Below are 55,461 nucleotides of genomic sequence, written 5' to 3' on the forward strand. Positions count from 1 at the left end.
AGCCATCCATTCCGAACATAACTTCAGTGTTGCGGGCGGGAGCGCATTGGAATGAGGGCATTGCAGGTTCTTTTGCCGGTCGCGGCGCTGCTGGGCTTGCCCGCTGCGCCCGTCGCCGCGCAGTCCGTGCCCGGACCCGGCCACTTCGCCGTCGCCCTGAGCGGGTTCCAGACCGCTGCCGTCGCCGCCGCCACTGATGGCCCATCCGCCGGGGAAGGTCGCGTGCTGTCCGAGACCGAACTCGAAGTCAGCCCGCTCCGGCGCACCAAGGGCGGCACGCTGCTCGGCGCGCGCGGGGTGATCAATCTCACCGCCGCGACCGGCCGCCAGACCGCGTCCTGGCGCGCTGCCATCCCCGAATGGAGCGTGTTCGCCTCAGGCACTTTCGGCCGCATCGAAGTGGGCGAGCGCGCCGGTTTCCCGCAGAGCCTCGTCGGCTTCACTCCTTCCGAAATCGCGCTGGTCTCCGCTCCGTTCGGTCCGGTCGGTGGCACGCGGCTCGATCCCGATGGCCGCTTGCCGACGCGCGCGCTGCCCGGCCCGCTGGCCGCACGGATCAACGCGCTAAGCACACTCGGCTATGCCGCGCGCTTCTATGCGGATCGTTCCGCCAAGGCGATCTGGGTCACCCCGCGCACGCGCAGCGGCTTCTACGGCGCCGTTTCCTATGCGCCGACGGTCCGCCAGCGCCCCGGCGCATTGCTTGGGCAGGGCGGACAGGCCGCGCTGCCACTTCCAGCGCAGCCACGCCGCAAGGATCTCTTGCAGGCCGCCGCCGTGTGGAATCACCGCAGCGCCGATCTCGATCTCACCCTCGCCGCCACGTGGTCACATGTGCGCGAGCTCGGCGTCGACGGACGCTGGCGCGGTCTCGGTTCGGTGAGCGGCGGGGTCTCCGGCACGCTGCACGACACCTGGGCGTTCGGCCTCAGCGCTGGAATCGATTCGCGGGCTCCAACCGGCGGCGCGCGACCCTACGGCGTGATCGCCAGCCTCGACCGGGTCTCGGGTCCGTGGACCGTGGGCGGCTATGTCCAGCACGCCCGCGCCGCGCGCCGCGATGGTGTGCCGGGGGACGATACGCTCGATGTGATCGAGGGCGGCGCTTCGCTGCAGGTTGATCGCAATCACGATCTGCTGGGGGCGGGCCGCTACACCGAAGCGCGCGTCTTCGTGGCCGGCTACCACTTCCGCCTTGCCACAAATGCGCCCCAGCCGGAGCCGGTCCAGCAGGGCCTCGTTATCCTTGCCGGCGCGCAGTTTTCCTTTTTCTAGCAGCCAAGGAGCCAGACCGATGACCGATACGCCGAAGATTCCCGTCCGCATGGCCGTCGCCGCCGCAGCGCTTGCCGCCGCCTTCGTCGCCGCCGAGGCGAGCGCGCAAGTCAATGTGCCCAAGCCCAGCTACAAGTTCGAAAAGTGCTACGGCGTGGTGAAGGCGGGCATGAACGATTGCTTCAGCCCGGTCCACAGCTGCGGCGGCACCGCAAAGAAGGACAACGAGCCCAACGCGTGGGTCTATGTGCCCGCCGGCGTGTGCAAGAAGCTTGTCGGGGGAGAGCTGTCGCCGCCCGAAAAGGGCTGAGCGCGCGAATTTTCCCGATAGCACGGCTTCCATCTTGGGCCATGATTGCCCATGTGGGGCAGCTCATGAGACATGATCGCTTCCATGGCCGCGTGCAGGGCACCGGGCAACTCTGTGCCGTTCCGGGGTGCAACGAGGCCGGCGAATTCCGCGCACCCGGCGTCCGCGCGCCCGGCTTCGACGGTCCGGGCGACTACCGCTGGATGTGCCTTGATCACGTGCGCGCGTTCAACGCGGGCTACGATTTCTTTGCGGGGATGACGCCCGAGGAAATCATGGCCGCACAATCTCCGCTTGCCGGATGGGCCACGGAAACGCGCGCCTTCCGCCCCACTGCCGGGATCGACCAAGCCCCGCGCTGGAACGACTTTGCCGATCCGCTCGATGCCATTTCCCAGCGCGCCAAGGCTCGCCGCGAGGATGCGCTGCACCGGCAGGAAGCCGCCCGGCGCGGCATCGGACCGGAAGAGCGCAAGGCCTATGAGACGATGGGCCTCGGCTTCGATGCCGATCGCAAGGCGCTGCGCACACGCTATTCCGAACTCGTCCGCCGCTTCCACCCCGATCGCAACGGCGGCGACCGTGCCTACGAAGGCCGCCTGCAGGCGGTGATCGACGCCTACAACCTGCTGCGCGCGACTCCTGCCTTCAACGTCTGAGGCTGGACAAGCCCCTCGTCCGGCGCAAAGCTGCGCCATCGGATAGGGGGGACGCATGCGCGACGAAGACCGGCAACTGGGGATGGACCGGGCGATCACCCGGCGCGATTTTGTCAATGGTGTCGCTTCTGCCGCGCTCGCCGCCGGCATGCCATCGGCGGCGCAGGCCGCTCGCCCCAGGGCCGTCGTCACCCCGGAAGTCGATCCCAACCCCTATCCCCCCGCCAAGCAAAGTATGCGCGGCTCGCACGCCGGCACGTTCGAGGCAGCGCACATGCTGCGCGACGGGACGCTCAAGCTGGCGGACGCGGAAGACAGCGGCGAGACTTATGACCTGATCGTCGTCGGCGGCGGGCTTTCCGGCCTCTCCGCCGCGCACTTCTTCCACAAGCGCGTGGGTCCCGGTGCCAAAGTGCTGGTGCTCGACAACCACGACGATTTCGGCGGCCATGCCAAGCGCAACGAATTCCGCGTGAACGGCAAGCTGCTTTTGTGCAACGGCGGCACGCTCAACATCGAGAGCCCCTCGCGCTACGACAAATGGTCGCGCGTGCTGCTCGATGATATCGGCGTCGACATTGCCCGGTTCGAGCGCGACAACACCGCGAATGCCACGCTCTACAAGTCGCTCGGCATGGGCCACGGCATGGTCTTCGACGCCGAGACCTTCGGCGGCAAGGACACCGTGCTCGCGATGGGCGGCGGCTGGCGCGGCGGCGCGATCGAGCCCGCGAAGCTGGAAAAGGCCCCGCTCACGCCCAGGGCTCGCGCCGATCTCGCGCGGCTCTTCGCCAAGGAGCAGCCCGATTATCTCCCCGGCCTCGATCAGGCGGCGAAGAAGGATTGGCTGGCGCGCCATTCCTACAAGGAGTTCCTCACCGAGAAAGTAAGCGTCGATCCGCAGGTCTACTGGCTGTTCCAGATGATCGGCATGGCCAGCTTCTGCGTGGGCGGCGATGCCGTGCCCGCGCTGTTCGGCTGGGTGCAGGGCTATCCGGGCTTTTCCGGCATGAACCTTGGCGATGTGCCCGCCGATCTCTTTGCCGACCTTCCCGGCGGCCAGCATGGCCGGCAGCGCGAAGGCGACAAGTCGATCCACTTCCCCGATGGCAATGCCACCTTGGCGCGCCTGCTGGTCTCCAAGCTGGTTCCCGAAGCCACGGCTGGCCGCACGCAGGAAGACATGGGCACGGCGGTGATCGACTACGCCGCGCTCGACCGTCCCGGCGCGCCCACCCGCATCCGGCTCTCGAGCGTCGTCCTCAACGTGGCGCACAAAGGCGATCCTGCCAGCGCGGGCGAAGTCGCGGTGCACTATGCCAAGCAGGGAAAGCTCGTCGAAGTGCGCGGCAAGGCCGTGATCATGGCCTGCTGGAACATGGCGATCCCCTACCTGATGCCCGAACTGCCCGCCGCGCAGAAGGAAGCGCTCGCTTATGGCGTGAAGGGCCCGATGGTCTACACCAGCGTCGCGGTCACCAACTGGCGGCCCTTCGTGAAGCTCGGCGCTGCCAATTTTCATTGTCCCACTATGTTCCATCAGGAAGTCGGCCTCACCGAAGCGGTCAGCCTCGGCGATCTCAAGCACCCGCAGTCGCCCGACGAGCCGATCGTGCTCCACCTCGTCAAATACATGAACAAGCCGGGTCTCCCGCGCCGCGACCAGCACCGTGCCGGCCGCGCCGAACTGCTAGCGATGAGCTTTGAGACCTTCGAGCGCGAGACCCGCCGCCAGCTCCAGCGCATGCTGGGCAGCGCCGGTTTCGATGCCGCGCGCGACATTGCCGGGATCACCGTCAACCGCTGGGGTCACGGCTATGCCTATACCTACAATTCGATCTACGATCCGGTGGAATGGGTCTACAGCGAGAGCCCCAGCCGCCCCTGCGTGATCGGCCGCCAGCCGTTCGGCCTCGTCAGCATCGCCAACAGCGACGCCGCTGCCAGCCCGCATACAGATGCCGCGATCCAGGAAGCGCACCGCGCGGTGCAGGAAGTGATCGAGCGGCGGACTTATCCGTTTGTACCGCGGCGGACGGCCTAATCCTGGAGCGCGGCGAGATCCGGCTCTACCCAGCCACGCCGCGCTTCCACGCTGAACAGCCGTTCCTTCGAATAGAAGCACAGCGGCCAGTTGCGATCGCCGATCTCGCTTTCCAGCAGCGCGTTCACGGCCTCCGCAAGCCCGGTCCCTTCCGGCAAGGTTTCCGCAAAGGCCCGCACGCCCTTGATGTAGAGCTGTGTCAGCGTCTCGTGGTAGCCGCCGCTGTCGGTGTTCTGGGTGCCGACCGAGAGGTTGTAGGTGCTGATCGTGCCGGGCATGTCGCGCTCGGCCACGAAGTCCGGCTTCTCGCGTAGCAGCCACAGGCACGCAGCCAGATGCGCCTCATGCGTCCATTCCGCCTTGGGCAGGACGCGTGCCAGCAGCCCTTGGCCCACATGGCGCACCGCCGCGTCATCGGCAATCAGGCGGATCGGGTGGGCAGTCATGGCAATTCCTTGGCGGCACAAAAAAAGAGGCCTCGCACAGGGCGAGGCCTCACGCCAGACAAGGATTGTCGTCTTCTTGGCTTATGCCGCGATCGGCGCCGCGTTACGCACGCTTTCGTCGACATGGTCGGCAAACTGCGCGAAGTTGTCGATGAACTTGCGCACCAGTTCCTTGGCGGTGCGGTCATAGGCTTCGCCGTCAGCCCAGGCGCCGCGCGGATCGAGCAGGGCAGTGTCCACACCCGGCACGGCAACAGGCACTTCAAAACCGAAGTTGGGATCGATGCGGAACTCGGCGCTGTTGAGGCTGCCGTCGAGCGCCGCGTTGAGCAGTGCGCGGGTCGCCTTGATCGGCATGCGCTTGATCCCCGGCATCGTGGCGAGGCCGCCCGACCAGCCGGTGTTGACCAGCCAGCACTTCACCCCGCCCTTGGCAATGCGCTCCTTGAGGAGGTTACCGTAGACCGAAGGGTGGCGCGGCATGAAGGGGGCGCCGAAGCAGGTGGAGAAAGTCGCTTCAGGCTCGGTCACGCCGATTTCGGTGCCCGCCACGCGCGCGGTGTAGCCCGAAAGGAAGTGGTACATCGCCTGATCGGGCGTCAGCCGCGCGATCGGGGGCAGCACGCCATAGGCATCCGCCGTCAGGAAGATGATGTTCGCCGGAACCGGCCCGAGATTCTTCTCGCTTGTGTTCGGGATGAAATCGATCGGGTACGAACCACGGCTGTTTTCGGCAAGCGAGGCATCGTCGAGGTCGATCAGCCTCGTCTCCGGATCGATCACCACGTTCTCGAGGATCGTGCCGAAGCGCTTGGTCGTCGCAAAGATTTCCGGTTCGGCCTCGGCCGAAAGACGGATCATCTTGGCATAGCAGCCGCCCTCGAAATTGAAGACCGCCGTGTCCGACCAGCCATGCTCGTCATCGCCGATCAGCGTGCGGCTGGCATCGGCCGAGAGCGTCGTCTTGCCCGTGCCCGAAAGCCCGAAGAACACCGCCGTGGTGCCGTCTGCACCGATATTGGCCGAGCAGTGCATCGGCATCACGCCCTGCACCGGCAGCAGGTAGTTGAGGATGCCGAAGACCGACTTCTTCATCTCGCCCGCATAGGCCGTGCCGCCGATCAGGATCAGCTTCTCGGTGAAGTTGACCGCGATCACCGTCTCGGTGCGGCAGCCATGGCGCTCCGGATCGGCGCGGAAGCTGGGCAAGTCGATGATGGTGTATTCGGGCGCGAAGCTCGCGAGCTCTTCCGCCGTCGGGCGCACCAGCAGGGTCCGGATGAACTGCGAATGCCAGGCGTACTGGGTGATCACGCGCACCGAGACGCGATATTCCGGCTGCGAACCGCCGAACAGGTCCGCCACATACGCCTTGTCGAGCCCGCCGAGCGCGCTGAGGAAATCGGCCTTCAGCGCGGCGAACTGAGCTGGCGTCATGCTGACATTGGTCTTGCCCCACCAGATCGTGTTCTCGGTCTCGGCATCGCGGACGAAGAACTTGTCCTTCGCGCTGCGGCCGGTGTGCTTGCCGGTGGCGACGACGAACGGACCGTCTGCCGAGAGCACGCCTTCGCCATTGCGGATCGCATGCTCCACCAGCGGCGCGGTGCCGAGGTTGGCGAAGATCTGCGCCGGTTCGGGAAGGCCCTGCTGCGCGAGGGTCACGTTCAATGTGGTATCAGACACAGTCGGTCTCCCATGGCAGGTTTGCCTGGTGCCCGGGCTGGTTGGGGCTCCGGGCGAGGCATGGCCCCGCGTTGCAATCACACCCAGAAAGCTCTCGTTCGCCGGCGAATCCGCAGCATCATTGCATACGAATGCGCTGAGTCCGCTCTGGCCCTTAGCCACCCCGCCATGCTGCGTCAAATGCCGTAGGGGCAACCAAGTTTTTTGCGCAGCAAGTTGCATCTCGTACAACTGCACCGATCCGGAGCGGATTGCCGGCCCGGTTGCCAGTCGCGCGGCGAACCGGTAATCCCGGCAGTCTTCATCCGCTGCCAGCAAGACCGGAAACGCCGCCCTGTCCGAAGCCTCGCAATCGCCGGTCTTGTCCAACGCGCGCGGCGATGATCCCCGGGTGATCGCGCTGGTCGATGATGACCGGAATATCCTGACCACCGTCTCTATCGCGCTGCAGGCCGAAGGCTTCGCCACGCGCCTCTATTACGATGGCGACGCAGCGCTGAAGGCGCTCATCGAAAACCCGCCGGACCTTGCCGTGTGCGACATCAAGATGCCGCGGATGGATGGCCTCGAACTGCTCCAGCGCCTGCGCGAAAAGAGCCAGCTCCCGGTCATTTTCCTCACCAGCAAGGATGCAGAAGCGGACGAGGCGCTCGGCCTTTCCATGGGCGCCGACGATTACATCGCCAAGCCCTTCAGCCAGCGCCTGCTGATCGCGCGCATCCGCGCGATCCTGCGCCGCTCGGAAATCGCCCGCAGCGATGCAGCCGGGCCTGCCGAGCCGGGCGAGGACGCCCAGCCGCTGCCCGAGCCGATCCGCCGCGGCCGCCTCGTGATGGATCCGGCGCGCCACACGGTGACGTGGGACGGCGAGGGCGTTTCGCTCACCGTGACCGAGTTCCTCATCCTCGAAGCGCTCGCGCTGCGTCCCGGCGTGGTGAAGACGCGCAACCAGCTGATGGACGCCGCCTACCACGACGACGTCTTCGTCGACGACCGCACGATCGACAGCCACATCAAGCGGCTGCGGCGCAAGTTCCGCGCGGCGGATGCCGAGTTTTCCGCCATCGAGACGCTCTATGGCGCCGGATATAGCTTCACCGATTCCTGAACCGGCGCCGGAGCCGAGCCGCGGAGGCCAGCGCCGCCGCTCGTGGCGCGTGCGCGGCGTTTCGCTCACCGTCCGCATCCTCGCCGTCAACGTCATCGCGCTCGCGCTGCTCGCCGGCTCGTTCTTCTACCTCGACAGCTACCGCAAGCAGCTCCTCGCCGAGCGCTTCAAGCTCGCCCGCGCCGAGGCGGAAATCGCCGCCTTTGCCCTCACCGAAGCGCGCCCGGCTAGGGCCCGCGAAGTGCTCGCCGAAATCGGCACCACCCAGAAACTGCGCCTCACGCTCTACGATGCCAGAGGCGGCCTGATCGCCGACAGCTTCCGCCTTGCTCCGCCGCCTTTCGCATTCGCCGATCCGGACAAGGAAGCCTGGTACACCAGCGCCGCGCGCCTGCTCGATCGCGGCGTCGATTTCATCGTCGGCGCCCCCCAGATCGAGCGCTACCGCGAACCGCCCGAAACCGGCGCCGCCAACTGGCCCGAAATCGCCCGCGCCCGTACCGCGCGGGCGACCGAGGTCTATCTGCGCTATGCGCCCGACCGTACGCCCGTCATCACCGCCGCCACGCCCGTTGGCGACAAGGGCGAAATGCTGCTCGCGCTGCGCAATGCTACCGACGTCACCCAATCAGTCCGCGACGCGCGCCAGTCGCTGGGCATCATCATCGGTGTCGCCTTCCTGCTCTCGATCCAGCTTTCGCTGTTTCTCGCGCGCACCATCGTCCAGCCCTTGCGCGCGCTCGTCCGCGCTGCGGTCCGCGTCCGCCTGGGGCGCGACCGCGCGGTCGTCGTCCCGCGCCTCCCCGAACGCGGCGACGAGATCGGCCTTCTCGCCCGCGCCTTTTCCGACATGACCACCGCCTTGCGCCAGCGCATCGACGCGGTGGAAAGCTTCGCCGCCGATGTCGCACACGAGCTCAAGAACCCGCTTGCTTCGCTCTCCAGCGCGCTCGAGACGATGGAGAAAGTCGACGATCCTGGCCTGCGCCAGCAGCTCGCCGCCATCGCCGCGCACGATGTCCAGCGCATCGACCGCCTGATCACCGAGATCGCCGACGCCAGCCGTATCGACGCGCAATTGAGCCGCGCCACTTTCGCCCTGCTCGATCTGGCCGGTCTCGCCGCAGACGTCGTCGGCGCGCGCGGTGCCCGGCCGGACCGGGAAGCCTGTCCGATCCGCATGATGCGCGGCGGCGGTACCGCGCTCGTTCGCGGCGATGCGCTGCAGCTGGAGCGCGTCCTTGAAAACCTGCTCGACAACGCGGTCTCGTTCTCGCCTCCCGGCGGGACGGTCGAAGTCGTCGTCTGGGCCAGCGAGGGCCGCGTCTTCCTCGCCGTCTGCGACGACGGCCCGGGCATTCCCCCTGCCGAGCGCGAGAAGGTGTTCGAACGCTTTCACTCGGTGCGCCCCGATGCCGAGGCCTTCGGCGCGCACAGCGGCCTCGGCCTCGCCATCGCGCGCACGATTGCCGAAGCGCACGAAGGCACGCTCACGATCACCGACCGCCCCAGCGGCGAACCCGGCGCGCAGCTCGTGCTCGAGCTGCCGATGGCCGGGGAGGACGAGGAATGAAACAGCCGATCAAGCATGTGGCAACCTGCGTCGCCATCGATGGCCGCGGCATCCTGATCGAGGGACCGCCGGGTGCGGGGAAGTCGAGCCTCGCGCTGGCTCTCATCGATCGTGGCGCGATTCTGGTGGGTGATGATGGCGTTTTGCTGGAGCAGGACGGCGCGCGTCTGCTGGCCAGCCCGGTCGCGGAAACGGCCGGCCTGCTCGAAGTGCGCGGGCTCGGTCTGGTTACTATGCCGGTCCTTGCGGCTATACCTGTCGCGCTTGTCATCGTGCTGGACCGCGCCGCGCCGCGCTTCATCGAGGAGCCGGAGACCGTCACTCGCCACGGCATGACGCTGCCCCTGATCAGCCTCTGGCCTGACAGCCCCGTCCTTCCCATGCGCGCCGAACTCGCGCTGCGGAAATACGGTCTCGCCGCTTGAGCGGGGTGTCGCAAAGCGAAACATTGCTGCGGCCTTACCCACGCCCGTTGCACTCCTGCGGTCTTTCTTTCGTGCGGCGTTGGGCGCAAACCTCCGCACATGTCGGCTGAGTCGGAACCGCAACCCAAACCGCAGCGCATCCTGCTCGTCACCGGTGTGCTCGGTGCGGGCAAGACGACTGCGCTGCGCACGCTGGAAGACATGGGCTGGGAAGCGATCGACAATTTCCCGATCCGCCTGCTTGATCGCCTGCTTGAAACCGAGCCGGGCTCGGCGCAGCTCGATGCGGGCTCGCCGCTGGCCATCGGCTTCGACACGCGCACGCGCGGGTTCGATCCCGCCAAGACCATCGAACGTGTGAAGCGCCTCACCGCGCGCGCAGACCTCACTGTCACCACGCTCTTCCTCGATTGCGGAGGGTCCGAACTCGAACGCCGCTACAACGAGACCCGCCGGCGCCACCCGATGAGCGAGGACAAGCCCGCCGCCACCGGCATCGCGGCGGAGCGCGAACTGCTCGAGCCGCTGCGCCGCTGGGCGGACGTCGTGATTTCCACCACCGATTTCTCCACCAACGATCTGCAGCAAGCGATTCGCGAACAGTTCAGCCCGATCACGCCGCAGCGCACCACGCTCACCATCAGCAGCTTCGGCTTCTCGCGGGGGACACCGCCGCTCGCGGACCTCGTGTTCGACATGCGCTTCCTCAACAATCCGCATTGGGATGACGAGCTGCGACCGATGACCGGAAAGGATGCGCCGGTGGGCGAATATATCCGCCGTGATCCGGCATTTAGCGAGGCTTTTGACCGCATCCGGGATCTTCTCCTGCTGCTCCTTCCGCGCTTTCAGGTGCAGGGGAAGGCCTATGTGAACATCGCTTTCGGCTGCACCGGCGGGCGCCACCGTTCGGTGTTCATGGCCGAGCAGATCGCTTCTGCCTTGCGCGATGCGGGATTTTCTCCCACATTGCTGCATCGCAACCTGGGCTCGCGTGCTGCCGACATGGTCGAAGGCTCGCAGACATGAAAAACAAAGAGGCCTGCATACCGTCCAGGGGTAATGGCAGGAAACGGGGGAATGGGCATGCACTGGAAGATGGCGGGACCGATCAGGCATTCAGCCGGATACGGCACCAGCCTCAGCCGATATTGCCCAGCCTGATTGCGGCCCCTTGCCGCATCGCCCTTCGGAGCCACACCCCCAGATGATCGGTCTCATCCTAGTCACCCACGGCGCTCTGGCCGACGAATTCATCCACGCGATGGAGCACGTCGTTGGACGCCAGCCCGATATCGTCGCGGTCTGCATCGGGCCCAACGACGACATGGAGCGCCGCCGCAAGGAAATCGCCGAGGCGATCAAGCGGGTTGATTCAGGCTCGGGCGTCATCATCCTCACTGATCTGTTCGGGGGCACGCCTTCCAACCTCGCCATTTCGCTGATGGAAGCGGGCAAGGTCGAAGTGATCGCGGGTATCAACCTGCCCATGCTGATCCGCCTCGCCAAGGCCCGCAGCGCCATGGGCGTGCGCGAAGCCACCGCCGCCGCGCGCGATGCCGGGCGCAACTACATCACCATCGCATCCGAATTCCTGGGGCAGGACGCCTGACCATGACCGACAACGCCGCCGACACCTCCGTTAGCATGGCGCGCGAGACGGTGCTGATCATCAACCAGCGCGGGCTTCATGCGCGCGCCAGCGCAAAGTTCGTGAACATGGTCGCCCGCCTGCCCGAAGGCGTTGACGTGAAAGTCATCAAGGACGGCACCGAAGCCCAGGGCGGCTCGATCCTTGGCCTGATGATGCTGGGTGCGGCCAAGGGTGACACGGTCGAGATCGTGGTTACGGGCACTGACGCCGAGGCCGTGCTCATGAAAGTCGCCGGGCTCGTCAAGGACGGCTTCGGCGAGGACTGAGGCGCGCGCCAAATGACCCGCCGCCAGATCACCGGGTTCTCCAACCCGACCATCAAGGCCGTGCGCGCGCTGCGCGAAAAGAAGCACCGCAAGCGTGAAGGGCGCTTCCTTGCCGAAGGCCTACGCCTGCTGACCGACGCGCGCGAATGTGGACGTCTGCCGGAAATCCTGATGATGGCCGAGGGGCGCGAGGGCCATCCCTTGCTGGATGCGCTGGAAAACGCGGTTGCGCGGGCGGGCGGCGATGTGATCGAAATGCCCGAAGACCTGCTTGCGAAGGTGACGGGCAAGGATAATCCGCAAGCCGTGGCTGGGGTTTTCGCGGAATGGGATACCCGGCTCGAAGCGCTGGACCGCACCAGCGCGCCGCTGTGGCTGGTGGCACAGGCCATGCGCGATCCCGGCAACCTCGGCACGATGCTGCGCACCGCCGATGCGGTGGGTGCAGGCGGGGTGATCCTGCTCGATGATTGTGCCGATCCCTTCTCGGTCGAAGCGGTCCGCGCCAGCATGGGGGCGGTCTTCACCATGCCGCTGGCGCAGGCGCGGTGGGAAGATTTCCTCGGCTGGTTGCGGGCAGGGCCAGGCCAACTGGTGGCAGCGAGCTTGCGCGAGGCGGTACCTTATCGCGGCGCCCCATATGCGGCGCCGTGCTTCGTGATGGTCGGCAACGAATCGCGCGGGCTGCCGGAAGACTACGAGATGGCCTGCGATCTTCGCGTGACGATGCCGATGAAGGGGCGCGCCGATAGCCTCAACGCGGCGGTGGCGGCAGCGGTGCTGGCCTACGAGGTACTGGCGGCATTGGACGGCTGATTCCGACAGACTGTTGTTCCCGAACGGGCGGTGAGAGGGTTATTCCGCCGCCTGCCCGCCGCCTTCCGTTTCCACCAGCGCCAGCTTGGGTCCTTCGCCCTCCCCATGGCGGGGTGCCGACTCTATCAAGGGCACTTCTTCAATCTCGCGCTTGCCGATCTCGATATGCTTGTCGCGCAGGCGACGCCCAGCGGAGAGCACGTTGCGCTCGAAGCTGCCGACGAACTTGTTGTAATTGCCAACCGCGCTCTCGAGGCCCGCGCCGACGCGCTTGAGGTGGTCCGCCGCCACGGCAAGACGGTCGTAAAGCTCGCCGCCCATCTTGCCGATCTCGCGCGCCTCGCGGGCGAGCCCGTCCTGCCGCCAGACTTGCGCCACGGTGCGCGCGATGGCGACAAGGTTGGTGGGGGAGGCGAGCAGCACGCGCCGTTCGAAGGCAAAGTCCCATAGCGTGGGATCGCGTTCGAGCGCGGCGGCGATGAAATGCTCACCTGGCACGAACATCAGCACGTAGTCGGGCGCTTCCTCGAACTGGCTCTGATAGCTCTTGGCGCCCAGCGTTTGGATATGATTGCGCATCGACTGGACGTGTGCGGTCAAGGCAACCGTGCGAGCGTCATCGTCTGCCGCTTCAAACGCGTCCTGATAGGCGTTCAGGGAGACCTTCGCGTCGATCACGAGGATCTTGTTGCCCGGCACCTTGACGATGGCGTCGGGACGCAGCCGCCCATCCTCGGTATCGACCGAATGCTCGGTGACGAAATCGGTGTGTTCGGCGAGGCCGCATTGCTCCAGCACGTTGCGCAGCTGCAATTCGCCCCAGCGCCCGCGCGTCTTGGGTCCGTTGCGCAGCGAATTGCCCAGCTGCAGCGCGGCAGTGCGCACGGCTTCCTGCCCCTGCCGCATGCCTTCGATCAGGCCGCTCAACTGCCCGAAAGCATCGACGCGCTTGGCTTCCAGTTCCTGCACCTGCTGCTCGTACTTATCCAGCTTCGCGCCGACCGGTTCGAGCACGGCCTTCAGCCGCGCCTCGCTGGTCTTCTCGCTTTCGGCGAAGCGCGCATTGGCGCGGGCGAGGAAGGCTTCCTGCGCGCGTTCGAGCACCTTGTGGCCAGCGTTTTCGAACTCTTTGCGCAGGCTCTCTTGTGCTTCGATCAGCAGGCGCTTCTGCTCGGCGAAGTTCTCCGCATCGGCCTTCATCCGCTCCAGTTCGGCGCGCAGCGCCTCCCGGTCCGTGCGCAGGGTCGCAAGCTCGGCACGCATCCGGTCTGCTTCGGCGGCGCGTTCCTGCACGGTGGCAAACTTCGAGGCGAGAACATCGCGCTCCTCCCGCAGCACCGCAGCTTCGTTCAGGGCCGAATCGTACGCCTGCGCCTTGACACTGGCAGCGGCCAGTTCAGTGATCGCGCGGCGAAACTTCTCGTCGAGATCGCGCGCCTCACCATCACGAGCGGTAAAGCGCGCCTGCCAATCGGCAATCGGCCGCGCACCAAGGACCCAGCCGACAGCAAGCCCCGCCAGCAGCGCAATGATCACGAAAACAAGGGCAAGGGTGCTGTCCACGCCGACTCCAAAACTGGAACGAAGCGTGAACTTATCCTGCTTCTACTCGCAGCGCAAGCGCGGCCCGATCACGCCGCGCGGCGCATCTTTTCCAGCTTGCGGAGCACCATCTGGCGCTTCAGGCGCGAGAGGTGGTCGATGAACAGGATGCCCTGGAGGTGGTCCATCTCGTGTTGCAGGCAGGTTGCCATCAGCCCGTCCATGTCTTCTTCGTGGACCGTGCCGTCAAGATCCTGCCAGCGCGCGCGGATGCGGGCCGGCCGCTCCACCTCGGCGTACATTTCGGGCACCGAGAGGCAGCCTTCGTTGTAGACGCGCTTGTCCGCCGAAGGATCGAGGATCTCGGGGTTGATGAACACGCGCGGCTCGCGCTTGGTCGGCTGATGGTGATGGTGGTGGCCATCGTGGTTGCACGGCACCGGTTCGGCATCCGGATCGTCGGGCTGCAGGTCGATCACCAGCACGCGCAGCGGCACGCCCACCTGGACGGCGGCGAGGCCGATGCCGGGCGCATCGTACATCGTCTCGAACATGTCGGCGACGAGCGTCCTGAGCTCCTCGTCGAACACGGTGACGGGCTTCGAGATCTGCTTGAGGCGCGGATCGGGAACTTCGAGGATTTCGCGGATAGCCATGCTGGTCAGATAGGCAAGCCGCACGCGACTCGCAAGGTGCTACCCTACAGGTCGCCGCGCCCGCAGCGCCTGCGCCAGCGTGCCTTCGTCGAGATAGTCGAGCTCGCCCCCCACCGGCAGGCCGTGCGCCAGCTGGGTGACGCGCAAGGGCAGCGTGTCGATCCGCTCGGCGATGTAATGTGCGGTGGTCTGTCCTTCGAGCGTGGCGTTCATAGCGAGCACCACCTCGTCGATCCCACCCGCTTCCAATCGCGCGAGCAGCTGGCCGATGGAAAGGTCCTCCGGCCCCACGCCGTCGAGCGCGGAAAGCCGCCCGCCCAGAACATGATAGCGCCCGGTGAACAGGCGCGAGCGATCGAGCGCCCAGAGGTCGGCCACTTCCTCCACCACGCAGAGCGCGCGGGCATCGCGGCGCGGATCGGTGCAGATGGAGCAGGGATCGGCGGTGTCGACATTGCCGCAGGTCTGGCATTCGACCAGCCGCGCGCGCACACCTTCGAGCGCTTCGGCGAGCTGGACGAGGCTCGTCTCGCGCCGCTTGATCAGCCACAGCACCGCGCGCCGCGCCGAGCGCGGGCCCAGCCCCGGCAGCCGCGCCAGCGCGCTCGCCAATGCCTCGATCTCTTGCGATGCCATGGGGTGAGAGATAGGGCCGCCTCACGCAAACGAAAGGCCTTTCACGCGGTTATGCGCATTGTCTTCATGGGCACCCCCGATTTCGCGGTGCCGACCCTTCAGGCGCTGGTGGAAGCCGGGCACGAGGTTGTGGCCGCCTACAGCCAGCCGCCGCGTCCGGCGGGGCGGGGAAAACAGCTGCAGCCCTCGGCCGTGCACCGTGCGGCGGAGGCGCTGGGGATTGCCGTGCGCACGCCGTTGTCGCTTAAGGGTGCGCAGGAGCTGGCCGATTTTGTTGCGCTGGCAGCCGATGTCGCGGTGGTCGCCGCCTATGGCCTGATCCTGCCGCAACCGATCCTCGATGCACCGCGCCTTGGCTGCCTCAATGTCCACGGCTCACTGCTGCCGCGCTGGCGCGGGGCGGCACCGGTGCAGCGCGCGATTCTGGCGGGAGACGAGTGGACCGGCGTCACCATCATGCAGATGGAGCGCGGGCTGGATACCGGGCCGATGCTGGCGAAAGTAGAGACGTCGGTTGCGGGCAAGACGGCGGGCGAACTGACGGTGGAACTCGCGGAGAAGGGGGCGGCGCTGATGGTGGAAGTGCTGGCCGATCTGCCCGCACACCCGCCGGTTGTGCAGCCGGAGGAGGGCGTGACCTATGCCCACAAGATCGAGAAGGTCGAGAGCCGCTTCGATTTCACGAAGAGCGCGGTGGAGGTGGAGCGGCAGGTCCGCGCATTCGCCCCGGCGCCGGGGGCGTTTTTCGAGCTGGAGGGCGAGCGGTATCGGGTGCTGGCGGCAGACGCGGTCGAGGGAACGGGTGTGCCCGGCACAACGCTCGACGCCGCGCTCACCATTGCCTGCAGTGAAGGCGCGCTGCGCCCCACGCTGATCCAGCGCGCGGGCAAACCGGCGATGGAAACGGCGGCGCTGCTGCGCGGGCGACCGATTGCGGCGGGAACCTGCCTTGCTTGAGGCCCGGCACCACCCCCAGCCCCCTCCTTTGAAGAGGAGGGGGCTTCGCGGCTCCCCCTCCTCTTCAAAGGAGGGGGCTGGGGGGTGGTGGAGCACATGTCCATGACCCGCTACGCCCTCACCCTCGAATACGACGGCAGGCCCTACATGGGCTTCCAGCGGCAGGCGCATGGACCTTCCGTGCAGCAGGCGTTCGAGGAAGCGGCGGAGAGCGTGGTCGGCCACCCCGTCACGCTCCATTCCGCCGGGCGTACCGATACCGGCGTCCATGCCCGGGCGATGCGCGCGCATTTCGACAGCGAGAAGGCCCTGCCGCCCTTTCGCATGGGCGAGGCCTTGAATGCGCGGCTCCGGCTGGCGGAGCAGGCGGTCGCGGTGCTGGACTGCGTGGAAGTCAACGAGGATTGGCATGCGCGCTTCACCTGCATCGGGCGCAGCTATGAATATGTGATTGCCAACCGCCGCGCACCGCTGGTGCTGGAGGCAGGACGGGCCTGGCGGATTGCGCACCCCTTGGACGCCGATGCCATGCACGAGGCGGCGCAAGTGCTGATCGGTCGGCACGATTTCACCACGTTCCGCTCGGCGCAGTGTCAGTCCGCCAGCCCGGTGAAAACGCTGCGCCACCTCTCCGTCCGGCGAGAGCGTGACCATGTCATCGTGGCCGCTGAAGCGCGCAGTTTCCTGCATCATCAGGTGCGCTCGATGGTCGGCTGCCTTGCGCTGGTGGGGGAGGGGCGCTGGACGGCGGGCGATATGCGTGCTGCGCTCGAAGCCGCCGACCGGCAGCGGCTTGGCCACAACGCGCCGCCCGATGGCCTCTATTTCATGGGCGCGCTTTACCCCGGCGCATGATTGGTTAGGTTGCGGATCGAAACCCGCGCGGGACCTTCCCTGGCGCGGCAGCAATCGGGAGAGAACCATGGCATTCGAAGGCAAGCAGCTCACCACCAGGCTCGATGCGGACGGCACCTTGACCGTCCAGATCGTGCCCAAGACGTGGGATGCGCCCACCGGCAGCCAGGTCCTCGTCCAGATCGAGGCGACCCCGATCAATCCTTCGGACCTTGGCCTGCTGTTCGCCTCGGCCGATACGGCCAATGCAACCTACAGCCCCGGCAAGGTCGTTGCGAAGATGCCGGACAATGCCACACGCGCGATGAAGGCGCGGCACGGGCTCGATATGCCGGCGGGCAATGAGGCTGCCGGGATCGTCGTCGCCGCCGGTGACAGCCCCGCCGCGCAAGCGCTGATGGGCAAGCGCGTCGCCTGCGTGCCGGGCACCGCCTATGCGAGCTACGCCTATGCGGAAAGCAGCATGTGCCTGCCGGTGGACGATGGCGTCAGCGCGGCGCAGGCTGCTTCCAGCTTCGTCAACCCGATGACCGCGCTGGGCTTTGTCGAGACGATGCGGATGGAAGGCTTCACTGGCCTCGTCCACGCCGCCGCCGCCTCGAACCTCGGCCAGATGCTCGTGCGCATCTGCCAGGAGGACAACGTCCCCCTCGTCAACATCGTGCGCAGCGAGGAGCAGGTCGCGCTGCTCAAGGGCCTCGGCGCGACGCATGTGCTCAACATGACCGAACCCGGCTTCAACGCCGCGCTCGCCGACGCAATCCACGAGACCGGCGCCATGCTCGGCTTCGATCCGATCGGTGGCGGCACGCTGGCGGGCCAGATCCTCGCCGCGATGGAATCCTCGGCCAGCCGGGGCGCTGCGTTCAGCCGCTATGGCTCATCGACGCCGAAGAAAGTCTATATCTACGGCGCGCTCGATCTCGGGCCGACGATCCTCAATCGCGCTTTCGGGCTCACCTGGGATCTCGGCGGCTGGCTGCTCACGCCGTTCATGGCCAAGGCCGGGATGGAAACAGTGGGCCGCATGCGCGCCCGTGTTGCCCGCGATCTGACGACCACCTTCGCCAGCCATTACAAGGCCGAAGTCAGCCTCGAAGGCATGCTCGAACCCGGTGCCGTCGCAGAATACAATGCACGGCGCACCGGCGAGAAGTATCTGGTGGTGCCGACCGCCTGACAGGAAAAAGGGGCGCCCTGTGGGGTGCCCCTCAACTGCCCGAGGTCACTCCCGAGGAACTCAGTTCCTTTGACCCGATGCTACCTTGGATAGCCGGATCAACATGTCCTTCATGTCGAAGTGGTCAACAAACAGGTCCGCAGGGTTGGCACGGCAATCCTTGCGAACCACTGACCAGGCAGCATCGTGCTCGGTGCTCTTTTTGCGAACACCATCCACGCCGCCTGCAAATGCTCCACCCGATTGAAACATGAGCCTGAAACCAAGCAGCATGGTTTCAAGTTGATCCCTGCCGTCCTTCTGTGTTCGATCAGGGTGCTGCGTGTCCCACCAGTCCATTTCGCGTGTGAATGCATCGCACGTATAGTGCACCAGCCCACCTCCCGGCATGTTCGACTTTGACTGGTAGAATTCGTAGCCGGTAACGAACTTCAGCGGAATTGGGTTGCCGCCACCGTCGCGAGCAGGCGTGAACCGGGCGGTCTTGGCGGTCGTCAGCGCTGCTTCGTCGAGAATGGATGAGCCTGTCGACGTCCTGATTGTTGCAGACGTCACTGCCCCGGTGGCATCAATCACAAATTCGATCACTGCCGTGCCGTGGTGGCCCAAGGCTTTGGCTTCGGCGGGAAACTCCGCGCGATCACCGCTAAGGAACTTCGGCTTCACCTTGACCAGCGCCGGATCGGACACTGGAGCCGATCCTGCAGCGATAGGCAGCGAGGGATTAACTTGGGTGTCCGCAGATTGCCCAAATGCCGCTCCTGTTCCGGCCGAAGCCATCACGGCCGCCAGAACGAGGTGCAGTGCGGGTTTCACACCTTCCCCACCACGCTCTCCGGCAAGTCCTTGCCGAACACGCGCTGGTAGTATTCGGCCACCAGCACCCGTTCGGTCTCGTCGCACTTGTTGAGGAACGAGAGGCGGAAGGCAAAGCCGTTATCTCCGAAGATGCCGGTGTTCTGCGCCCAGCTGATCACCGTACGCGGGCTCATGACGGTCGAGATATCGCCGGCGATGAAGCCCTTGCGGGTGAGATCGGCCACGCGGACCATGTCCGCCGCGGTCTTGGCATCGAGGCCGGGGACCTTCTTGGTCACCACGTCGATTTCGGTTGCGGCGGGCAGATAGTTCAGCGCCACGACGATGTTCCAGCGGTCCATCTGGCCCTGGTTGATCGCCTGCGTGCCGTGATAGAGCCCGCTCGTGTCACCCAGACCCACCGTATTCGCCGTGGCGAAGAGGCGGAAGTTGGGGTTCGGGCGGATCACGCGGTTCTGGTCGAGCAGCGTGAGCTTGCCTTCGGTTTCCAGCACGCGCTGGATCACGAACATCACGTCAGGGCGGCCGGCATCGTATTCGTCGAACACCAGCGCGGTCGGCGTCTGCAGCGCCCAGGGCAGGAGGCCTTCGCGGAACTCGGTGACCTGAAGGCCATCGCGCAGCACGATCGCGTCGCGGCCGATGAGGTCGATGCGGCTGATGTGCGCGTCGAGGTTGATGCGGATGCACGGCCACTTGAGGCGCGCGGCAACTTGCTCGATGTGCGTCGACTTGCCGGTGCCGTGATAGCCCTGCACCATCACGCGGCGGTTGTGGGCAAAGCCTGCAAGGATCGCCAGCGTGGTGTCCGGATCGAACACGTAGTTGGGATCGAGGTCGGGCACGCGCTCGTCGGCCACCGAGAAGGCCGGCACGGTCATGTCGACGGGGATGCCGAAGGTCTCCCGCACGCTCAGCGTGGTGTCGGGGGCGGCAAGGACGGTGGTGGCCTTGGTGTCGGCCTGCAGGTTCGGAAGGTCGCTCATCACCGCATCGCCTATACGCGGCGATGAAAGGCTGCAATAAGCTTTAAGGGGGCGCTATTGGAAACGGGAGCAGGCAAATGAAACTCTATGGCGGTCTTCTATCGCCCTTCGTGCGCAAGGTTGCGGTGGTGCTGGGCGAAAAGGGCGTGGATTACACCCCGGCGCGGGGCGGGCCCGGCAGCACCGACCCGGAGTTTCTTTCGGTCAGCCCCTTCGCCAAGATTCCAGCCATCGATGACGAGGGCTTCACGCTCTCCGATTCGTCGGCCATCGTGCACTATCTGGAGGCAAAGTATCCCGAACCGGCGCTGATCCCCACCGACCCCAAGGGCTGCGGCATGGCGGTGTGGTTTGACGAGTTCGGCGATACGATCTTCGCCGCCTCGGGCCTCAAGATCCTGTTCAACCGCGTGGTCGGCCCGCGTCTGCTCGGCAAGCCGGGGAACGAGGCGCTTGCCCTTGAGGGCGAGGCCGAGCTGCCGCGCATCTTCGCTTACATCGAGAGCGTAGTGCCGGAAGACGGCTGGCTGATCGAAGGCGGCTTTTCGATCGCGGACATCACCGTTGCCTCGATGCTCTGCACGCTGAGCTATGTCGGCCATGGCGCAAATGCGCAGACCTATCCGAAGACCGCCGCGTGGCACGCCCGCGTCACCAACCGCCCTTCGTGGCAGGGGGTCGCTGTCAAGGAAGCCTCGCTCATGCAGCGCATTCTGCCGGATCTTGCCATCACCTGATCGCACCACGCGCACTTTGGGGGGACCCTCATGAGCTACATCGACGGCTATCTTGTCCCCGTTCGCGCCGCGAACCGCGAGGCTTACCTCAAGGCTGCGCGCAAGTTCGATGCGATGCTGATCGCCGCAGGCGCACTGCGAGTGGTTGAATCGTGGCCGGACGAGGTGGCGCATGGCAAGGTTACCGATTTCTTCCGCGCAGTGGCCGCTGAAAGCGATGAATGCGTCGTGTTCAGTTTCGTGGAATGGCCCGACAAGGCGGTCCGTGATGCCGGAACAGCCCGTGTAGAAGCGGAACTGGCCGCCGCACCGCCCGATGATGAACCCGCTGTTTTCGATGGCACGCGGATCGTGTTCGGGGGTTTCATGCCCTTCATTGAGCTTTCGTCAGGCCAATCCTGATCGACTGCGAGCGGAGACCGCGCATGACCAGCCCGAACGTGCCCTTCATCTGGTATGAACTGATGACCACCGATGCCGATGCGGCCGCCACCTTCTATGGTGCGGTGCTGGGCTGGACGATCCATCCGCCCGAGCCAGGTTCCCTGGTCCATTATCGCCACATCACGCGCAGTGACGGCGGCGGGCAGGGCGGGGTGATCGAGCTGACGCCCGAAATGCAGGCAGAAGGCGCGCATCCGGCGTGGGTCCCCTATCTCCATGTCGCCGATATCGATGCTGCCGTCGCCGCGATTACCGCCGAGGGCGGGCGGCAGCTGATGCCGCGCACCGAAATTCCCGAAGGCAGCTTTGCCATGGTGACCGATCCGCAGGGCACTCCGTTCTATCTGATGAAGCCCAATCCCCCCGCAGAACGGCCTGATGCCATTAGCGACGTGTTCTCGGCCGAAAAGTCGGGACACGTCCGCTGGAACGAGCTTCCCAGCACCGATCCCGAAGCCTCCAAGGCCTTCTACGCCAAGCACTTCGGCATGAGCTTCACGCGCTCCATGCCGATGGGTGAGATGGGCAACTACGAGTTCATGGACCACGGCGCGGTGACGCTGGGGGCGATCATGCGCAAGAACCCGCAGCAGCCGGCAATGTGGACGATGTACTTCGGCGTCCCCGATATCGAAAAGGCGGCCGCGGCCATCACCGCCGAGGGCGGCAAGATGCTCTGGGGCCCGCACGAGGTTCCCGGGGGCGAATGCAGCGGCATTGCGATGGACCCGCAGGGCGCCCTGTTCGGCGTGGTCGGTCCCAAGGGAGGTTGATGGATGGCGCAGTACACCTTTTTCACGGTTCCCATGTCGCGAGGGCAGATCGCCCGCTGGGCGCTGCACGAGGCAGGCGCGGATTACGAGCAGGTGCTGGTCGAATGGACCAACCGCCCGCCCGAACTCGCCGCCGCCAATCCGATGAACAAGGTGCCCGTTCTGATCCATCACGCCTTCGAAGGTGACCGCGTGATCACCGAATGCGCTGGAATTTGCGCCTATCTGGCAGATGCCCACCCCGAGGCCGGGCTGCTCCCCGAAGGTGCGGAGAAGGCCGACTACTACCGCTGGCTGTTCTTCGCTGCCGGTCCGCTCGAACAGGCGGTGGTCAGCCGCGCGATGGGTTGGGTCGTGCCCGAGGGCAAGTCGGGCATGGCCGGGTTCGGCACCTACGAGCGTACCATCGAGGTCATGGACGGCCTGCTCTCGGGCCGCGACTGGGTCTGCGGCGCGCGCTTCACCATGGCGGACGTCTATGTCGGCAGCCAGATCGACTGGGGCCTCAACTTCGGCTCGATCCCGCCGCTGCCTTCGTTCGCCGCCTATGCGGAGCGCATCCGCACCCGCGCCGGTTACCAGTCCGCCAAGGCGATCGACCGCGATCTGATCAAGGCGGCCCGCGCCGGAGAAAGCTGATGCAAACTCTAACCATCACCCGCACCATCGCCGCCCCGCCCGAACGCGTGTGGGACATGCTGGTCAACCGCATGGAAGACTGGTGGTGCCCCAAGCCCTGGCGCGCCGAAATCGTCGTGCAGGAGCGCCGCCCCGGCGGGCGCGCCAACATGGTCATGTACGGCCCCAACGGCGAAACCATGCCCAATGAAGGCCTGTACCTCGCATGGGACGAAGGCCGCCGCTTCGTGGTGACCGATGCGGTCAGGGTCGATGCAGAAACCGGCGCTTTCGTGCCGTCAGGGCCGTTCATGATCGGCACGTGGGAAGTCTCGGCCGAGGGCGATGGCACTCGCTACACCGCGAGCGCCAGCCACTGGACCGAAGAGGCGATGAACCGGCACCGTGACATGGGCTTCGAAGCGGGCTGGAACGCCGCCGCCGATCAGCTTCAGGCGCTGTGCGAGGGCGACTGAGTCACGCCTTCTTCGCGGCGATGTACTGGTCGATGTTCGCCGCCAGCACATCGAGCGGGACGTTGCCGCCCTCGACCACCGCGTTGTCAAAGTCGCGCAGGTCATAGGCCTTGCCGAGCGCTGCCACGGCCCGCGCGCGCTGGTGCAGGATTTCGCTGCGGCCGATGAAATAGCCGCAGGCCTGCCCCGGCCAGCTGCAATAGCGCTCGACTTCGCTGGTCACCTCGTCGTGGCCCGAGCCGTTGGTATTGGCGAACCAGTCGATGGCCTGCTCACGGCTCCACTCGCGGGCATGCAGGCCCGTGTCCACCACCAGACGGCAGGCGCGGAAGGCGATCGACTGCAGGTAGCCCAGCTTGCCCACCGGATCGTCGTCATAGGCGCCAAGTTCGTCGCCCAGCGTCTCCGAATAGAGCGCCCAGCCTTCCGAATAGGCATTGAATGCCAGCATCGCGCGGATCGTCGGCAGCTGGTTCGAATACTCGCCCTGCCAGACGTGGCCCGGAATCGCCTCGTGGTGCACCAGCGTCGGCAGACTGTAGGTGCTGTGGAGCCGCGTGGTGCCGAGATTGATCCACATCTTGCCGGGAATCGTCCCGTCGATCGACCCGGGACCGCCATAGGCACCCGGCGCGCCGGGCTCCTCCGCGGGCGGCAGGCGCCGCACTTCGACATTGCCGCGCACCAGTTTGGAAAACGCGCGCGGCATTTGCGCGCGGATATAGGTCAGGCGCTTCTGGATGAACGCGATGATCTGCGCGCGGCCTTCGTCGTTGTCGGGGAACTGGAAGCGCGGGTCCTTGCCCAGCGCGGTCATGCGCTCGCCCACCGTGCCGCTGGTATAGCCAAGCTTCCTGAGGATCGGGTCCATCCGCCCTTGCAACTCGGCCAGCGATTCGAGGCCCAGCTTGTGGATCTCGTCCGGCGTCATCCGCGTCGTCGTGCTCGCGCGCAGCGCCCACGCATAGAACGCATCGCCGCCGGGCCGCGTGTGCATGCCCGCATCGCGCACCGCCAGCTTGCGCTGCGCGATGAGTTCGGCGAGTTGCGCCTCCAAAACGGGCGCGACCTGCTTCGTCACGATTGCGCGTGCGCGGCCAGCCCAGTCGCCCGCAATGCCCTTCTCGCGCGTGCGCCGCTCGATCGATTCGACCAGCCCGCCGCCTGATCCCATCGCGGAAAGGCTCGCCCCCATCTGCCTGATCGCCTTGTCGAGCAGGAACGACGGCGCGATCACGCCCTGCGCCGCGGTCGCCCTCAGCCGCGCTGTCTCGCCCTCCAGCACAGCCGGGAACTGCGCCAGCCGTGCGATATAGGCTTCCGCGTCCGCCGAGGTGTTGATCGGATGGTCCGCATCGAGAAAGCGCGGCACGTCGATATAGGCGCCGACGTTCTGGATCACGACATAGGGCGTGTTGCGCCATCCGCCGACGGTGACGTCGCCATAAGGCAGCGAAAAGCCGTCCAAAGCGGTGCGGTAGGCGCTCTTCACCACGGCAAGGCTGGTGCGCGTCGCATGATCGAGCCCGGCCTCGGGCATCGCTTCGACCCTCGCCAGGTCCGCGCGCACCAGTGCCGCCACGGCGGTCTGTCCGGCGGCGGAGCGATCCCCCAGCATGCCGCGCAAGTTGGCATGCGCGCCGGTGTCGAGCCCCAGCGAGGTTGCGCTTTCGGGGCTTAGCGCCAGCAGCCGCCACGCCGCATCGTCAAGCAGCGCGGCGGCAGCGGAAGGCGCGGCGGCTGTCTGGGCACGAACCGGCACCGCAGAGGCGGCGATCCCGGCAGCAAGGCCGGCGATCGCTTCGCGGCGGGTGAGGGAAGCGGAAAGGGCGGTGGAGTCATAGGCTTGCTGTGTCATGAGCCGACCCTGCGCCAGCCGCCGCGCGCTGTCAAAGCCGGGCTGCGCAAGCGCGCGCCGGATGGAAAGATTCGAAAATGGAGCAACCGCGCGTGGACTTGACGGCGCTTCTCCCGCCTTTCGAGGCAAACGAAGGAGATCGCCGTCGATGGCTGGCCACCAACGCTATCGCTTGCTCGATGAACTGCGCGTTGTCGCGGCTGTGGCGGTGCTCGTCTTTCACATCGGCACGCGCGGCGGCGGCCCGCTGCTCCTGCCCAATGGCTTCCTCGCGGTGGATTTCTTCTTCATGCTCAGCGGCTTCGTCATTGCTGAAGCCTATGAAGCGCGCCTCCAGGCCGGCCTTACGTTCACCGGGTTCGCTGCCCGGCGGCTGGTGCGCATGGCGCCCGTTGCAGTGCTCGGCGCAGCCATCGGGGGTGCCTACCTTGTCGCTCGCGCCTTTGCCGCGCCCGCCCGCTCCGATCCGCTGATCGAGGTCGTCGGTGCCAATCTGCTCAACCTCATGATCCTGCCCAAGTTGTGGCACGGCCGTGCGACGGGATGGGAGCTGTTCCCCGCCAATGGGCCGCTGTGGTCGCTGTTCTTCGAAATCGCGATCAATCTGATCTGGGCCGCCTTCCTTGCCGGACGGAGCAGCCGGGTCCTGTGCCTCGTTGTCTCCATCAGCGCGGGGTTTCTCGTCGCGCTCGGCCTGCACTTCGGGTCGCTCGACATCGGCTGGGAGGCCATCTCGCTGGCAGGCGGCGCAGCGCGGGTTGGTTTCGGATTCGGCACCGGGTTGCTGCTGCACCGCATGCGAGCCGGGATACCGGCCATGGGGCGCCCGAGTGCGATCATGGCATTGACAGCACTCGTTTATTTCCTCGCTCTGCCGCTGCCCCTTCTGGGCTGGCAGCTGCTGATCGTGCTCGTATGCATGCCGGCTGTGCTGCTGGTCGCGGTCGCTGCCGGGAAGGAGCAAGTGCTTCCCGGCGGCACTTTGCTCGGCCGCCTTTCCTACCCGCTTTACGGGATCCACGTGCCGCTGCTGGCGCTCACCGCAGGCGCCTTGAAGTATGTCGGAGGCGGCGCGGGCGGCCATTGGACGGCGCTGCTGCTCGCTCCGCTGCTGCTCGTGGCGGCTTGGGCAGTGTTGATCCTGATCGACGAACCGGCCCGGCGCTGGCTCGCCCGGCGTATTCCGGCGAGCGCCGATTCGTCCGGCGGTACTCCCCAGCCGCAAACAGCGCGCCGGGTCCGCCGCACAGCAGCCGCCAGGCATAGCGCCCGCGGCCAACTGCTTCGGAACTGAACCTTGTTGCGCACGTCGGATGGTCGTTCGATCGCTATGTCCGGCGTGCTCCGGGCGTCCTCCTCTCCGCTTGCCCCAGCCTTGGTCAATACCGACTCGGTTATCACGTATAGTGAAATAACTATGATTCGTGATACAGTAAATACGGAGTTAATAATTCAAAGAATCGGGCGTTAATTCCGGTTATTGGCGTCTTGTACGCAGGCGATACAAGTATTGGAGATTGAAATGGCGACGATCAATGGAACCAAGGGCAACGATCTGATTTCTGGTACGTCGGGGGCGGATGTCATTACAGGTGGCGCAGGCAAGGACGTCATTAAGGGCGGCGCCGGGAATGACGTGCTCTATGGCGGCGCGGGCAAGGACTTCCTCTACGGCGGCGATGGCAACGATGTGCTCAAGGGCGGCGGTGGGCAGGATTCGCTCACCGGCGGCGCCGGGTCGGATCAGTTCGTGTTCCGTTCGGCAGAAGGCTTTGCACCGTTTTCGTTCAGCGGCGGCAATGGCGTGGCTCAAGTCTGGCAGTGGGTGATTGTTACCGACCTGACGTTCTCCGAAGGCGACAATGTCCGCATCACCGGGTTCGATGATATCTTCGGTGCGCTCGGCCTCGGCCGCAAGGGCACCGGTTCCTACTTCATCGACGGGCAGGATGACGTCAACGCCATTGCGAACTTCCTGAAGGCGAACCCGAGCAAGGGCAGCTACTACGAGATCAAGGGCGGCGCCTTCGACGGAACGACGTTCCTGCTGAACGATGCCAACGGCCACGTTCAGGCGCTCACGCTCAACAATATCCATCCGGACGCCATCGTGATCTGATGGGCTGCATGGGGGAGGGGCTGCGGCACGGCTCGCCGTTTGGCGGCCTGTGCCGCGCCCCGGCCCGCCCCTTCGCCAATGCATTCCGTCCACCGCACCATATTGAGGATGGCTTCCGCCCGGGCATCGGCTAATCTGCGTGCTCCACCCCGATGGGAGAGCGGCGCATGAGCATTTTCGATCAGATTCTCGGCCAGATCAGCAGCAATGTCGATGTGAAGAATCTTGCCGCCAAGGTCGGCATCGATCCTTCGATGGTCGAAACCGCGATTGCCGGCCTCGCTGCGGGCCACGCCGCACCGACCGACACGGTCGAGACCGCCGCCGCCAACACCGGCATCGATGCCGGCATCCTGCAGCAGATCGTCGGCCACATCGGGGGCGAGGGTTCGCTCGCCAGCTTTGCGACGTCGCTTGCCCAGCACCCGGATGCTGCCGGCATGATCGGCAATCTGCTCGGCGGCAAGAATGGTGAAAGTCCGCTCGGCGATCTCGGCGCCCTCGCCTCGGGCCTGTTCAAGTCCTGATCCTTTTTCCGGCATGACGGACGCTGCCCTTTCGCTCGCGATGCTTACCGCGCTCGCGCTCCTCGCGGGCGCGGTGTTTCTCTGGCGCAAGGGCGAGCGCCAGCGCCCGTCGCTGATGGCCATCCTCGCCGCCGTGATGATCACCAATGTCGTGATCTGGTCGCTGCCGACGGCTGGCGGAGAGACCCTGACCACTGCGGCAGCACCTGTTGAAGGCAAACCATGACCGATCACATGGCCGGCAAGTCCATCGTCATCACCGGCGCGGGCGGCGGTTTTGGCCGCCTCGTCGCGCAGAAGGCCGCGACGCTTGGCGCCAAGCTAACCTGCGGCGATATCGACCTTGCCGCCGCGCAGGCCACCGCGGATACGGTCACGGACGCGGGTGGCACCGCCATCGCGGTCGAGACCGACGTGCGCAGCCTCGCAGCGGTCAAGGCGCTTGTCGCCCACGCTGTCGACGCTCATGGCGGCATCGACGTGATGATCAACAACGCGGGCATCATGCCGCTCGCGTTCTTTTCCGATCACGAAGCGGCCTATGATGCGTGGGAACGCTGCATCGACATCAACATCAAGGGCGTGCTCAACGGCATGGTCGCCGCCTACGATCCGATGATCGCCGCCGGGCGCGGGCAGATCGTCAACTTGTCCTCGATCTACGGCAACTTCCCGGTGATCGGCGCGGCGATCTATGGCGCCTCGAAGTCTGCGGTGAACTTCCTCTCGGAATCGCTGCGCATCGAAAGCCGGGGCAAGATCAAGGTGACCACGATCAAGCCCACCGGCGTGCCCACCACCGGGCTTTCCGGCACGGTGATCAATCCTGCCGCCGGCGTCGGCATCGTCGCGCACAATATGCCTGATTTCATGGATATGGTGCAGCAAATGGGCGCCGGCACCTTCCCCGCCGAACGCCTCAGCCCCGATGCCATCGATTACGCCAGCCTCGCGCCCGAGCATATCGCCGATGCGATCATTCATGCGATCAACCAGCCTTGGGGCGTCTCGATTTCCGAAGTGACCGTGCGCGCGGCGGGCGATCATTTCGTGCTCTAGGCCCTAATCAATTCCGCAGTGGCCGTCAGGTCCGAAGCGGTTCAGCCTCTCCCCACGGGCTTTTTGGCCTTTGTGCCGGATCGACCCGATAAAAAACACTTGGGGAGAGGCAGCATGAAGCACTTGGCACGCGCCAATGGGGCGCGCTTTTTCAGGCTCTTGATGATGGGCGGGGCGCTTATGCCTGTTGCCGCGCTGGCGCAAGCGCAGCCGGCCGATGCCGACAACACGGGTGAGGACCAGACCGCCGCCACCGGGGTCGACAACATCGTTGTCACCGCGCGCTTCCGCAACGAAAAGCTTCAGGATACGCCGCTCTCGGTCAGCGCGCTTAATGCGAACATCATCCAGAACTCGGTGCTGCTTGATGTGCAGAACATCCAGAAATTCTTGCCTAATGTGCAGCTCGCGCGCATTTCCTTCGCTGGCAATGCGCTCTCCGCCTCGATCCGCGGGGTGAGCTTCGCGGACCTTGAAAAGACCTTCGACCCGGCCATCGGCATTTCGATCGACGGCGTGTTTCTTGGCACCAATACCGGCGCGAACGTTGATTTCTTCGATCTGGAATCGGTCGAAGTGCTGCGCGGTCCACAGGGTACACTCTATGGCCGCAATACCATCGGTGGCACGATCTCGATGCGTCGCACAAAGCCGACCGGCGAGCTCGGCGCAACGCTCCATGGCCGCTACGGCAGCTACAACACCTACGATCTCGATGCGGTGGTGAACCTGCCAAAGATCGGAGATGTGGCCTCGGTCAAGCTGTTCGGCCTACTGCGCAAGAGCGACAGCTTCACCCGCAACCGCTATACCGGAGAGCGCGAGAAGGGCCGCGATTTCTGGAACGTCGGCGGCTCCGTCCTGTTCGATCTGGGCCCGGATTCGACTGCGCAACTCTCGGTCGACTATCAGAAGGACCGCTCGGGCTATCCTTCCACCGTCAACCTCACCACGGCCAGCGGCCTACCTTTTGGTCTGGGCGGAAATATCTGCGATTTCACGCAGACCATATTTGCGGCGGTTCCACCGCTCAAGGACCTCGGCTGTGCGACGCAGGGCTATCTCAAGCAGGCCAATGAAAACTACACGCTGGCCAACACCTCGCTGCCTTTCCGCAGTTATATTGACGGGTGGAATGGCTCCTTCGAGATCAACACCAAGATCGGTGGGTTCAAGCTCACCGCGATCACGGGCTATCGCAACACCAGCGACGCTCTGCTGGAGGAAAACACCGGTGCACCGCCGATCCCTGTCGCACCCGGCGTTTCGCTGCCGTTGTTCGTCGCTGCGCGCGATCAGACCTATAAGCAGTTCAGCCAGGAAGTACGCATCGCGGGTAACCTGACCGACCGGATCGACCTTGTCGCTGGCGGGTACTACTTGCACACTGACTATTTCATCCAGCCCTTTCCCTACAACGGCAGCCGCGCCGCACAGGTCTATGTGCTCAATGGCCCGGCGCAGAGCTTCACCGCCGGGCAAAAGCTCGATTCCTTCGCGATCTTTGCCGAATCGATCGTCAAGTTGGGCAGCAATGTCCGCCTCACTGTTGGCGGCCGCTACACGTGGGAAACCAAGGACTTCAACATCAATTTCACAGTACCCGGCGCGTTCAAGGCTGCTGCCAAAAAGACCTTCAGCGATCCCACAGGCCGCGTGATCCTCGATTGGAAGCCCACGCCAGATGTGATGCTTTATGCCAGCTGGTCGCGAGGGTTCCGTTCCGGTGGCTTCAATGGCCGCGCCACTTCGCCCACCTCGATCGGGCCCTACAATCCCGAGCGCGTTGACAGTTTTGAAGGCGGCGTGAAGAGCGAACTGCTCGGTGGGAAGCTCCGTTTCAACCCGACCGTCTTCTACGTGAAGTACAGCAACAAGCAGGAGGACATCATCCGTGCTGCTGGCGCCGGCACTGAAACGGTGGTGGAGAACGCCGCTTCCGCGCGCATCTGGGGCATCGAGCTCGACATGCAGGCGCGTCCCACGCCTGATCTCACGCTGCGTGCTTCGGGCGGTTACCTCAATGCGAAGTACAACTCGTTCCTCATCCCCGACCTTGCCAACCCCGGCCAGTTCCTCGACGTCTCGGCCCAGCGCAACTTCCGCCGCGCGCCGAAGTTCTCGTTCAACGCCGGTGTCGATTACGGGGTGCAGGTGAGTTCGGCCAACCGGCTGACCTTCACCCTCGATTATGCCTACATCGATGACCTCACAACCTCGCCGCTCGCCGACACGACCGGCCTGCGCCGCGACGTTATCCCGGCCTATGGCACGCTCGATGCCTCGATCGCGCTCATTCACGAAGGCAGCGCACTCAAGAACCTGCGCGTCTCAGCCTATGCCCGCGACATGCTAAACAAGGGCGGGCGGCTGTCCAACGTGCTCGATGCGGGGCTGTTCTACTTCGGTGTTGTTGCCCCCCGCCAGCAGTTCGGCGTGGAAGCGACGGTGAAGTTCTGACCAAGTCGGAAGCGTGCTTTCCCGCGGTATGATGGAGAGGGCACGCTTTTGCCGTCATGCATTTGATACCCACGCAGCGGATTCCAAAAGTCCATTAGCGCGTATCTGTAGTATACCCCAGTAGACCCATAGCCTTGAGGCCCCGTGATGAAGCACTTATCACAGTTGCATCCTGAATATTGAGTTGGGTCTATCAGATCGCAGAACAGGGCTTTCAGATTGCCTAAAACAAGTGCATCTCTTCCCGACGGGCGGACAAATGGTAAACCCGACACTTGCTCCGCCAGACCTGCGCAGACAGAGCCGACATATCTGTTCATCGCCTCCGAAGTCCGTTCCGGGAGCACATACGTGGCTGAACTCCTGTCCTACACCCTCGATGCATCCGGTGGAGGAGAGGCGTGGGAATTGACGAAAGAGCAATTTCGCCATTTCAATGATCGTTCGACCCCAGCCGACGTAGCTGAAAGCATCTCGGCGCTCTGGCTCAGTCCGCAGGCGATACGCTCGGCGAAAGTCATGTGTTCGGCTCTTTCAGTCCTTATCCGCTGCGCAAGGGCAGATAATGCCCTGCATGACCTAGCATTCGGGTCACGGGCAAAATGGATCGTGGTGCGCCGACGCAACCGGATACGGCAGGCAGTAAGCCTTGCCATGGCGCGCAAGACCAACCAGTATCACGCCTACGCCCCTGTCGAGGACGAAAGGCCTGTCGATGTCTCCCTGCAAGAGATCGAGGCTGCGCTTCGTGCCGTGATCATGGCGGACTGCTTCCTCGAGAGCTTTCTGACTATCCCCAAAGTCTGCTGCGAACTGTTCTATGAGGATGTTCTCGCCGATCCGGCGGGAGCAATCCGGCGTGCGCTTTCGGACCTGGGTCTTGTTACCGATCCAAAGACGTTCTCGTTCAGCGAGGCCAAGCTTGTGCCGGAACGTCAGTTCCGGAAAGCTGAACTGGAGCGATCCTTCCGGCATTGGTTACTGGAGAACAATCACCCGACAGAGTGAGCCGCAGGCTGCGGCGCGTTGGTGAGGGGAGCATGGCATCTCCACAAGAACCCTGCCCAAATCAGCAGTGGCCGCATCGGCGCGCAGTTCCCATTATCGCTCATCGCAACGAAGAGAGAAGGAATGCGCGAATGGATCTGGGGCTCAAGGACAGGAAGGCCATTCTGGTCGGCGCCAATGGCGGGATCGGGCGGCAGGTTGCGCTCGCGCTCGCGGCGGAGGGCTGCCACGTGGCGGTCTGCGGTCGTACGCAGGCCAAGGTCGACAAGATCGTCGGCGAACTCGCGCCGAGCGGCGTGACCGTCTATTCAGAGGCGCTCAATGTGACGGATCCGGAGGCAGTTCCTGCGTTCGTCAACAAGGCGGCGGCAGCGCTGGGCGGCTGCGACATCTTCATCAGCTTCACCTCGGCCAACCTGGGCGAGGACAGCGATGCCGGCTGGGATGCTGTCATGCAGGCAGATATCCTGCCGATGCGGCGCGGTGTCGCGGCGGCAAAGCCTTATCTCCTGAAGTCCGATGCCGGTTCGATCATCTGCATGAGCTCGACCGGCGCGGTCGAGGAATTCATGGGAGTGCAGCCGTATAACGCGCTGAAGGCGGCGGTGATGGTCTATGCGTCGGACCTGTCGCAGGCGCTCGCGCCCGAAGGCATTCGCGTCAACTGCATCACGCCGGGGCCGATCATGACCGAGGACGGCCCCTGGGCCTACATCAAGGAAAAGATGACGTCGTTCTACGACGCCACGCTCGCCAAGATCCCGATCGGCCGGATGGCGACGGGCGAGGAACTGGCCCGCGCGATCGTGTTCGTCGCGTCCCCGGCGTGCCTCGCGATGACGGGCGCGAACATCGTCGTCGACGGCGGCTACACCAAGCGCGTGCAGTTCTGAGCTGCACCAACCCCAACCCCCTCCTCTTAGGAGGAGGGGGCTTCAGGCGATCAGCGGATCGGGCAATCCGGCGAAAGACGCATGTCGAGATAGTTGTCCACCGCGCGCATCATGTCGTCGAGTTCGTTCTCGAAGAAGTGGTTGGCGCGGGGCACTTCATCATGGTGGATGGTGATGTGCTTCTGCGTGCGCAGCTTGTCGACGAGCTTCTGCACCGCGTTCGGCGTCACCACCGTATCCGCCGCGCCCTGCACGATGATGCCGCTGGCGGGGCAGGGGGCGAGGAAGCTGAAATCGTACATGTTGGCCGGCGGCGCGACCGAGATGAAGCCGCGGATTTCCGGACGGCGCATCAGCAGCTGCATGCCGATCAGCGCGCCGAACGAGTAGCCCGCGATCCAGGTCGTGCTCGCTTCGGGGTGGATCGACTGCACCCAGTCGAGCGCGGCGGCGGCGTCCGAAAGCTCGCCGATGCCGTTGTCGAAGCTGCCCTGGCTGCGGCCGACACCGCGGAAATTGAAGCGCAGCGTGGCGAACCCGCGCGCGACGAAGGTCTTGTACATCGCTTGCGTGATGCGGTCGTTCATCGTGCCGCCAGCCTGCGGGTGCGGATGGAGGATCATCGCGACGGGTGCGCGCGGGCGGGTGGCGGGCTGGAAGCGGCCTTCGAGGCGACCATCGGGACCGGGAAAGATGACTGCGGGCATGGACTGTCCTGAACTGCCGGGCCGGGCGTAGCGTTCAAGGCTCGGGCTTTTGGGCCGCACGCCACGCCGGGGCTGGGAAAAGCGAGAGGCCGCTATATAGAAATGGTTGCCTCAAAAGCAATCATTCCCGCCAGAGCTTGGAAATGCCCCCTATCTACCTCGATCATGCCGCCACAACGCCGCTGCTCCCCGCCGCGCGCGAGGCGATGCTCGAAGGCTTTGCGCTTTGGGCCAACCCGTCGAGCCCGCACAAGGCGGGTCGTGCGGCGCGGGCAGCGCTGGAGGCGGCGCGGGGCCGGGTGAAGGTGGCGCTTGGGTGGCAGGGTGAAGTGATCTTCACCTCCGGAGCGAGCGAGGCGCTGGCCGTTGCGATGACGCGCTGTGTGCAGCCCATCGCGGCAGTTTCGGCGGTGGAGCATGAGGCCGTACTGCGCTGGGCAGGGGATGCGGCGCGGCTGCCGGTGGATGGCGAGGGGCGAGTCCTGACAGAAGGCTCGCTAGCGGGGCTTGTCGCCGTGCAGCAGGTCAACAACGAGACCGGGGTGATCCAGCCGCTGGACGAGTCGGCCGAAGCGGTGCGCGCGGCGGGCGGTCTGCTGCTGGCGGACTGCGCGCAAAGTGCGGGCAAGATCGCCTTACCCGCCGCCGACATGGTGGCGGTCAGCGCGCACAAGTTCGGCGGGCCGATTGGTGTCGGCGCGCTGCTGGTGCGTGATTGGGCGATGCTGAAACCGACCGGCGGACAGGAACGTGGCTATCGCGGTGGGACGGAAAACCTGCCAGGCGCGCTGGCCATGGCGGCTGCGCTGGAGGCGCCGCGCGACTTGCTGGAAGCGGCGGCGCGTCTGCGCCTGCGGCTGGACGATGGCATCCTCGCGGCTGGTGGGGAGATCGTTGCACAGAACGCGCCGCGCCTGCCAACTATCGCCGGATACCGCATGCCGGGCCGCTCGGCCAATGCGCAGCTGATCCGCTTCGACGGGATCGGGATCGCGGTTTCGGCGGGGAGCGCCTGCTCTTCCGGTTCACTCAAGGCCAGCCCGGTGCTCACGGCGATGGGCTATCCCCATGCCGGCGAAGTTATCCGCGTCTCGATCGGGCGCGAGACGACGGAAAGCGAGATCGACGCGTTCCTGAGCGCGTGGCGGGAGATCCGGGGGTGATCTACCTCGATTATCAGGCCACCACCCCGCTGGCCCCCGAAGCGCGCGAGGCTATGCTGCGGTGGCTGGCAGACGACGGTTTCGCCAATCCGCACAGCCCCCACCGGCCGGGCCGCGCGGCGGCGGCTGCGGTGGAACTGGCGCGCGAACAGGTCGCCGGGCTGCTGCCCCCGGGTGGCCGCGTGATCTTTACCTCCGGCGCAACCGAAGCGCTCAATCTCGCGATCCTCGGCTGCGGGGCAAAGCGGCTGGCGGTCTCGGCCATCGAGCATGCCGCCGTGCTCGATACGGCACGGTTTGCCGATCCTGATTGCGCGGTACTGTCGGTCGGTTCGGACGGGCTGGTGGCGGCCGATGTCGCAATCCCCGAAGGCACGGGTCTCGTTGCCGTCATGCAGGTCAACAACGAGATCGGCACGGTCCAGCCGGTCGAGGCGCTGGCCGATGCAGCCCGTGCAGCAGGCGCCCTGTTCCTCTGCGACGCGGTGCAAGGCGCAGGCAAGCTCGCCCCGCCGAAGAACGCCGACATGATCGCCATCTCCGCGCACAAGCTCCACGGCCCCAAGGGCATCGGCGCGCTTTGGGTGCGCGATGGGCTGGAACTCGCTCCCCTGATCCACGGCGGCGGGCAGGAGCAGGGCCTGCGTTCGGGCACGCTTTCGCCCGCACTCTGCGCCGGTTTCGGCGCGGCGGCAGCGCTGTGCACAAGTCTGCGGGAAAGCGATGGACAGCATGTCGAGAGCCTGTGGGAGCTCGCCCGCGCCCTTTTCGCGGACTGGACGCTGAGCGGCAGCGCGGAGCAGCGCTGGCATGGCAACCTCAACATTCGCCGCGAAGGCCTCGATGTTGCGCGACTGATGTCGGATTGCCGCACCGTCGCATTTTCTGCAGGATCTGCCTGTGCCAGCGGGTCCGGGCGGCCTTCCCATGTCTTGCGCGCGCTCGGACTTTCGGACAGGGAAGCAAAAACCGCGATCCGCATAGGTTTCGGACGCTATACCAGGGCAGGGGATCTTGAACGGGCCGCCGCCGCAATCCATGCGGCTGTTGGTGCGCAGGGAGCGTTGTAGCCATGGTCAAGGTCACCTTCATCACCGCGCAGGACCAGCGTATCGAGCGCGAGGCCGAAGCGGGCACGCGCCTCCTCGAAGTGGGCCAGAACGCCGGGCTGCCGCTCGAAGGAACCTGCGAAGGGCAGATGGCTTGCTCCACCTGCCATGTGATCGTCACGCCCGAATGGTTCGAGAAGCTCGCCCCCGCCAGCGATGACGAGGAAGACATGCTCGACCTCGCCGCCGGGGTGACGCGCACGAGCCGCCTCTCCTGCCAGATCGTCCTGACCAATGCGCTTGACGGGCTGGAAGTGCGCGTGCCGGAAGAAGCGCGGGATATGCAGGGCCGCTGAGCCGCGCTAGGGGTATCTGCCTAGGCCCGGATCAAGGGTCGCCCCGGGGAGCGAATTTGCGTCAAGCGCTGCAGTATCGGTTGGTGCGTGCGCTGCTGCTGGCGCTGGCGATGGTGGCAGCTGCTCCCGCTCAGGCCCAGCTCCGCGCGCTGCAGAACCCTTCCTTCGAAGCCAACGATCCGGCGGGACCGGGCGCACCGAACTTCGAGATCCTGCCGATTGCTTCGGTGCAGGGGTGGAGCTCCACCACCGGCGAGATCGAACTGTGGGACAGCAATTTCAACGGTGTGCCGTCCTATCAGGGCAACGTCTTTGCCGAAATGAACGCCAACACCAATGGCACGCTGTTCCAGAACATCTGCCTGATAAACGGCGAGCCGTTCGGCTGGACTTTTGCGCACCGCGCCCGCGCCGGCGGCCCCGCCACCCAGACCGCGCGGTTTCAGGTGGCGTCGAGCACCGGCACGGTGATCCAGACGCTGGCAACGCAGTCGTCCACCACTGCAAACCAGGTGTGGAACGTCAACACCGGCAGCGCGACGTACAACGGCGCATCGGGCCTCCAGCGGGTGCAGTTCACGACCAACGATACCGGCTCGTTCGGCAATTTCCTCGATGCGATCCAGCTGACCCTCAGGCCCTTCGTGCAGATCTCGGCGGCCAGCAGCACGGGCGCGGAAAGCGTGCCGAACGCCAGCATGGCGACCTTGCTGGTAACCGGCACGGCGCCGAACGCGATCAATGTCATCGTTACCATCACCGGCGGCACCGCCACGCGGGGCAGCGATTATACCACGCCCGGCAATGCCGCGACGTTCACCGTGACGATCCCGGCGGGCACCTACTACAACAGCCCCATTGCGCTTGGCATCAACGTGGTTGACGATACGGCGGTCGAAACGGCGGAAACCATCGCCTTTTCGATCAGCGCGGGCACCGGCTACACCATCGCCAACACCACCACATGCGGCGCTTCGGTGCAGAGCACCGGAACCTATACGATCACCGACAACGACGGCCGGGTCACCCTGCGCAAGCAATGGGCCTATGCGACGGTGAACGACACCGCCACCGTCACAGTGTCGCGTGGGGCCACTGCCATCGGCACGCTGTCTGCTACGGCCACAACGGAAAGCACTTTGATAACGAGCGCGACGCCGACGCCCGTGGTGCTGGGCGAGACGGTGACGCTGGGCGAGACGCTCGGGAGCGCGAACGTCAGCCGCTATTTCGGCACCGTCGCCTGCACCGGCGCGGCGGATACGAACCTGGCGGACGGCCTCACCATCGGCGCCGCCGAGACGGCGATCACCTGCACCTACACCAACACCCGCGTCCCCGCGCTTGTGGTCGCCAAGACCTCGACCGTGCTGTCCGACCCGGTCAATGCGTCGAATCCCAAGGCCATCCCCGGCGCCGCGCTGCGCTATTGCATTCTCGTCACCAATCCCGGCACGCTCGCGGGCAGCAATGTCGCCGCCACCGATCTGTTGCCCGCCGGGATCACCTACACCGCCGGTTCCGCGCGCAGCGGCGGTACTTGCGCTACGGCGACGACAGTCGAAGATGACGATGCAGCAGGAGCGGACGAGAGTGACCCTTACGGTGTCTCGTTCCTCACCGGCACGCTGACCGCCAGCGCCACAACCCTCGCGCCGGGCGCAAGCTTCGCAATCACGTTCGACGCCGTACTCAACTAGACTGCCAGTTGCGACGAGGCGGAGCACGCCTATGCTGCCCCCAAAACAAGGGGAGAGCACGTGATGGCCTATGATACCTACAAGCTGCTGCGGGTTGTGCGCGACGGCGCGCTGGTCACCGCCACGGTCGATGCGCCGCCGATCAATGTCATCACGATGGAGCTGTTCCAGGAGCTGGCCGCGCTTGCCATCGAACTGGAGGCCGACCCGACCGCGCTCGTCTTCGTGCTGAAGAGCGCGGACCCCGATTTCTTCCTCGCCCATTTCGACGTGGCGCTGCTCATCGCCATGGCCAATGCACCCGCCGCACCCGGCGGCGAAGTCAACACCTACCACGAGATGTGCGCGCGCTATCAGCGCATGGACAAGGTCACCATCGCACAGATCGAGGGCCGGGTCGGCGGGGGCGGGGCGGAACTGTCGATGAGTTTCGACATGCGCTTCGGCGTGATCGGCAAGACGGTGATCAACCAGATGGAAGTGCCCATCGGCATCCTCCCTGGCGGCACCGGAACGCAGCGCTTGCCGCGCCTCGTCGGCCGGGCGCGGGCCATCGAGATCATCCTCGGTGCGGGCGACCTCGATGCCGAGACGGCCGAGAAGTGGGGTTGGCTCAACCGCGCGCTGCCCGCGGACGCCATTGATGCCCACGTCTCGGCCCTGGCAAAGCGCATCGCCAGCTTCCCGCCCGAGGCCGTGCGGCTCGCCAAGCGCTCGATCGAAACCTCGGCCCTGCCGCTGGACGAAGGCTGCCGGATCGAGGCGGATTTGTTCCAGCAACTGCTGTTCAGCGATACCGCGCGCGCGAAGATGCAGCGCTTCCTCGATCTCGGTGGACAGACCCGCGAAGCCGAACTGCGCGTGGCAGACCTCAGCGCCGAAGTGGCAGGTGGGGGCTGAATCAGGCGGGCAGGGCTGAAAGCAGATAGCGCACGGCATTGCCGCCCATGATCCGCGTCGTCGCAGCCTCGTCATACCCTCGTACAAGCAGGGCCTCGGTGATGAGCGGGAAGTGATTGACCGCAATCGGCAGCGGCAAGGCACAGAAGCCCGAGCCGAGCGCCACGCCTTCGGGGCCGACGACTCGCACGAGATGATCCAGCGCGCGCATCACGGCGTCGGTCTCGGTGCCGCCGACATAGTCCGGCACGAAGCCGAGGCCCACGATACCACCCCTTGCGACCACTTCGCGCAGCAGGCTGTCGGGCAGGCACTTGGGGTCGTCGTGGCAGGACGCACTGCCGGTGTGCGTCACCAGCGGCGGGCGCGCGGCGATGGCGAGGACATCCTCGATGGTGCGCGGCGAGGCGTGGGCAAGGTCCACCACCATGCCCAGTTCGTCCATCATCTTCACCGCGTCCCGCCCCAGCGGCGTGAGGCCGCCAAGCGAATGGCCCGATGAAGAGGCCGCGAAAGGTGTGTCGGTGTAGTGGCACAGTTCGGACATGCGGAAGCCGGCATCGAACAGGCGCTGGAAATTGCGCGGATCGTAGTTTGTCCCATCGGCGCCTTCTAGACCGAGGTAGACGCCGCGCACGTCCTCTCCGCCCGCGCGGCGGTTCAGCAGTTCGCTGAGATCCCCGCTGCGGCGGATCATCCGGATGCGCCCTTGCGAACGCGCGCAGTGACGCTCCAGTTTGCTGCCCAGATAGAGCGCGCGGTCGACCTGCCGGGTGATGGCGCGCGCCGGCCATTGGTCAAACACGCCAAGCGCAGTGAGCCGGTCGCTCTTGTCGGTGAGCCCGCCGCCGATGACCTCGCGCGGAGCCTCGGTCACCACCAGGAAGCCCTGCAGCGCCACACCGCCGTCCGCCATACGCGGAAAGTCGAAATGCCCGAGCGTGCTGCGCCGCAGGAGATCGCGCCGCCAGATCAAGGTATCGGCGTGGATGTCGGCAACCACAAGGCGCTTGTGCAGTTCCTTTGCCAAACCGGAGACTACGGGCGGGTCGGGAAGGGCGCGCGTGCCGAAGAGGTGCTCTGCTGTGAGCAGTTGCGTGCGCACCAGCACGGTCCACAAGATCACAAGGCCGGCGAGCGCCAGTGCGATCCAGCCGCCGAACGAGACCAGTGTTTCCATCACCAGATTTCCCTTTCGCTAGAATCGGAATGAGTTTATCTAAACACCTGTTCACATAATTCGGCGAGTTATGCAAACATGTGTTCAGATAAGGTGTCCGTCCGCGTCCCGGTCCGCCGCAACGGGATCGCCACGCGCGAGAGGATCATCGCGGCGGCGCGCGCCTTGATGGCGCGGTCCGATGTGCCGATGACCCTGCGCGGCATTGCCGCCGAGGCGGGGCTCTCACCGGCGGCGATCTACCAGTTCTTCGCCTCGCAAGAGGATGTCGGCCGCGCGGTGGAAGTCGAAAGCGTGGCCGCGCTCGAAGCCTCGCTGGCGCCCGTGCTGATGGCGCAACTGGCGGCGGCCGATCCCGTGGTGTTTTTCGTACGCCTGCTCGCCGGGGTGATGACGCACCAGTCCGGGCATCCCGAAGCGCTGTGCATGGCCCGGCTCGATCCTGAGCCGGGCCCGCGCGGCGCACTGGCCGAAGCGCTCCGCACGGCGCTCGCCCGGCAGGTCGGCGCCGCGTTCGCCCGCGCCTGGCCGGAGGTGCCCTCCGCGCGGCTTGAGCAGGTCCTCGTCATCGCGCAGAACGCAATGCTCGGCGCGCTGCGCGGCCTGCCTCCGCGCGGTGTGGAAGGCCGGGATGCCTTTCTGGCGGACGTGGCGCAGCTGGTCGGCAGATATGTCGGTGATGCCCTGGCACAGGCGCGGGCGTAACCCCGAAACATCGGGGTAAACCCGGGCTCTCCCCGGTTCCCATGAGGCGGTCCTGCTTGCTATGGCCGTGGCCACCATGACCAAAACCACCGAAGCCGAGCCCGATCCTTTCGACGCCATCGTCGATGCGCCCTTCGACGCCGCGCTGTCGGAGCGTTATCTCGTCTATGCGCTGTCCACGATCACCGCGCGCTCGCTCCCCGATCTGCGCGACGGGCTGAAGCCGGTCCACCGCCGCCTGCTCTGGGCCATGCAGCAGCTGCGGCTCGATCCGACCGGCGCGTTCAAGAAGTCGGCGCGCGTGGTCGGCGACGTCATCGGCAAGTATCACCCGCACGGCGACGCCTCGGTCTATGATGCGATGGTCCGCCTCGCGCAGGATTTCGCGCTGCGCTATCCGCTGGTCGAGGGGCAGGGCAACTTCGGGAACATCGATGGCGATAACGCCGCAGCCTACCGCTACACCGAAGCGCGGCTGACGCGCACGGCGATGCGGCTGATGGCGGGGCTGGAAGAGGGCACCGTCACCTTCCACCCCACCTATAACGGCGAGGAGGAAGAGCCCGAGATCTTCCCCGGCCTGTTTCCCAATCTCCTCGCAAACGGCTCCAGCGGCATCGCGGTCGGCATGGCGACCAATATCCCGAGCCACAACGTGGCAGAGATCGTCGACGCCACGCTGCGGCTGATCGACAATCCGGCGGCAACGCATGACGAGCTGATGGAAGTCTTCCACGGCCCCGATTTTCCGACCGGCGGCCTGGTGGTCGACAGCCGCGCGGCGATCAGCGCGGCCTATGAAAGCGGCAAGGGCGCGATCCGCGTGCGCGGGCGGTTCTCCACCGGGCGGCTGGACGATGGGAACTGGGAAGAGACGGGCATCGAGAAGCTGGGCGGCGGGCAGTGGCAGCTCGTGCTCTCGGAGATTCCCTACCAGGTCCAGAAGGGCAAGCTGATCGAGCAGATCGCGGCACTCATCGCCGACAAGAAACTGCCGATCCTCGAGGATGTGCGCGACGAGAGCGATGCCCAGATCCGCATCGTGCTGGTGCCCAAGAGCCGCAATGTCGATCCCGAGCTTCTCAAGGAATCGCTGTTCCGGCTGACCGATCTCGAAGTGCGGTTCGGGCTCAATCTCAACGTGCTCGATGCGCGGCGGACCCCCGGTGTGCTGGGGCTGAAGCTGCTGCTGCAGGAATGGGTGATCGCGCAGATCGACATCCTGCTGCGCCGCTCGCGCCACCGGCTGGAGAAGATCGCCAACCGGCTGGAGCTCTTGGACGGCTACATCATCGCCTACCTCAATCTCGACCGCGTGATCGAGATCATCCGCACCGAGGACGAGCCCAAGCCGGTGATGATGGCCGAGTTCGGCCTGACCGACCGGCAGGCCGAGGCGATCCTCAACATGCGGCTGCGGTCCTTGCGCAAGCTCGAGGAAATGGAACTGCGCAAGGAGCGCGAGGGGCTGCTGGCCGAACAGGCCGAGCTGCAGGCGCTGCTCGATGATCCCAAGCTCCAGAAGAAGCGCCTCAAGGCCGATCTCAAGGCGCTACGCAAGGAGTATGCGGAGGATACCCCGCTCGGTCGCCGCCGCACCACGCTCGCCGAAGCCGCGCCGACGCGCGAATTCAGCATGGACGCGATGATCGAGAAGGAACCGGTGACGGTGATCCTTTCGGCGCGCGGCTGGATCCGCGCCGCCAAGGGTCACCTCGCGCTCGATGCGGATTTCAAGTTCAAGGAAGGCGATGGCCCCGCCTTCGCGCTCCACTGCCAGACCACCGACAAGCTGCTGTTCGCGGTCGACAACGGGCGGTTCTACACCCTGGGCGCAGACAAGCTGCCCGGCGCGCGCGGCTTTGGCGAGCCGATCCGCACGATGGTCGATATCGATCCCGAGGCGCAGATCGTCGCCGTCATCGTCTACAAACCCAAGGGTCAGCTGCTGCTCGCAGCCAACAGCGGGCGCGGCTTTGCGGCGGAAATGGACGAGCTGCTGGCCGAAACCCGCAAGGGCCGCGGCGTCGTCACCACCAAGCCCGGCGTGAAGCTGGCCGTGGTGCGCGAAATCGCGGCAGAGCACGACCACGTCGCGGTGATCGGCGAGAACCGCAAGCTCGTCATCTTCCCGCTCAGCGAAGTGCCGGTGCTCGCCAAGGGGCAGGGCGTCACACTCCAGCGCTACAAGGATGGCGGCATGGCGGATGCGACCACGCTCACTTTTGCGGATGGTCTTTCGTGGGCGATGGGCGGAGAAAGCGGCCGGACCCGCACCGAGAAGGACCTTCTCCCCTGGAAGGTTGCGCGCGGCGCGGCCGGGCGCATGCCGCCCACCGGCTTTCCCAAGGAGAACCCTTTCGCATGAGTGGTAACAGGTTGGCAGGACGCATCGCGCTGATCACCGGCGCTTCCTCGGGGCTCGGCGAGCATTTCGCCCGGCTCTATGCGGGCGAGGGCGCTGCGGTCGTGATCGGCGCGCGCCGCGTGGACCGGGTTCAGGCGCTGGCGGATTCCATCAACGCAGCCGGCGGCAAGGCCTTGGCTGTCGCGATGGATGTGACCGACGAAGCCTCGATCATCGCCGCCTTCGATGCGGCAGAGGCTGCCATCGGCGTGCCGGACGTCGTGGTCGCCAATGCGGGCATCGTGGTGCCGGGCCGTGCGGTCGATGTTGCGGCGGAAGGCATCCGATCGGTCGTCGATACCAACTTCACCGGCGTCTACCTCACCGCCCGCGAAGGCGCGCGGCGGATGATCAAGGCGGGCTCCAAGCAGAGCGAGAAGGGCCGCGTCATCCTGATCGGCTCGATCACCTCGCACATGACCGCGCAGGGAGATGCCGCCTATGCCGCCACCAAGCTCGCCGTGCAGCACCTCGGCCGCCAGTTTGCGCAGGAATGGGTGCGGCTGGGGATCAGCGTCAACACGATCCAGCCCGGCTACATCAGCACCGAAATCGCGGGCGACTGGTTCGACACCGAAGGCGGCAAGGCCCAGATCGCCAGCTGGCCCCGCCGCCGCCTGACCGATGTGACCGCGCTCGACGAGCCGATGATCTTCTTCGCCAGCGACGCCTCGCGCCAGATCACCGGCGCGCATATCACGGTGGACGACGGGCAGAGCTTGTAAGATCCCCCTTATAACCACCCCAACACCGCTCACCCTGAGCCTGTCGAAGGGTGCTGGCACGACCGTCGCGGCAGATGCTTCGACAAGCTCAGCATGAGCGGTTGGGGGCGATGGAGAAACTAGCCCCCCGGCAGCCCGGCCATGAAATCCGCGCTCAGCACCTGCGGCAGCTTCTGCGGCTCGGCAGCCTTGGCCGGATACCACAGGTATAGCGGCACGCCTGCCGCGCCCTGCGCCGCAAGGAAGCTCGTGATCTTGGGATCGCGCCGCGTCCAGTCGCCCACCAGCACCACCACGCCTGCCTTCTTGAAAGCATCGCGGGTCGTCTCGCGCTCGATGGCGGCGGCTTCGTTGACCTTGCAGGACAAGCACCAGTCGGCGGTGAAATAGGCAAACACCGGCTTGCCCTGCGCCCGCGCCTCGGCCAGCGCGGCCTCGCTGAAAGGCTTGGCATCGAGCAGGCCCGCCTCGACCGTGCCGGGGCCAGCGGCGGCGAGCCTCGGCGTGACGGCGAGTGCCAGCACTGCCAGCACGATCCCGCCGGGAAGCGCAAACTTTGCCGTTGAAAGCCCCCGCCGCTGCGTCCGCCCGATCATCACCAGCAGCGCGACAACCAGAACGCCAAGCGCAATTGCTCCAGCCGCATAGACCGGGCCGCCGAGCCGCCATGCCAGCCAGCACAGCGCCAGCACCGTCAGCCCCATCGGCACGGCCATCGCGCGGCGGAAGCGCTCCATCCATGCGCCGGGCTTCGGCAGCAGACGGCGCAGCGCGGGCACGAAGCCCAGCAGCAGGAACGGCAGCGCGAGGCCGAAGCCCAATGCGGCGAACACCGCCATCGCCGCCCACGCCGGCAGGATCAGCGCCGCGCCCACCGCTGCCGCCATGAACGGCCCGGTGCAGGGCGTCGCCACAAAGGCCGCCAGCAGTCCGGTGCCGAACGCGCCCAGCCAGCCGCCTTTCGCCGTACCTGAACCGCTTTCGAGCGAGAGTCCCGGCAGCTCGTAAAGCCCCGCAAAGTTCGCCGTGATCGCCACCGCCAGCAGCAGCAGCAGCGCCACCACGCCGGGATCCTGCAACTGGAACGCCCAGCCCACTTGCGTACCCGCCGCCCGCAGCGCCAGCATCGCCGCGCCGAGGCCCATGCACGCCAGCATAACGCCCGCAGTATAGGCCACGCCCTCGACATGCGCATTGTGGCTGCCTGCGCGCGCCAGCGCGAGTGCCTTCAGGCTGAGGATCGGGAACACGCAGGGCATCACATTGAGGATCAACCCGCCGACCAGTGCGCCGAGGATCGCGAGAATCAGCGTAGTCGCCGAAAACGGCGCAGGCGCGCTCCCCTTGCCGATCGGCGAACCACCCGTCGGCACCGCACCCGGCGTCGCAGTGAAGGCAATACCCCCCAGCGACTCACCCTTCGCACTCATGCCCAGCGAGAGCACACCATTGATCGACTGCGGGGCTTCCGGCGACGGGAAGCCGGCCCGGGCCAGTTCGATCACCAGCGTATCGCCCACCCGGCTGAACCCCTGCGGTTTGGCGTAGTCCGCGATGCCCTCGCCCGCGATGAAGAAGTGCGGATCGCCAATCGCCGCGCCCGCCGGGAAGGGCACCGCAATGCGCCAGCCTGAGGCGGAAGCGGCGAACGTTCCTTGCCGATCAAGTGGCGCAGGCAGCGCGGCGCGCCAGCCATCGAAACGCGCGTCCGCCGGGCCTTTGCCCACCGTCACCGTTCCTTGCAGCGTGGCGCTTTCGGGCACGCAGATCGCCTCGGTGCAGGCAAGCCAGTTGGCCTTGGCGCTGACGGGAAGGGTGGTGCCCGGCTCTGCATCCTTGGGCACAGTAAACGGCACGAGCACCGCATAGTCATGCTCGTAGACATGGTTCATCAGGCCCTGCACCAGCAGAGTCTGCGGCACCGGGAACTCGAGCGGCCCGGTGCCCGCGCCCACAGGCAGCGTCCATTCGAGTGTGACCGGCAAGCCCGCATCACCCGGATTGGACCAATAGCCGTGCCAGCCCTTGTCCGGCTGCATCAGCACCGCAAGGCTGATCGTCTCGCCGGGCTTCGCGGGGCGTTCGGCCAGCAGCGAGGCGCGGATATGCGGCCCCTGCGCCCACGCGGTGGAGCCGGTGAGTGCCAGCAAGCAAGCCGCCAGCAGGACAAGGAGATTACGCAGAAATGCCATATGCCCTGTCTATCCCACCGGAGACGCTTTGGCCACCTGCCCGCCCGCATGCCTCTGCGGGCAGGCGGCCATCCAAGGCCTCTTGCGCGCGCTTGCTGCCGGGGCCATCACGCAGCGGCCGAGCGCGATGGAGGCGACTCCGGTTCGGCCAAGTACCGAGGAAGGTTACCAATATGGCGCTTCGCACGTTCCGGTCCGTCACTCTGGGAGCGGCCGCGCTCGCTGCCGCATTGGTCTTGCCACAGGCGGGATCGGCCCGCCCTGCCGCCAAGCCCGCACCGGCGCCCGCCGTTCAACCTGCCGCCAGTGCGCCCAAGCTGATCGTCGCAATTTCCATCGACCAGTTCTCCGCCGATCTCTTCGCGCAGTACCGCTCGCACTTCACCGGCGGCCTTGCCCGCCTCACCACCGGCGCGGTGTTCCCGGCGGGCTACCAGAGCCACGCCGCGACCGAGACCTGCCCCGGCCACTCGACGATCCTCACCGGCGTACGCCCCGCGCGCAGCGGGATCATCGCCAACACCTGGATCGACCAGTCCGTCGCCCGCGCCAAGAAGACAGTCTATTGCGCGGAGGACGAGGGCCGTGCGGCGGCAGACCCCAAAGACTATGTCGCCTCGGTCGGCCATCTCCTCGTCCCCACGTTGGGTGAGCGGGTCAAGGCGCTCTGGCCCACCAGCCGCAACGTCGCCGTCTCGGGCAAGGACCGCGCCGCGCTGATGATGGGCGGGCACGTGATCGACAGCGTCTACTGGTGGAAGGGCGCGGGCTTCACCTCGCTCGATGGCCGGCCGCTGACGCCCGCTGCGGTCAATGAAAACAAGGCGCTGGCCGATGTGCTGGCCCAAGGCGCGCCGGAACTCCCGCTGCCCGACTGGTGCAGCGCCAAGTCCCGCGCGGTGACCGCCGGAACCATGACGGTCGGCACTGGCCGCTTCGCGCTGGCGCCGGGCGACAAGAATGCTTTCCGCGCCTCGCCCCGGCTTGACCGCGCGACTGTCGATCTTGCCACCGAGCTCGTAGACGAGAACAAGCTCGGCAAGGGGCCGACTCCCGACGTTCTGTCGATCAGCCTTTCGGTCACCGATTATGTCGGCCACGCCTATGGCACCGAAGGCAGCGAGATGTGCATCCAGCTGCAGCAGCTCGATCTCGCGCTGGGCGATTTCTTCATTGCGCTCGATCAGCGCGGCATCGATTATGCGGTGGTGCTGACCGCCGACCACGGCGGGTTCGACTTGCCCGAACGTCTTGGAGAACAGGCGCTCCCCGCCTCGCATCGCGTGTCCAAGTCGCTCCTCCCCGAAGCGCTCAGCGCAGCCGTGGCGGCAAAGACGGGCCTCGATGCCAAGGGCCTTGTCCTCTCCGATGGAGCTTCCGGCGATCTCTGGCTGCGCCGCGATCTTGCTCCGGCAGACAAGGCCCGCGCGCTGGAAGCGCTGAAGGCCGAACTCCTCGCCAATCCGGACGTCGCCGCCACCTTCACCGCCGAGGAGATCGCCGCCTCGCCCGCGCCCAGCGGCTCGCCGGAAACATGGCCGCTGATCGCGCGCGCCAAGGCCTCGTTCTACAAGCCGCTTTCGGGCGATGTCGTGCTGATGCTGAAGCGCGGTGTGGTGCCGATCCCGACCCCGGGCCCCGGCTATGTCGCCACCCACGGCTCGCCTTGGGACTACGACCGCCGCGTCCCGATCCTGTTCTGGCGCAAGGGCATGACCGGGTTCGAGCAGCCGAGCCCCGTCGAAACGGTGGACATCGCCCCCACGCTTGCGGCACTGATCGGTCTCCCCGTGCCCGCAGGGGCATTTGACGGGCGCTGCCTCGATCTCGATGCAGGCACGGGCGATACCTGCGGAGCAAAGCCTTGAGCGAAGACCTGACCTCGGACATCGTGATCATCGGCGGCGGGCTGGTGGGCATGACGCTCGCCATCGGCCTCGCCAAGGCCGGCATCCCCAGCGTGGTGATCGACAGCTCTGACCCGTCCGCGCAGACGGCCGATGGCTTCGACGGCCGCGCCTCGGCGATTTCGACCGCGAGCTGGAATCTCTACAGTCATCTCGGCCTTGCCGATGCGCTCGAACCGCTGGGCTGCCCGATCGACTCGATCGCGGTGACCGACGGAATGAAGCCCGGCCGCATCGATTTCCAGCCGGAACCGGGCGACGGCTCCCTGGGCCGCATGTTTGCCAACCGCGATCTGCGCATCGCGATGTATGACGCGGCGGCCAAGGAGGACCTCATCACCTTCCTCCCCAATGCCCGCGTGGCGGAGCGCGAGCGGGATGCGCATGGCGTCAGCGTCACACTGGCCGATGGCCGCGTGATCAAGGGCCGCCTCATGGTCGGCGCCGAGGGCCGCGCCTCGCCGACGCGTGACGAGGCGGGCTTCACCCCTGCGCGCTGGAGCTATGGCCACCGCGCGATGATCGTGGGCCTCGCGCATTCGAAGCCGCATAACAACGTCGCGTGGGAAATCTTCTACCCCGCCGGCCCCTTCGCGCTGCTGCCGCTGCTCGATGATGCGGACGGCAACCACCGCTCGGCGCTGGTGTGGACGGTCAGCGAGAAGGATGCCCCCGGCGCGATGGCGCTGCCCGACGGCGCCTTCCGCAGCGCGGTGCAGGAGCGGATGGGCGATGTACTCGGCACTGTCCGCCTGATGGGGCCACGTTCGTCCTGGCCCCTGAACTTCCATCACACCGCGAAGATGGTTTCGGACCGGCTCGCGCTGGTGGGCGATGCCGCGCACGGCATGCATCCGATTGCCGGACAGGGCCTCAATCTGGGCCTGCGTGATGTCGCGGCGCTCGTCGAAGTGCTGACCGAGGGCATGCGTCTCGGCCTTGATCCGGGCGATGCGCAAGTCCTCGCGCGCTACGAGCGCTGGCGCGCTACCGATACTTTCATGGTCTCGGCGGCGACCGACGTGCTCACGCGGCTGTTCGGCGTGCCGGGGCGCATTCCCTCGGCGATCCGGCGGCTAGGCATGGCGGGCGTGCAGCGCCTGCCCGCGCTCAAACGCTTCTTCATGGACGAAGCGCGCGGCATGAGCGGAACCCTGCCCAGCCTGCTGCAGCCGGCCTAGACGGCGGGATCGCTCGGCTCGGGTGCTGCTTCTGGTGTAGCAACTGCCGCCGCAGGCTTGGCCACCGGCGGCGTCGGCGGGAACGAGAGCGCGGCTGTTTCCAGCTGATCCAGCGCGCGTTCGGCGGCGACGAAATCGCGGGCGCGGGCGAGCCATTCGGTGGCGGCGTCCTTGCCCGGCATGCGTTCGACTTCGGCGATGGCGACGTCGATGCGGCCCCCGGCCAGCGCTTCCCGCACCCGTGCAGCGCGGCTTTCGGCGGTGGGGGAGGGGGTGTCGGCGTGGCGGATGACGAAAAGCTCGCTCATCTGCCGGGTCATCCATTCCCACGTGCCTTCGCTGGCCGCGCCGCCGATCAGCTGGGGGCTCAATTTCTCGAAGGTCTCATTCAGCAGCGCCAGCGTATTGGGCTTCTGGGCGGCGGCAATCACGCGGTCTACCGCAGCCTGCTGGGTGTTGCCGAAGCGCACGCGCAGCTGGGCCTCGAGGTATCCCAGCGGCTGGCCGCGTTCGATGGCGCGGCGGGCGGCGAAGGCGACGAGCAGCGCTTCGGCCTGGCTCGCCTGCCCGGCGGCGGCGACCGCCTGCTGGTTGAGCTCGGCAAGGCGTTGTTCGAGAGCGGAAACCTTGGCAGCGGCGGCGGTGAGTGCGGCATCAGTCGCGGCAAGATTGGCGGTTGTTTGCGCCGCAGCCTGCGACATCGAGGCGGAGGGCGAGGGAACCGGACTCGCGGGCAGGCCCGAGACGTGCACTTCCAGCCAGCCGGTTTTCCAGCCGTACCACGCGCCGGCCATCAGCACCGCAAGCATGAAAAGGACAACGAGCACCACACGCCCGCGTCCCGAACGGGAGCGCTGCATGGCGAGGGGCGAGCCAAAGGTCATGTCCTGCATAGGATCATTTTTTGTTGTCAGTGTCCTTCTGGTGACACTTTGTCGCACATTTGAACGGCGAGTGCCAGCACTGCTTGATCGCTGCGTGTCTGTGCAATTTCAATATGTTGCCAACCTTCACCCGCCATTAACCCGATTCGCGATGCGAGGCAGGCGAGGCTGACGCCCGCGCGCCCGACGCCAAGGCGCGCCGATTCTGCGGCGAAATGGGCGGCGGCCTCGCCGGAGTGGAGCAGCACGAGCGCTGGTTTCAGGAGCATTTCAGCGAGGGCGGGCGGCATCGGCAGACCGGCGGCGGCGTAGACCACGATGTCATCCACCTCCACGCCGTCCGGCATCGCGAGCGGCACACGCTTTTCGCCCGCAAGGCGCAGGTAGCGCCCCGGTGGCAGCGCCGAGACCATCGGCTGCAGGCCACCTTCGCCAATCCGTTCCACACGAAAACCTGCAGCACCCGCCGCTTCGGCCGTGACCGGGCCGACAGCATGGACGGGCAAACCCGTCAGCCGCGCCAGCCCTTCACCGCCAAGCCGGAACACATTCGCGCTGCCTGCCAGCAAGGCGCGGTAAGGCGCAGGATCGGGCGCGGTCCACGGCGCTGGGGCCATATCGAACAGCGGGAAGGCGTGTGCTTCAAGGCCCAGCTCGCGTGCAGCGGCAACCGTCGCGGCGTTTCCCGGTTCCGGGCGGATGACGATGACCGGGCGCATCCCGGCGGCCTCAGCTGCCGGTGAAGTGGCGGCGGATCGCCTCGGGCGCGCTGCTCAGGAGTGCGTGTGCCAGCGCGGCGGGGGCTTGGGTATCGCTCGCCGGGAAGGTGGTGCTGGCTTCGACACGCTCCGCGCCATCGGGGCTGAACAGCGCCGCGCGCAGGGTCAGCGTGTCGCCCTCCGCCGTGGTCAGCAGCGCAATCGGGCTGTGGCAGGTGCCACCCAGCCCGCGCAGCAGGCCGCGCTCGGCATCGATCGCGGCGTGGCTCGGCTTGTGGTCGATGGCGCTCAGCAGCGCGACAATGTTGGTGCGCGCGGCGAGGCATTCGACCCCGATGGCACCCTGCGCCGGCGCGGGAAGCCAGGTTTCGGGGTCGAGCGGGCTGCCCACACTTGTCTCGCCCAGCCGGTTGAGGCCAGCTGCGGCCAGCAGCGTCACATCCGCCTCGCCCGCCTCCAGTTTGCCGAGCCGGGTCGCGACATTGCCGCGGAAGCCGACGACAGTGACATCGGGCCTTGCATGCAGCATCTGCGCCGCGCGGCGCGGGGCGCTGGTGCCGACGCGGGCGCCTGCGGGAATGGCCGCGACGCTCTCCGCGCCGACAAGCACGTCGCGCACATCCTCACGCGGGAGGACAGCGGCAATCACCAGCGTCTCCGGCCGCTCGGTCTCGACATCCTTCATCGAGTGGACCGCGAAATCGATGCTGCCATCCGCGAGCCAGGCATCGAGTTCCTTGGTCCACAGCGCCTTGCCGCCGATTTCCGCCAGCGGCCGGTCGAGCACCTGATCGCCGCTCGCCACCACGGTCACGAGTTCGACGAAACTCGCGTCCCAACCATGCGCGGCGCACAATCTGCGTCGGGTTTCCTCGGCCTGCGCGACCGCGAGAGGGGAGCGGCGCGTGCCCAGCTTGAGCGGGTTGGCGGCGGACGGTGTTACGGGCGTAGTCATGCGTCACTTGCCGTAACCGGGAATGTCTCTAAGGGAAAGTGTCCCATGGCCTTGATCCTCGGCATCGAATCCTCTTGCGACGAAACCGCCGTCGCCGTGATCGACGGGGCGGGCACGACGCTCGCCGCGCGCATCGTCGCGCAGCGCGTCGCCTCGCAGGATGAGGAACACCGCCCCTATGGCGGCGTTGTCCCGGAAATCGCCGCGCGCGCCCATGCCGAAACTCTCGCGCCGATGGTCGGCGCGGTGCTGGAGGAGGCAGGGCTCACGCTGGAGCAGATGGACGCGATTGCCGCCACCGCCGGGCCGGGCCTGATCGGTGGGGTGATGGTCGGCCTTGTCACCGCCAAGGCGCTGGCGATGGCCGCGGACAAGCCCCTGCTCGCGGTCAACCACCTTGAAGGCCACGCGCTGTCCGCCCGGCTGGCAGAGCCGGGGCTGGAATTTCCCTATCTGCTGCTGCTCGCCTCGGGCGGGCATTGCCAGATCCTCGAAGTACGCGGCCTTGGCCGGTATCGCCGCCTCGCGACCACCATCGACGATGCCTTGGGCGAGGCGTTCGACAAGACGGCGAAGATCCTCGGCCTTGGTTTTCCGGGCGGTCCTGCCGTCGAGCGACTGGCGCGCGAGGGCGATGCCAAGGCGGTCCCGCTGCCGCGTCCCTTGCTGGGCAGCGCGGAGCCCCATTTCTCGTTCGCTGGTCTCAAGAGCGCGGTGATGCGCGCGCGCGATGTGGGGCTGCACAAGCCGGAAGACATCGCCGCCTCTTTCCAGCAAGCCGCGATCGATTGCGTGATCGACCGGACGCGGCGGGCCATGGCGGCGGCTGGTCCGGTGACCGCGCTGGTGGTCGCGGGCGGAGTCGCGGCTAACGCAAGCCTGCGCGGCGCGCTGATAGCCCTCGCCGAGGAAGCCGGCCTGCCGCTCGTCGCGCCGCCGCCCAAGCTGTGCACCGACAATGCCGCGATGATTGGCTGGGCCGGGGCCGAACGCTTTGCCGCAGGCCTCACCGATCCGCTCGATACCGTGGCCCGCCCGCGTTGGCCGCTCGATCCCGATGCCGAGCCGGTGCGCGGCGCGGGGGTCAAGGCATGAGCGCGGCGGTTGGAGTCGTTGGCGGCGGCGCGTGGGGCACCGCGCTCGCGCAGATGCTCGCGAGTGATGGCCGCAACGTGCTGCTCTGGGCGCGCGAGGCCGATGTGGTGGAGGCGGTGAACGCCGGGCACCGCAACCCGCGCTTCCTGCCCGGCGCTGCGCTGCATCCCACGATCCGCGCAACCGGCGCGCTGTCCGATCTCGCCGCGCTGCCGGTGCTGCTGATGGTAACGCCGGCGCAGCATCTCGGCGCTGTACTGAGCCAACTCGCGCCGCAGGGCTCCGACGTCGTGCTCTGCGCCAAGGGTATCGAGCAGGGCTCGGGCAGCCTGATGAGCGAGGTCGCCGCCGCGGCTGCGCCCGGCGCGGCGCTGGCCGTCCTTTCCGGCCCGACCTTTGCGCATGAAGTGGCGAACGGGCTGCCCACCGCCGTCACACTTGCCTGCGCAGGCGGCGAAGCGCAGTGGGCGCGGCTTTCGCCCGTCATCGCGCGGCCCGCCTTCCGGCCCTACTATTCGGCGGACGTCATCGGCGCCTCCATCGGCGGCGCAGTCAAGAATGTGCTCGCGATTGCCTGCGGCGTGGTCGAAGGGCTCGGCCTCGGCGCCAATGCCCGCGCCGCGCTGATCAGCCGGGGTTTCGCCGAGATGCAGCGCCTCGGCCTTGCCATGGGTGCCGAGGCCGAGACGCTAAGCGGGCTATCTGGCCTCGGCGATCTCGTTCTGACCTGCTCCTCATCCGAAAGCCGCAACTTCGCGCTCGGCATGGCGCTCGGCCAGCAGGGCGATCGGACCGGCGGCGCGGCAGCCTTGCTGGCCGAACGCAGCACGGTGGCGGAAGGCGCCTTCACCGCGCCGGTGCTGGTGCGCGTGGCGGATGAACACGGCATCGCGATGCCGATTGCCGCAGGTGTCGCCGCGCTGCTCGACGGCACGATCTCGCCGCGCGCCTTGGTGGCGCAGCTGCTCGCCCGCCCGCTCCGTGCGGAGGCGCCGCTTGGCTGAAGCGACCGCCCCCCTGTCCGCCGAACAGCAGGATATCGCCGCGCTGGCCAAGGGCGGACGCACCAATTTCCTCGGCTTCCTGCTGCGGCTTGCCGCGCGCATCCCGTTCCTGTTCATCGCCGGGCGGCTCTACGGCGCGGAGGATCTCGGCCGCTTCGCCTCGGCGACTATCGCGGTCGAGCTCGCCGCACAGCTTGCCACCTTGGGCCAGAAGCGCGGTCTTGCCCAGCAACTCGCCAGCGATGACCGGGATGCGGCAGAAGTGGTGGCCGATGCGCTGCTCCTCTCGGGCTTCGTCTCCGCCGTGCTCGCCGCGCTGCTCTACATCTTCCCCGCGCCTATGTTCCCGAGCGGGCACTTCACCCCGCTGCAGCGTCTGCTGCCGCTGACCGTCCTGCCCATCGCGCTCGGCGATATCGCGCTGGCGGCGCTCGCCTATCGCTTCGATGTCGGCGCCACCGTTCGGGCACGCTCGGTGGTGGAGCCCTGGACGCTGTCCATCGTCGCTGGTCTTGTCTGGCTGGCCGGCATGTGGGTCATCGGTCTGCGCGAAAGCGGGCTGATCCTCGCCTATGTCGCCTCGATCTTCGCCGCGACCTTGACCGCCTTCGTGCCACTGCTCAGGAGCTACGGCGTGCCGCGCCAATGGTCGCCGCGTCCGATCGACCTCCTGCGCCTCGCCGGGAGCAATCTGCCGCTGGCGGGGGCGGACGCGGTCGAATGGGGCACGCGCAAGCTCGACCTGTTCCTGCTCGGCGTGTTCCAGGCCCCCCCGGCGGTCGTGGGCATCTACTACGTCGCGCAGCAAGTCGCGACTTTGCCGCAGAAGCTCAAGACCAGTTTCGAGCCGATCCTCGGCCCTGTCATCACGCGCAATCTGCAGAGCGGAAACTTCCCCGCCGTCGCGCGGCAAGTGTGCCAGGTGGGCTTCTGGATCATCGCGGCACAAGCGGGTGTGGCGCTGGCACTGGGCATTCCCGGCGCGGCGGTGATGGGGCTGGTCGGGCCGAACTTCGTCGCCGGGACGGCCGCGCTCGCCCTCCTCCTCGCCGCCGAAGTCGCCGCCGCGACCGCCGTGGTGAGCGAGGCGGCGCTGATCTACGTCGCGCGCGTCCGCAACCTCTGGATCAGCCTCGGCACCATCGCGCTGCAAGGCGCGCTCACGGTGGGCTTCATGCTGGCGGCACGGCGCGCGGGGCTCGATCCGCTGATGCAGGCGGCCGGCGCGGCGGCGGCGCTGGCGATTGCGCTGGCCTGTGCGTCGCTGGTCAAGGCCTGGCTGCTCGGCAGCATTCTGCACGAACGCATCAGCAACTGGCGCTGGCCGCTGATCTGGGCCGCCGCGCCCGCTGTCGTCGTCGGATTTGCGGCAAAACTGACCCCCGAATGGGTCGAGCTGGCGTTCGGTATTCCCGCCATTCTCGGGGTTTACGGCGCAGTGATCTGGCGGCGCGGGTTCGGGCCGGAAGACCGCATCCTGTTCCGCAAGCAGACACTCTGACTTTCGCTTCGCCGCGCGCGAGGCACGTTCAGTCGCCATTCACGGGTAAAGCCGTGTCCTGCCACCGGGGGCGCCAACGCTTCGATGGGAAGGACCGACCCGATGGCAAAGAGGATGCTTGTGGCCGCGCTGATGAGCGGCACGTTGCTGGCAGGCTGCGCGGCAAAACGGGAGGCCGCACCGGAAGCGGCCACCGACATCATCGTCACCGCGACTCGGCAACAGCCGTCCGACGGCATCGTCTACAACGCGCCGCCTGCGCCACC

Annotated in this window: 55 protein-coding genes (1 of these 55 running past the window's edge); 41 read left to right on the forward strand and 14 right to left on the reverse strand. The window is 66.4% G+C overall.

The window, feature by feature from the left end:
• The first annotated feature begins 51 nt into the window (after positions 1-51).
• The 4 genes from NDB2M1_RS07780 (at position 52) to NDB2M1_RS07795 (ending at position 4,288) form a co-directional block, all read left to right on the forward strand.
• Positions 52-1,275 carry a porin gene (locus NDB2M1_RS07780; protein WP_083554725.1) on the forward strand — a complete coding sequence of 408 codons (1,224 nt, stop codon included), beginning with the start codon at positions 52-54 and terminating at the stop codon, positions 1,273-1,275.
• Between the two features lie 19 nt (positions 1,276-1,294).
• Positions 1,295-1,585 (forward strand): BufA1 family periplasmic bufferin-type metallophore, encoded by a 291-nt coding sequence (locus tag NDB2M1_RS07785; RefSeq protein WP_054120375.1) that lies wholly within the window; start codon positions 1,295-1,297, stop codon positions 1,583-1,585.
• A gap of 65 nt (positions 1,586-1,650) precedes the next feature.
• Complete coding sequence (locus NDB2M1_RS07790; RefSeq protein WP_072381700.1) at positions 1,651-2,244, forward strand: J domain-containing protein; 594 nt, start codon at positions 1,651-1,653, stop codon at positions 2,242-2,244.
• A 55-nt stretch (positions 2,245-2,299) separates the two neighbouring features.
• On the forward strand, positions 2,300-4,288 hold the full coding sequence (locus NDB2M1_RS07795; protein WP_072381121.1) for an NAD(P)-binding protein: 1,989 nt from the start codon (positions 2,300-2,302) through the stop codon (positions 4,286-4,288).
• Here NDB2M1_RS07795 and NDB2M1_RS07800 read toward each other — a convergent pair.
• Entirely contained in the window at positions 4,285-4,734 is a 450-nt protein-coding gene (locus tag NDB2M1_RS07800; RefSeq protein WP_171955343.1) for a hypothetical protein, read from the reverse strand. The genes NDB2M1_RS07795 and NDB2M1_RS07800 overlap by 4 nt on opposite strands.
• Positions 4,735-4,815: 81 nt before the next feature.
• Positions 4,816-6,420 carry a phosphoenolpyruvate carboxykinase gene (locus tag NDB2M1_RS07805; RefSeq protein WP_054120373.1) on the reverse strand — a complete coding sequence of 535 codons (1,605 nt, stop codon included), beginning with the start codon at positions 6,418-6,420 and terminating at the stop codon, positions 4,816-4,818.
• A gap of 361 nt (positions 6,421-6,781) precedes the next feature.
• Between NDB2M1_RS07805 and NDB2M1_RS07810 the strand changes: the two genes are divergently transcribed.
• From NDB2M1_RS07810 to NDB2M1_RS07840, 7 genes are all read left to right on the forward strand, one after another.
• Complete coding sequence (locus tag NDB2M1_RS07810) at positions 6,782-7,528, forward strand: response regulator transcription factor (protein ID WP_197274237.1); 747 nt, start codon at positions 6,782-6,784, stop codon at positions 7,526-7,528.
• A complete protein-coding gene (locus tag NDB2M1_RS07815; RefSeq protein WP_083554727.1) occupies positions 7,497-9,101 on the forward strand; it encodes a sensor histidine kinase in 1,605 nt (534 codons plus the stop codon). The genes NDB2M1_RS07810 and NDB2M1_RS07815 overlap by 32 nt, the downstream gene beginning before the upstream one ends.
• Entirely contained in the window at positions 9,098-9,526 is a 429-nt protein-coding gene (locus NDB2M1_RS07820) for an HPr kinase/phosphorylase (RefSeq protein WP_072381123.1), read from the forward strand. Before NDB2M1_RS07815 ends, NDB2M1_RS07820 begins: the two co-directional genes overlap by 4 nt.
• A gap of 99 nt (positions 9,527-9,625) precedes the next feature.
• Positions 9,626-10,555: an RNase adapter RapZ gene (rapZ, locus tag NDB2M1_RS07825; protein ID WP_072381125.1), complete on the forward strand. Its 930-nt coding sequence runs from the start codon at positions 9,626-9,628 to the stop codon at positions 10,553-10,555.
• A 178-nt stretch (positions 10,556-10,733) separates the two neighbouring features.
• Positions 10,734-11,138, forward strand: a complete 405-nt coding sequence (locus NDB2M1_RS07830; protein WP_072381127.1) for a PTS sugar transporter subunit IIA — start codon at positions 10,734-10,736, stop codon at positions 11,136-11,138.
• A 2-nt stretch (positions 11,139-11,140) separates the two neighbouring features.
• Entirely contained in the window at positions 11,141-11,446 is a 306-nt protein-coding gene (locus NDB2M1_RS07835) for an HPr family phosphocarrier protein (RefSeq protein WP_083554728.1), read from the forward strand.
• A 12-nt stretch (positions 11,447-11,458) separates the two neighbouring features.
• Positions 11,459-12,262, forward strand: coding sequence for a TrmH family RNA methyltransferase (locus NDB2M1_RS07840; RefSeq protein ID WP_072381129.1), 804 nt, complete (start codon positions 11,459-11,461; stop codon positions 12,260-12,262).
• A 39-nt stretch (positions 12,263-12,301) separates the two neighbouring features.
• Here NDB2M1_RS07840 and rmuC read toward each other — a convergent pair whose 3' ends face one another.
• The 3 genes from rmuC to recR form a co-directional block, all read right to left on the reverse strand.
• The gene (rmuC, locus tag NDB2M1_RS07845) at positions 12,302-13,825 is read right to left on the reverse strand and encodes a DNA recombination protein RmuC (RefSeq protein ID WP_072381131.1); all 1,524 of its coding nucleotides are present in this window, start codon (positions 13,823-13,825) and stop codon (positions 12,302-12,304) included.
• A gap of 68 nt (positions 13,826-13,893) precedes the next feature.
• Entirely contained in the window at positions 13,894-14,460 is a 567-nt protein-coding gene (gene def / locus NDB2M1_RS07850) for a peptide deformylase (RefSeq protein ID WP_054120365.1), read from the reverse strand.
• A gap of 39 nt (positions 14,461-14,499) precedes the next feature.
• The gene (recR, locus tag NDB2M1_RS07855) at positions 14,500-15,096 is read right to left on the reverse strand and encodes a recombination mediator RecR (RefSeq protein ID WP_054120364.1); all 597 of its coding nucleotides are present in this window, start codon (positions 15,094-15,096) and stop codon (positions 14,500-14,502) included.
• A gap of 51 nt (positions 15,097-15,147) precedes the next feature.
• Here recR and fmt point away from each other — a divergent pair, with 51 nt between their 5' ends.
• The 3 genes from fmt (at position 15,148) to NDB2M1_RS07870 (ending at position 18,088) form a co-directional block, all read left to right on the forward strand.
• A complete protein-coding gene (gene fmt / locus NDB2M1_RS07860; RefSeq protein WP_072381133.1) occupies positions 15,148-16,053 on the forward strand; it encodes a methionyl-tRNA formyltransferase in 906 nt (301 codons plus the stop codon).
• 102 nt (positions 16,054-16,155) lie between these two features.
• Positions 16,156-16,908 (forward strand): tRNA pseudouridine(38-40) synthase TruA, encoded by a 753-nt coding sequence (truA, locus tag NDB2M1_RS07865; protein WP_054120362.1) that lies wholly within the window; start codon positions 16,156-16,158, stop codon positions 16,906-16,908.
• A gap of 67 nt (positions 16,909-16,975) precedes the next feature.
• A complete protein-coding gene (locus tag NDB2M1_RS07870; RefSeq protein ID WP_072381135.1) occupies positions 16,976-18,088 on the forward strand; it encodes a zinc-binding dehydrogenase in 1,113 nt (370 codons plus the stop codon).
• Positions 18,089-18,148: 60 nt separating this feature from the next.
• On the opposite strand, the gene NDB2M1_RS07875 is transcribed toward NDB2M1_RS07870, so the two are convergent.
• On the reverse strand, positions 18,149-18,904 hold the full coding sequence (locus NDB2M1_RS07875) for an energy transducer TonB (protein ID WP_083554729.1): 756 nt from the start codon (positions 18,902-18,904) through the stop codon (positions 18,149-18,151).
• Positions 18,901-19,893, reverse strand: a complete 993-nt coding sequence (locus NDB2M1_RS07880; protein ID WP_072381139.1) for an AAA family ATPase — start codon at positions 19,891-19,893, stop codon at positions 18,901-18,903. Before NDB2M1_RS07880 ends, NDB2M1_RS07875 begins: the two co-directional genes overlap by 4 nt.
• A gap of 77 nt (positions 19,894-19,970) precedes the next feature.
• Between NDB2M1_RS07880 and NDB2M1_RS07885 the strand changes: the two genes are divergently transcribed.
• From NDB2M1_RS07885 to NDB2M1_RS07905, 5 genes are read left to right on the forward strand one after another with little or no spacing between them, the layout of a single operon-like run.
• Positions 19,971-20,630 carry a glutathione S-transferase family protein gene (locus tag NDB2M1_RS07885; RefSeq protein WP_072381142.1) on the forward strand — a complete coding sequence of 220 codons (660 nt, stop codon included), beginning with the start codon at positions 19,971-19,973 and terminating at the stop codon, positions 20,628-20,630.
• 30 nt (positions 20,631-20,660) lie between these two features.
• Positions 20,661-21,032 (forward strand): DUF1428 domain-containing protein, encoded by a 372-nt coding sequence (locus tag NDB2M1_RS07890; protein ID WP_054120357.1) that lies wholly within the window; start codon positions 20,661-20,663, stop codon positions 21,030-21,032.
• A gap of 23 nt (positions 21,033-21,055) precedes the next feature.
• A complete protein-coding gene (locus NDB2M1_RS07895; RefSeq protein ID WP_072381144.1) occupies positions 21,056-21,847 on the forward strand; it encodes a VOC family protein in 792 nt (263 codons plus the stop codon).
• Between the two features lie 3 nt (positions 21,848-21,850).
• The gene (locus NDB2M1_RS07900) at positions 21,851-22,486 is read left to right on the forward strand and encodes a glutathione S-transferase family protein (RefSeq protein WP_072381146.1); all 636 of its coding nucleotides are present in this window, start codon (positions 21,851-21,853) and stop codon (positions 22,484-22,486) included.
• Positions 22,486-22,941 (forward strand): SRPBCC domain-containing protein, encoded by a 456-nt coding sequence (locus NDB2M1_RS07905; RefSeq protein ID WP_072381148.1) that lies wholly within the window; start codon positions 22,486-22,488, stop codon positions 22,939-22,941. The genes NDB2M1_RS07900 and NDB2M1_RS07905 overlap by 1 nt, the downstream gene beginning before the upstream one ends.
• Position 22,942: 1 nt before the next feature.
• Here NDB2M1_RS07905 and NDB2M1_RS07910 read toward each other — a convergent pair whose 3' ends face one another.
• A complete protein-coding gene (locus NDB2M1_RS07910; RefSeq protein WP_072381150.1) occupies positions 22,943-24,799 on the reverse strand; it encodes a DUF885 domain-containing protein in 1,857 nt (618 codons plus the stop codon).
• A 148-nt stretch (positions 24,800-24,947) separates the two neighbouring features.
• Between NDB2M1_RS07910 and NDB2M1_RS07915 the strand changes: the two genes are divergently transcribed.
• The 8 genes from NDB2M1_RS07915 (at position 24,948) to NDB2M1_RS07950 (ending at position 32,865) form a co-directional block, all read left to right on the forward strand.
• Positions 24,948-26,093 (forward strand): acyltransferase family protein, encoded by a 1,146-nt coding sequence (locus tag NDB2M1_RS07915; protein ID WP_072381152.1) that lies wholly within the window; start codon positions 24,948-24,950, stop codon positions 26,091-26,093.
• Between the two features lie 228 nt (positions 26,094-26,321).
• The gene (locus tag NDB2M1_RS07920; RefSeq protein WP_072381154.1) at positions 26,322-26,918 is read left to right on the forward strand and encodes a calcium-binding protein; all 597 of its coding nucleotides are present in this window, start codon (positions 26,322-26,324) and stop codon (positions 26,916-26,918) included.
• Positions 26,919-27,085: 167 nt separating this feature from the next.
• Positions 27,086-27,445, forward strand: a complete 360-nt coding sequence (locus tag NDB2M1_RS07925; protein ID WP_072381156.1) for a hypothetical protein — start codon at positions 27,086-27,088, stop codon at positions 27,443-27,445.
• Positions 27,446-27,458: 13 nt separating this feature from the next.
• Positions 27,459-27,671, forward strand: a complete 213-nt coding sequence (locus tag NDB2M1_RS07930) for a hypothetical protein (protein WP_072381158.1) — start codon at positions 27,459-27,461, stop codon at positions 27,669-27,671.
• Positions 27,668-28,504 (forward strand): SDR family oxidoreductase, encoded by an 837-nt coding sequence (locus NDB2M1_RS07935; RefSeq protein WP_072381160.1) that lies wholly within the window; start codon positions 27,668-27,670, stop codon positions 28,502-28,504. The genes NDB2M1_RS07930 and NDB2M1_RS07935 overlap by 4 nt, the downstream gene beginning before the upstream one ends.
• Positions 28,505-28,618: 114 nt before the next feature.
• On the forward strand, positions 28,619-30,964 hold the full coding sequence (locus NDB2M1_RS07940) for a TonB-dependent receptor (RefSeq protein ID WP_072381162.1): 2,346 nt from the start codon (positions 28,619-28,621) through the stop codon (positions 30,962-30,964).
• A gap of 351 nt (positions 30,965-31,315) precedes the next feature.
• Positions 31,316-31,972 carry a hypothetical protein gene (locus NDB2M1_RS21975; protein WP_072381164.1) on the forward strand — a complete coding sequence of 219 codons (657 nt, stop codon included), beginning with the start codon at positions 31,316-31,318 and terminating at the stop codon, positions 31,970-31,972.
• 131 nt (positions 31,973-32,103) lie between these two features.
• On the forward strand, positions 32,104-32,865 hold the full coding sequence (locus NDB2M1_RS07950; protein WP_072381166.1) for an SDR family NAD(P)-dependent oxidoreductase: 762 nt from the start codon (positions 32,104-32,106) through the stop codon (positions 32,863-32,865).
• 50 nt (positions 32,866-32,915) lie between these two features.
• On the opposite strand, the gene NDB2M1_RS07955 is transcribed toward NDB2M1_RS07950, so the two are convergent.
• On the reverse strand, positions 32,916-33,572 hold the full coding sequence (locus tag NDB2M1_RS07955) for an alpha/beta hydrolase (RefSeq protein WP_072381168.1): 657 nt from the start codon (positions 33,570-33,572) through the stop codon (positions 32,916-32,918).
• Between the two features lie 143 nt (positions 33,573-33,715).
• Between NDB2M1_RS07955 and NDB2M1_RS07960 the strand changes: the two genes are divergently transcribed.
• The 5 genes from NDB2M1_RS07960 to NDB2M1_RS07980 all read left to right on the forward strand — a co-directional run bounded on the left by NDB2M1_RS07960 (position 33,716) and on the right by NDB2M1_RS07980 (position 38,740).
• A complete protein-coding gene (locus NDB2M1_RS07960; protein ID WP_072381170.1) occupies positions 33,716-34,735 on the forward strand; it encodes a cysteine desulfurase family protein in 1,020 nt (339 codons plus the stop codon).
• Positions 34,732-35,805: a cysteine desulfurase family protein gene (locus NDB2M1_RS07965; RefSeq protein WP_072381707.1), complete on the forward strand. Its 1,074-nt coding sequence runs from the start codon at positions 34,732-34,734 to the stop codon at positions 35,803-35,805. The genes NDB2M1_RS07960 and NDB2M1_RS07965 overlap by 4 nt, the downstream gene beginning before the upstream one ends.
• Positions 35,806-35,807: 2 nt before the next feature.
• Positions 35,808-36,140 carry a 2Fe-2S iron-sulfur cluster-binding protein gene (locus NDB2M1_RS07970; RefSeq protein WP_054120342.1) on the forward strand — a complete coding sequence of 111 codons (333 nt, stop codon included), beginning with the start codon at positions 35,808-35,810 and terminating at the stop codon, positions 36,138-36,140.
• A gap of 56 nt (positions 36,141-36,196) precedes the next feature.
• Positions 36,197-37,840 (forward strand): DUF11 domain-containing protein, encoded by a 1,644-nt coding sequence (locus NDB2M1_RS07975; protein ID WP_143146676.1) that lies wholly within the window; start codon positions 36,197-36,199, stop codon positions 37,838-37,840.
• Positions 37,841-37,903: 63 nt separating this feature from the next.
• Positions 37,904-38,740, forward strand: coding sequence for an enoyl-CoA hydratase/isomerase family protein (locus NDB2M1_RS07980; RefSeq protein WP_072381174.1), 837 nt, complete (start codon positions 37,904-37,906; stop codon positions 38,738-38,740).
• A 1-nt stretch (position 38,741) separates the two neighbouring features.
• On the opposite strand, the gene NDB2M1_RS07985 is transcribed toward NDB2M1_RS07980, so the two are convergent.
• Positions 38,742-39,920 (reverse strand): dipeptidase, encoded by a 1,179-nt coding sequence (locus NDB2M1_RS07985; protein ID WP_072381177.1) that lies wholly within the window; start codon positions 39,918-39,920, stop codon positions 38,742-38,744.
• Between the two features lie 93 nt (positions 39,921-40,013).
• On the opposite strand from NDB2M1_RS07985, the gene NDB2M1_RS07990 reads away from it, so the two are divergent.
• The 3 genes from NDB2M1_RS07990 (at position 40,014) to NDB2M1_RS08000 (ending at position 43,757) form a co-directional block, all read left to right on the forward strand.
• On the forward strand, positions 40,014-40,625 hold the full coding sequence (locus NDB2M1_RS07990; protein WP_054120339.1) for a TetR/AcrR family transcriptional regulator: 612 nt from the start codon (positions 40,014-40,016) through the stop codon (positions 40,623-40,625).
• A 76-nt stretch (positions 40,626-40,701) separates the two neighbouring features.
• Positions 40,702-42,993 (forward strand): DNA topoisomerase IV subunit A, encoded by a 2,292-nt coding sequence (parC, locus tag NDB2M1_RS07995; protein WP_072381709.1) that lies wholly within the window; start codon positions 40,702-40,704, stop codon positions 42,991-42,993.
• On the forward strand, positions 42,990-43,757 hold the full coding sequence (locus NDB2M1_RS08000; protein WP_054120338.1) for an SDR family NAD(P)-dependent oxidoreductase: 768 nt from the start codon (positions 42,990-42,992) through the stop codon (positions 43,755-43,757). Before parC ends, NDB2M1_RS08000 begins: the two co-directional genes overlap by 4 nt.
• Positions 43,758-43,876: 119 nt before the next feature.
• On the opposite strand, the gene NDB2M1_RS08005 is transcribed toward NDB2M1_RS08000, so the two are convergent.
• Positions 43,877-45,949 (reverse strand): protein-disulfide reductase DsbD family protein, encoded by a 2,073-nt coding sequence (locus tag NDB2M1_RS08005; protein WP_072381179.1) that lies wholly within the window; start codon positions 45,947-45,949, stop codon positions 43,877-43,879.
• A 173-nt stretch (positions 45,950-46,122) separates the two neighbouring features.
• Between NDB2M1_RS08005 and NDB2M1_RS08010 the strand changes: the two genes are divergently transcribed.
• Together NDB2M1_RS08010 and NDB2M1_RS08015 are read left to right on the forward strand one after the other, a co-directional pair.
• Complete coding sequence (locus NDB2M1_RS08010; protein WP_072381181.1) at positions 46,123-47,817, forward strand: alkaline phosphatase family protein; 1,695 nt, start codon at positions 46,123-46,125, stop codon at positions 47,815-47,817.
• A complete protein-coding gene (locus NDB2M1_RS08015) occupies positions 47,814-49,037 on the forward strand; it encodes a UbiH/UbiF/VisC/COQ6 family ubiquinone biosynthesis hydroxylase (RefSeq protein ID WP_072381184.1) in 1,224 nt (407 codons plus the stop codon). Before NDB2M1_RS08010 ends, NDB2M1_RS08015 begins: the two co-directional genes overlap by 4 nt.
• Here the strand turns inward: NDB2M1_RS08015 and NDB2M1_RS08020 are convergent.
• The 3 genes from NDB2M1_RS08020 to hemC are packed head-to-tail and all read right to left on the reverse strand — an operon-like array spanning position 49,034 to position 51,595.
• A complete protein-coding gene (locus NDB2M1_RS08020) occupies positions 49,034-49,921 on the reverse strand; it encodes a hypothetical protein (RefSeq protein ID WP_143146677.1) in 888 nt (295 codons plus the stop codon). The two genes, NDB2M1_RS08015 and NDB2M1_RS08020, sit on opposite strands and share 4 nt — an antisense overlap.
• 26 nt (positions 49,922-49,947) lie before the next feature.
• Entirely contained in the window at positions 49,948-50,640 is a 693-nt protein-coding gene (locus NDB2M1_RS08025; RefSeq protein ID WP_072381188.1) for a uroporphyrinogen-III synthase, read from the reverse strand.
• 10 nt (positions 50,641-50,650) lie between these two features.
• Positions 50,651-51,595 carry a hydroxymethylbilane synthase gene (hemC, locus tag NDB2M1_RS08030; RefSeq protein WP_072381190.1) on the reverse strand — a complete coding sequence of 315 codons (945 nt, stop codon included), beginning with the start codon at positions 51,593-51,595 and terminating at the stop codon, positions 50,651-50,653.
• Positions 51,596-51,640: 45 nt separating this feature from the next.
• Here hemC and tsaD point away from each other — a divergent pair, with 45 nt between their 5' ends.
• The 4 genes from tsaD to NDB2M1_RS08050 all read left to right on the forward strand — a co-directional run.
• Positions 51,641-52,690 (forward strand): tRNA (adenosine(37)-N6)-threonylcarbamoyltransferase complex transferase subunit TsaD, encoded by a 1,050-nt coding sequence (tsaD, locus tag NDB2M1_RS08035; RefSeq protein ID WP_072381192.1) that lies wholly within the window; start codon positions 51,641-51,643, stop codon positions 52,688-52,690.
• Positions 52,687-53,694: an NAD(P)H-dependent glycerol-3-phosphate dehydrogenase gene (locus tag NDB2M1_RS08040; RefSeq protein ID WP_072381194.1), complete on the forward strand. Its 1,008-nt coding sequence runs from the start codon at positions 52,687-52,689 to the stop codon at positions 53,692-53,694. The genes tsaD and NDB2M1_RS08040 overlap by 4 nt, the downstream gene beginning before the upstream one ends.
• Positions 53,687-55,195, forward strand: a complete 1,509-nt coding sequence (locus NDB2M1_RS08045; RefSeq protein ID WP_072381710.1) for a lipopolysaccharide biosynthesis protein — start codon at positions 53,687-53,689, stop codon at positions 55,193-55,195. Before NDB2M1_RS08040 ends, NDB2M1_RS08045 begins: the two co-directional genes overlap by 8 nt.
• Positions 55,196-55,297: 102 nt before the next feature.
• Positions 55,298-55,461 carry the beginning of a vWA domain-containing protein gene (locus NDB2M1_RS08050; protein WP_072381196.1) on the forward strand. It continues 1,489 nt past the right edge of the window, so the window shows 164 of its 1,653 coding nt (coding positions 1-164); its start codon is at positions 55,298-55,300; its stop codon lies off the right edge, out of view.

It is taken from the genome of Novosphingobium sp. NDB2Meth1 (genome assembly GCF_900117425.1).
Classification (GTDB): domain Bacteria; phylum Pseudomonadota; class Alphaproteobacteria; order Sphingomonadales; family Sphingomonadaceae; genus Novosphingobium.

Coding starts and splice junctions, on each gene's coding strand:
- NDB2M1_RS07970 (WP_054120342.1), top strand. CDS start 35,808: ATGGTCAAGGTCACCTTCATCACCGCGCAGGACCAGCGTATCGAGCGC.
- NDB2M1_RS07935 (WP_072381160.1), top strand. CDS start 27,668: ATGACCGATCACATGGCCGGCAAGTCCATCGTCATCACCGGCGCGGGC.
- NDB2M1_RS07840 (WP_072381129.1), top strand. CDS start 11,459: ATGACCCGCCGCCAGATCACCGGGTTCTCCAACCCGACCATCAAGGCC.
- NDB2M1_RS07960 (WP_072381170.1), top strand. CDS start 33,716: ATGCCCCCTATCTACCTCGATCATGCCGCCACAACGCCGCTGCTCCCC.
- NDB2M1_RS07915 (WP_072381152.1), top strand. CDS start 24,948: ATGGCTGGCCACCAACGCTATCGCTTGCTCGATGAACTGCGCGTTGTC.
- hemC (WP_072381190.1), bottom strand. CDS start 51,595: ATGACTACGCCCGTAACACCGTCCGCCGCCAACCCGCTCAAGCTGGGC.
- NDB2M1_RS07815 (WP_083554727.1), top strand. CDS start 7,497: ATGGCGCCGGATATAGCTTCACCGATTCCTGAACCGGCGCCGGAGCCG.
- NDB2M1_RS07920 (WP_072381154.1), top strand. CDS start 26,322: ATGGCGACGATCAATGGAACCAAGGGCAACGATCTGATTTCTGGTACG.
- fmt (WP_072381133.1), top strand. CDS start 15,148: ATGCGCATTGTCTTCATGGGCACCCCCGATTTCGCGGTGCCGACCCTT.
- NDB2M1_RS07790 (WP_072381700.1), top strand. CDS start 1,651: ATGAGACATGATCGCTTCCATGGCCGCGTGCAGGGCACCGGGCAACTC.
- NDB2M1_RS07890 (WP_054120357.1), top strand. CDS start 20,661: ATGAGCTACATCGACGGCTATCTTGTCCCCGTTCGCGCCGCGAACCGC.
- NDB2M1_RS07835 (WP_083554728.1), top strand. CDS start 11,141: ATGACCGACAACGCCGCCGACACCTCCGTTAGCATGGCGCGCGAGACG.
- recR (WP_054120364.1), bottom strand. CDS start 15,096: ATGGCATCGCAAGAGATCGAGGCATTGGCGAGCGCGCTGGCGCGGCTG.
- NDB2M1_RS07950 (WP_072381166.1), top strand. CDS start 32,104: ATGGATCTGGGGCTCAAGGACAGGAAGGCCATTCTGGTCGGCGCCAAT.
- NDB2M1_RS08000 (WP_054120338.1), top strand. CDS start 42,990: ATGAGTGGTAACAGGTTGGCAGGACGCATCGCGCTGATCACCGGCGCT.
- NDB2M1_RS08010 (WP_072381181.1), top strand. CDS start 46,123: ATGGCGCTTCGCACGTTCCGGTCCGTCACTCTGGGAGCGGCCGCGCTC.
- NDB2M1_RS07830 (WP_072381127.1), top strand. CDS start 10,734: ATGATCGGTCTCATCCTAGTCACCCACGGCGCTCTGGCCGACGAATTC.
- NDB2M1_RS08025 (WP_072381188.1), bottom strand. CDS start 50,640: ATGCGCCCGGTCATCGTCATCCGCCCGGAACCGGGAAACGCCGCGACG.
- NDB2M1_RS07940 (WP_072381162.1), top strand. CDS start 28,619: ATGAAGCACTTGGCACGCGCCAATGGGGCGCGCTTTTTCAGGCTCTTG.
- tsaD (WP_072381192.1), top strand. CDS start 51,641: ATGGCCTTGATCCTCGGCATCGAATCCTCTTGCGACGAAACCGCCGTC.
- NDB2M1_RS07870 (WP_072381135.1), top strand. CDS start 16,976: ATGGCATTCGAAGGCAAGCAGCTCACCACCAGGCTCGATGCGGACGGC.
- NDB2M1_RS07785 (WP_054120375.1), top strand. CDS start 1,295: ATGACCGATACGCCGAAGATTCCCGTCCGCATGGCCGTCGCCGCCGCA.
- truA (WP_054120362.1), top strand. CDS start 16,156: ATGACCCGCTACGCCCTCACCCTCGAATACGACGGCAGGCCCTACATG.
- NDB2M1_RS07895 (WP_072381144.1), top strand. CDS start 21,056: ATGACCAGCCCGAACGTGCCCTTCATCTGGTATGAACTGATGACCACC.
- NDB2M1_RS07820 (WP_072381123.1), top strand. CDS start 9,098: ATGAAACAGCCGATCAAGCATGTGGCAACCTGCGTCGCCATCGATGGC.
- NDB2M1_RS07905 (WP_072381148.1), top strand. CDS start 22,486: ATGCAAACTCTAACCATCACCCGCACCATCGCCGCCCCGCCCGAACGC.
- NDB2M1_RS08005 (WP_072381179.1), bottom strand. CDS start 45,949: ATGGCATTTCTGCGTAATCTCCTTGTCCTGCTGGCGGCTTGCTTGCTG.
- def (WP_054120365.1), bottom strand. CDS start 14,460: ATGGCTATCCGCGAAATCCTCGAAGTTCCCGATCCGCGCCTCAAGCAG.
- NDB2M1_RS07800 (WP_171955343.1), bottom strand. CDS start 4,734: ATGACTGCCCACCCGATCCGCCTGATTGCCGATGACGCGGCGGTGCGC.
- NDB2M1_RS07925 (WP_072381156.1), top strand. CDS start 27,086: ATGAGCATTTTCGATCAGATTCTCGGCCAGATCAGCAGCAATGTCGAT.
- NDB2M1_RS08020 (WP_143146677.1), bottom strand. CDS start 49,921: ATGACCTTTGGCTCGCCCCTCGCCATGCAGCGCTCCCGTTCGGGACGC.
- rapZ (WP_072381125.1), top strand. CDS start 9,626: ATGTCGGCTGAGTCGGAACCGCAACCCAAACCGCAGCGCATCCTGCTC.
- NDB2M1_RS07780 (WP_083554725.1), top strand. CDS start 52: ATGAGGGCATTGCAGGTTCTTTTGCCGGTCGCGGCGCTGCTGGGCTTG.
- NDB2M1_RS07885 (WP_072381142.1), top strand. CDS start 19,971: ATGAAACTCTATGGCGGTCTTCTATCGCCCTTCGTGCGCAAGGTTGCG.
- NDB2M1_RS07880 (WP_072381139.1), bottom strand. CDS start 19,893: ATGAGCGACCTTCCGAACCTGCAGGCCGACACCAAGGCCACCACCGTC.
- NDB2M1_RS07900 (WP_072381146.1), top strand. CDS start 21,851: ATGGCGCAGTACACCTTTTTCACGGTTCCCATGTCGCGAGGGCAGATC.
- NDB2M1_RS08040 (WP_072381194.1), top strand. CDS start 52,687: ATGAGCGCGGCGGTTGGAGTCGTTGGCGGCGGCGCGTGGGGCACCGCG.
- parC (WP_072381709.1), top strand. CDS start 40,702: ATGACCAAAACCACCGAAGCCGAGCCCGATCCTTTCGACGCCATCGTC.
- NDB2M1_RS07930 (WP_072381158.1), top strand. CDS start 27,459: ATGACGGACGCTGCCCTTTCGCTCGCGATGCTTACCGCGCTCGCGCTC.
- NDB2M1_RS07985 (WP_072381177.1), bottom strand. CDS start 39,920: ATGGAAACACTGGTCTCGTTCGGCGGCTGGATCGCACTGGCGCTCGCC.
- NDB2M1_RS07980 (WP_072381174.1), top strand. CDS start 37,904: ATGGCCTATGATACCTACAAGCTGCTGCGGGTTGTGCGCGACGGCGCG.
- NDB2M1_RS07955 (WP_072381168.1), bottom strand. CDS start 33,572: ATGCCCGCAGTCATCTTTCCCGGTCCCGATGGTCGCCTCGAAGGCCGC.
- NDB2M1_RS07910 (WP_072381150.1), bottom strand. CDS start 24,799: ATGACACAGCAAGCCTATGACTCCACCGCCCTTTCCGCTTCCCTCACC.
- NDB2M1_RS07795 (WP_072381121.1), top strand. CDS start 2,300: ATGCGCGACGAAGACCGGCAACTGGGGATGGACCGGGCGATCACCCGG.